Source organism: Cellulosimicrobium sp. SL-1 (assembly GCF_011033075.1).
Classification (GTDB): Bacteria; Actinomycetota; Actinomycetes; order Actinomycetales; family Cellulomonadaceae; genus Cellulosimicrobium; species Cellulosimicrobium funkei.
Genome location: NZ_JAACJC010000008.1, coordinates 1 through 55951, shown reverse-complemented (window position 1 = coordinate 55951; position 55951 = coordinate 1). Strand labels below are relative to the sequence as shown.

The window sequence follows — 55951 nt, the reverse complement described above, 5'->3', positions numbered from 1 at the left end:
GGGCTCGCCGCGGTGCTCGACCTCCTCGCGGACCTCCTGGAGCGCCGGGAGGGCTGACCCGGGGCAGGGTCCGCCGGGCGCGCGCCCGGCGGACCCTCCCGCCCGCACCGAACCGCTACCGGATCGTGACCGACGCTGTGACGAAGCACTCAGGACCGGGAGTAGGATCGGGTCCACGATGACGTCGGGTCCCCTGCCCGTACCGGAGGGGGTCCGACTTCTTCTGTGTCGTCGAAGACACGCTCGTCCGCCATCGCGAACAGCTACGTCGACGTGGCACGTCACTGCACAACGGATCGTCCGGCACGTACCTGCCGGTGGAGGGATGTACCAGTCATGGCTACGGTCACCTACGACCACGCAACCCGCGTCTACCCCGGGACCGAGCGTCCTGCCGTGGACCAGCTCAACCTGCACATCGAGGACGGCGAGTTCCTCGTCCTCGTCGGCCCCTCGGGCTGCGGCAAGTCGACCTCGCTCCGCATGCTCGCGGGCCTCGAGGACGTCAACGGCGGACACATCTACATCGGCGACCGCGACGTCACGGACGTCCAGCCGAAGGACCGCGACATCGCGATGGTGTTCCAGAACTACGCGCTGTACCCGCACATGTCCGTCGCGGACAACATGGGCTTCGCGCTGAAGATCGCCGGCACGCCGAAGGCGGAGATCCGCCAGCGCGTCGAGGAGGCCGCGAAGATCCTCGACCTCACCGAGTACCTCGACCGCAAGCCGAAGGCGCTCTCCGGCGGTCAGCGCCAGCGCGTCGCGATGGGCCGTGCGATCGTCCGTCAGCCGCAGGTGTTCCTCATGGACGAGCCGCTGTCGAACCTCGACGCCAAGCTCCGCGTCCAGACGCGCACCCAGATCGCGTCGCTCCAGCGCCGCCTCGGCGTCACGACGGTCTACGTCACGCACGACCAGACCGAGGCCCTCACCATGGGCGACCGCATCGCGGTCCTCAAGGACGGTCTGCTCCAGCAGGTCGGCACGCCGCGCGAGATGTACGACACGCCGGCCAACGTCTTCGTCGCGGGCTTCATCGGCTCGCCGGCGATGAACATCGGCACGTTCGCGGTCAGCAACGGCGTCGCCGAGGTCGGCCCCGCGCGCATCGCGCTCGAGCGCGAGACGGCCGCCAAGATCACCGAGGCCGACAACGGCAAGGTGACGATCGGCTTCCGTCCCGAGGCCCTCGACGTCGTGTCGCAGGCCAACGAGGCTGCGTTCCCGGTCGAGGTCAACATCGTCGAGGAGCTCGGCTCCGACGCGTTCGTCTACGGCACGCTCAAGGGTGACCTGGCCTCGCAGGCCGACGTCCACTCGGGCGCCGGCGACAACCAGGTCATCGTCCGCGTCGACCCGCGCAACGTCCCGGCCAAGGGCGAGCGCATCTACGTGACGATCCGCCCGGGTCAGTCGCACGTCTTCGGTGCCGCCTCGGGTCAGCGCATCAGCTGACACCCCGCACCACCGCCGCAGGGCGGGCCCTCCCGGTCGGGAGGGCCCGCCCTGCGGCGTTCCGGGCTCGCGACGGCGAGGCGCGCCCTCCCGCCGACCCGCCGGGTCCGTGCCCTTGACAGGGTCATGGGGGACCTCAAGACTGCTTTTGCACACACGACGCCAAAAGTCGTCTGTTCGTCACCCAAATCGACAACGCTGTCAATTGGAGCCTCATGCAGATCCCGTCCCCCTCCCCGCGCGCCCGGCGCCTCGGCGCGGCCCTGGCCACCGGCGCGCTCGTCGCGACCGCGCTCGCCACCGCGCCGGCCGTCGCAGCGCCCGTCGGGCCCGCGCCGTCCGCGGGTCCGTCGACCACCGGCGCCGTCACGTGCGACGCGGACGACGGCCTCCCCGACTCCAAGATCTCGATCCAGCTCTACACGCACGTGGGCGAGCTCGGCGGCTCGGGGACCCCGTCACCGGAGACCCTCGACCGCGTGCTCGGCGAGGTGGCCGCGGCCGGCTTCACGAACGTCGAGCCGTACAACCAGCCCTACGCGATGCCGGTCGACGACTACCGGGCGATCCTCGACCGGCACGGCCTCCAGGTGTCGTCGAGCCACGGCAGCACGGACCGGGCCACGTGGCCCGCGACGGTCGCGTACGCCGTCGCGCTGGGCCAGGACTACATCGGGACCGGCGGCATGGCGGGCGGCTACGGCACCTACGACGAGGCGGTCGCCACCGCGGCGTACGTGAACGAGCTCGGGAAGTACGCGCACGAGAACGGCGCGAACAAGATCGTGCTGCACAACCACCAGAGCGAGTTCACCACGCGGTACACCCACCCGGGGACGGGCGAGACGGTCAGTGCCTGGGAGGTCATCGAGGAGAACACCGACCCGCGCTACGTCACGTTCGAGCTCGACGTCGGCTGGGCCGCCGACGCCGGCCTCGACGTCCCGGCGTGGATCGAGGAGCACGGGGACCGCATCGAGCTGCTCCACATCAAGGACGCCGTGAACGTCGACGCGCCGGGCGACATGCGGCAGGTCGCGCTCGGCCGCGGCGAGCTCGACCTCCCGGCGATCATCGCCGCGGCCGAGCCCTACGTCGAGTACTTCACCTACGAGTGGGACTGGGCACCGTCGTTCGAGACCTCCGCGGAGTCCTACCAGTACCTGCGCTGCTTCCGGTCCGACGACGGGGGCGGCGAGGAGGACGAGGACTCGCTCGCCCTGGGCCGGCCCGTGACGGCCTCCAGCATCGACGAGGCCGGCCACGAGCCCGAGAAGGCGGTCGACGGCAACGCCGGGACCCGCTGGAGCAGCGCGTGGAGCGAGCCCGAGTGGATCGCGGTGGACCTCGGCGCGAGCTACGACCTGAGCCGCGTCGTCGTCGACTGGGAGACGGCGTACGGGTCGGGCTACGAGGTCCAGACGTCCCCCGACGGCGAGACCTGGACCACGGTCCGCACCGTCACCGACGGTGACGGCGGGTTCGACGACCTGGAGATCACCGGGACGGGCCGGCACGTGCGGCTCTACCTCACCGAGCGCGCGACGCAGTGGGGCTTCTCCCTCTACGAGCTCGAGGTCTACGGCGCACCGGCCGGACAGCTCGACCTCGACGTCGAGGTGCAGGCCCGCTGCCTCGCCGGCCAGGCGTACGTCGCCGTCCGGGCGACGAACGGCGAGGACCAGCCCGTCGACGTGACGCTCGCGACGCCGTACGGCACCCGCGAGGTCGCCGACGTCGCCCCGGGCGCGAACGCGTACCAGTCGTTCGCGGTGCGCTCCACCTCCGTCGAGAACGGGTCGGTGACCGTCACCGGCACCGCGACGGTCGACGGCGAGGACGTCACGTCGACGGTCGAGGTCGACCACGACGCGGTCGCCTGCGCCTGACCTGCGGCACCTCGTCGCGGGGCGGGTCCGACCTCACGGGTCGGGCCCGCCCCGCCCGGGCCCCACGACCATGGACAATGGACCCGTGACGGTGCACAACCTGCAGATCACCGCGTCGGCCCCCGACCCGGCGCTCCTCGACCTGCCCTGGGACGTCCCGCTCGAGGAATGGCCGGCGGAGACGCTCGCCGCCCTCCCCCGCGGCATCTCGCGGCACATCGTGCGGTTCGTCCGCCTCTCCGGGCGGGTGATCGCGATCAAGGAGATCGGCGAGACGGTCGCGTACCGCGAGTACGAGCTGCTGCGGCAGCTCCGCCGACTCGAGGTGCCGAGCGTCGTCCCGGTGGGCGTCATCACCGGACGCCAGGACGCGAACGGCGAGCGGCTCGAGGCCGTGCTCATCACCGAGCACCTCCAGTTCTCGCTCCCCTACCGCGCGCTGTTCAGCCAGTCGCTGCGGCCGGACACGGCCACGCGCCTCATCGACGCGCTCGCCGTCCTCCTCGTGCGCCTGCACCTCGTGGGCTTCTACTGGGGCGACGTGTCGCTGTCGAACACGCTGTTCCGGCGCGACGCGGAGACGTTCGCCGCCTTCCTCGTGGACGCCGAGACGGGTGACCTGCACCGCGAGCTCTCCCCCGGCCAGCGCTCGTACGACGTCGACCTCGCGCGCACGAACATCATCGGCGAGCTCATGGACCTCGCCGCCGGCGAGCTGCTCGACGAGGACGTGGACGAGGTCGCGATCGGCGACGCGCTCGTCGCGCGCTACGAGGAGCTGTGGGAGGCGCTGACGACGTCCGAGTCGTTCGACGCGAACGAGCGGTGGCGCGTCGCGGCCCGCATCGAGCACCTCAACAACCTCGGGTTCGACGTCGACGAGCTCGCGATCACGACCGACATCGACGGCACGACCGTGCAGATCCAGCCGAAGGTCGTGGACGCGGGGCACCACTCGCGACGCCTGCTGCGCCTCACCGGCCTCGACGTGCAGGAGAACCAGGCCCGCCGTCTGCTCAACGACCTGGACTCGTTCCGCGCGGCGGCCGAGCGGCAGAACGACGACGAGGAGTTCGTCGCGCACGACTGGCTGAGCGGCGTGTTCGAGCCCACGATCCAGGCCGTGCCGCGGAACCTGCGCCGCAAGCTCGAGCCGGCGCAGCTCTTCCACGAGATCCTCGACCACCGCTGGTTCATCTCGGAGCGCGCCGGTCGCGACGTGCCGATGGCGGAGGCGACGCAGTCGTACGTGGAGAACGTCCTGCGCCACCGCCCGGACGAGAAGGCGATCCTCGGCCTCGCGCCGGGCGAGAAGGACCCCGAGTACTACGGCTGACGGACGCGCGTCGCCCCGCCGTCCGAGGACGGGCGGGGCGACGCGGGCACCGCGTGACGGTGGGTGGTGCCGGGCGTGCCGGCGTCAGGCCTCGCGCCGCAGGCGCGCGACCTCGTAGAGCGAGATGCCCGTCGCGACGGCGGCGTTGAGCGACTCCGTGTCCGACCCGATGGGGATGGACGCGACGACGTCGCACGCCTCGCGCACGAGGCGGGACAGGCCCTTGCCCTCCGACCCCGCGACGACGACGAGCGGCTCGGTGGCGAGCTCGAGGTCGCCGATCGCCGTGGTGCCGCCCGCGTCGAGCCCGACGACGAAGCACCCCGCCTTCTTCAGCTCACCGAGCGCGCGCACGAGGTTGGTCGCCCGGGCGACCGGGACGCGCGCGGCGGCACCCGCCGAGACCTTCCACGCGGACGCGGTGACGCCCGCGGCGCGGCGCTCGGGCACGAGGACGCCGTGCGCGCCGAACGCGCCCGCGGAGCGGAGCACCGCGCCGAGGTTGCGCGGGTCCGTGACGCCGTCGAGCGCGACGACGAGCGGCGGCCGCCCCGACTCCTCGGCGGCGTCGAGCAGGTCGTCGACGTCCGCGTACTCGTACGGCGGGACCTTGATCGCGACGCCCTGGTGCACGGCCCCGTCGGTGAGACGGTCGAGCTCGGGCTTGCCCACCTCGAGGAGGTCGTAGCCGCGGCCCGCGACGATGTCGACGATCTCGCGCGTGCGGTCGTCGGCGTCGAGACGCGACGCGAGGTAGACCACCTCGACGGGGATGCGCGCGCGCAGCGCCTCCAGGACCGAGTTGCGACCCGCGACGACCTCCTGGACCGACCCGCGGCCCTTGGGGCCGCCACCGCGCGAGGCCCCGCCGCGCGACGTGCCGGCACGCTCGGTGCCGCGCGCCGGGCCGCCGCGCCCGGTCGCGCGCTTCTCGTCGGCCACCTTGCGCTTGTGCGCCGCGTGGTAGACGCGGTCCTCGGCCTTCGGGGTCGGCCCGCGGCCCTCGAGGCCCTTGCGCCGCTGCCCGCCCGAGCCGACGGTCGCGCCCTTCTTGCTTCCGGGCTTGCGGGTCGCGCCGCGTCGTTGTGAGTTGCCAGCCATGGTGCACCGATCGTGTCGTCGTTCAGGTCAGTTCAGGTCAGTCCACGTCGGGTTCGGCGCCCGGCGTGCGTGTCTCGCTCCTGGGTCCAGTGTCCCCCAGACACCCCGCCGAGGGGGAACCGTGGTCGTCACCAGGGTTCTCCCGCGCGCTACCAGAGCTCTACCTCGCGTTACCGGAGCTCTATCTCGTGCTACCGGAGCTCTATCTCGTGCGCCGGCGGGTGGCTCCCGGCCGTCGTCCGGTGGGCGTCAGGCGAGGGTCCAGCGCGCGCCGTCGGCCGAGTCCTCGACCGCGACGCCTGCCGCGGCGAGCCGGTCGCGGATCGCGTCGGCCGTCGCGAAGTCCCGCGACGCGCGCGCCTCGGCCCGCGCCGCGAGCTCCGCGCCCACGACGGCGTCGAGCACCGCCGCGTAGCGCGAGTCGCCGCGGTCGGCCCACTGCGCGTCGCCCGGGTCGAGCCCGAGCACGTCGAGCATCGCGCGCACCGCCACGAGGTGGTGGCGCGCGACGGCGTCCGCGGCCGTCGTCCGGTCCGCGAGCGCCGCGTTGCCCGCGCGCAGGTGCTCGTGCACGACGGCGAGCGCCGCCGGCACGTTGAGGTCGTCGTCCATCGCTGCGGTGAAGGCGGTCGGGAGCTCGGCGTCGCGCACGTCGTCGACCTCGCCGACCCGCTCGGTCGCCCGCTCGACGAAGCCCGCCAGCCGCTCCCACGTCGCCTCGGCCTCGACGACCGTGGCGGGCGTCCACTCGAGCATCGAGCGGTACTGCACGGACGCGAGCGCGTAGCGCAGCACGGCGGGGCTCGTGGTCGCGAGGACCTCGCGCACGAGCAGCCCGTTGCCGAGCGACTTGCTCATCTTGGCGCCGCCCTGCGTGACCCACGCGCTGTGCAGCCAGTGCTGCGCGAACCCGTAGCCCGCGGCGCGCGACTGGGCCTGCTCGTTCTCGTGGTGGGGGAAGCGCAGGTCGAGGCCGCCCCCGTGGAGGTCGAACGTGTCGCCGAGGTAGCGGCGCGCCATGGCGGAGCACTCGAGGTGCCAGCCCGGACGGCCGCGCCCGAACGGCGTGTCCCACGACGCGGTCTCCGGCTCGCCCGGCTTGGGGGCCTTCCAGAGCGCGAAGTCGCGCGGGTCGCGCTTGGCGGCGGCCTCCTCGGCGTCGGCGGGGACGTCGTCGGGCACGGGGTTGAGGTCCTCGAGGCGCTGGTTGGTGAGCGCGCCGTACTCGGGCCAGGACCGCACGTCGAACCACACGTCGCCGGGGCCCGTGGTGTAGGCGTGGCCGCGCTCGACGAGGCGCTGCATGAGCTCCACCATGTCCGGGACGTGGCCCGTCGCGCGCGGCTCGTACGTGGGGGGCAGCACGCCCAGGGCGTCGTACGCGGCGGTGAACGCGCGCTCGTACGTCGCGGCCCAGGCCCACCAGGGCTCGCCCGCGTCGGCGGACTTCGCGAGGATCTTGTCGTCGATGTCGGTGACGTTGCGGATGAGCGTCACCCGCGCGCCCCCGCGCCGGAGCCAGCGCACGAGGACGTCGAACGCGACGGCCGAGCGCATGTGCCCGATGTGGGGGGCGGCCTGGACGGTGGCGCCGCACAGGTAGATGCCGACCTCGCCCGGGGTCAGGGGGACGAAGTCGCGCACGTCCCGCGTGGCGGTGTCGAACAGGCGAAGGGTCACGCCGCAAGGGTACCGGGGACGCACCGTCGCGGCCGAAGCGGCGCCGTGGCGACTCCCGGTCCGTCCTCGCCGCGTCAGCCGAAGCTCTTGCCCTCGCCGCGGTACGTCGGGACCACGTCGACCACCTCGTCGCCGCGCACGAGGTGCACGCGGTCGAACCGCTCCATGGCCTCGCCAGCCTTGCCGTGGCGGAACCAGACGCGGTCTCCCACGCCCAGGTCGGGCGCCCCGGCGCCGCGCGACCGGTGCAGCGGCGTCTGCACCTCGCCCGCACCCTCGCGGCCCGTGAGCGACCATCCCGGCGTCACGACGCGCGGCAGCCGGCTGCGGGTCGCCGGGCCGGACGCGACGTACCCGCCGCCGAACGCCGTCGCCCAGCCCGGGCCCGGGACGCGCACGACGTCGAGGCCGAAGAACGCCGACGGCCGGGGCCGGAACGCGCGGTACTCGTCGAACAGGCCCGGGACGTACAGGCCCGACCCGGCCGTCACCTCGGTCACGACCGCGTCGGCGGACGACGTCTCGAGCGACCCCGTGCCGCCCGAGTTCACGAGCTCGAGGTCGTGGCCGACGACGTCCCGGACCGCCGCGACGACCTCGCCGCGCCGCTCCCCCAGCTCGAGCACCGAGAGCCGCTTGACCGCGCGGACGGCGAGGCTGGAGTCCGGCATCCCGGCGACCTGCGCCTCGTAGAACATGAGGCCCCGCAGGGCGAGACCGGGCGTCGAGACGACCCGGGCGGCGAGCGACGCGACGTCGCGCGCCCCGTGCAGGGGCGAGCGGCGCGTACCCAGGTGGACCGTCACGAGACCGAGGCCCACGCGCAGCGACGCGTCCACGTCGAGGCACACCCGCACGGGCGGCTCGTCCCCGGTGCCGGTCTCGGCGAGCGCGTGGCGCACGAGCTCCAGGTGCGCGGCGTCGTCGACCATGAGCGTGACCTCGCGCCGGCCGGCCTCGTGGCGGGCGAGCTCGGCGAGCGCCCCGCGGTCGACCGACGGGTAGCCCACGAGGACGTCGCGGACGCCCGACTCGACGAGCCACAGCGCCTCGCGCACCGAGTACGCCATGACGCCCCGGAAGCCCCGCTCGCCCGCGCGCGCGACGAGCGAGCGCACGCGCACGGACTTCGACGCGACCCGCACGGGGACCCCGCCCGCGCGCGCGAGCAGCTCGTCGGCGTTGGCGTCGAACCGGTCGAGGTCGACGACGGCGAGCGGGCCGTCGAGCGTCGCGGTCGCGCGGGTCAGGCGGGCCAGGAGCGACGGCGTCGCGCCCCGCTCGTCACCGTCCAGCGGGCCCGCGCCCTGGTCCGCCCCCGGTGCCGTGTGGGTCGTCATGGAGAGAACGTACGCCACCCGCCGGGCGTGAGACAGTACGACCTGTGAGCAGCGACGACGCCCTCTCCTGGACCAACTGGGCCCGCACGGCCTCCGCGACGCCGCGCCGTCGGGCCTCGCCGCGCGACGAGGCGGAGCTGGGCGGCCTCGTCGCCCGTGCCGCGGCGGAAGGGATGCCCGTCCGCGCGGTGGGCGCCGGGCACTCGTTCACCCCGGCCGCCGTGACGGACGGCCTCCTGCTCGACCTCGACCGGCTGAGCCTCGTCGAGCGCATCGCGCGCGGCGGCGGCGCGGACGGCACCGACGGCGACGCGATCCTCGTGACCGTCGGGGCGGGCATCCGCCTGCACCGGCTCAACGAGGCCCTCGCCGCCGCGGGGCTCGCGATGCGCAACCTCGGCGACATCGACAGGCAGTCGGTCGCGGGCGCGATCTCGACCGGCACGCACGGCACCGGGGCACGCCTCGGCGGCCTCGCGACGCAGGTGCGCGGCGTCCGCGTGGTCGGGGCCGACGGCGAGGTGCGCGAGGCGTCGCCCGGGCACGAGCCGGGCCTGTTCGAGGTCAGCCGGCTCGGGCTGGGGGTCACGGGCATCCTGTCCGCCGTGACGCTCGAGGTGGTCCCGGCGTTCCTCCTGCGCGCGCAGGAGGAGCCGTGGCCGCTCGACCGCGTGCTCGAGCGGCTCGGCACGCCAGACGACCCCGACGGGCTCGTCGGCGGCAACGACCACTTCGAGTTCTACTGGTTCCCCCACACCCGCCGGGCGCTGACCAAGCGCAACAACCGCCTCGCGCCCGACGAGGAGGCCGTCGAGCTCGAGCGGCTGCGCACCACGGGCCCCGGGCCGGTCGCGCGGGCGCGCACGTGGGTCGACGAGGAGCTCCTGTCGAACGGCGCGTTCGAGCTCGTGAACCGGCTCGCGACCGCGGTCCCGCGCGTCACGCCGCGCCTCAACGCGGTCTCCGCGCGGGCGCTCGCGCCGCGTACGTACGTCGCGCCGTCGCACCACGTGTTCGTCACGTCGCGCCGCGTCCGGTTCCGCGAGATGGAGTACGCCGTGCCGCGCGAGCACCTCGTCGACGTGCTGTCGAGCATCGACGCGTGGCTCGACCTGTCCGGCGAGCACGTGCCGTTCCCCGTCGAGGTCCGGTTCGCGGCGCCCGACGACGTGTGGCTCTCCACGGCCCACGGGCGCGAGACCGCCTACGTCGCCGTGCACCAGTACGCGCGCCTGCCGCACGAGCGGTACTTCGACGCCGTCGAGCGCATCGTCGCCGAGGTGGGTGGCCGCCCGCACTGGGGCAAGATGCACGGCCTGGCGGCGGACCGGTTCCGGGAGCTCTACCCGCGGTTCGACGACGCCGTCGCCGTCCGCGACGCGACGGACCCCGAGGGCGTGTTCGCGAACGGCTACACCGACCGCGTGCTCGGCCCGGCCCCGGCCGCGCGGCGCTGACCGGCGACGTCCCGGACCCGTCAGGGGACGGGACGTCGTCCGCCCGTCAGGGGACGGGCTCGGGACCGTGCTCCCGCACCGGCGAGCCGTCGGGGCGCACCATCATCGACAGCACGTACTCGGCGAGCGCGTGGAAGCTGCGGACCGCCGTCTCGTCGTCCTGCTCGACGAGCCACGCGATCTCGATCCCGTCGATGTACCCCGCGACGACCCGGGACAGGAACCCCATGTCCATCGTGTAGCTGACGTTCCCCCGCTCGGCCACGTTCTCGAGGAACCCGCGCGTCATCGCCCAGGTCTGCTCGAGGTGCGTGTGCGCGACGGAGCGCAGCGCGCGGCTGCGCACGCCCGCCGTCGCGAACTCGAACGTGAGGAGCCGCATGTGACGACGCGGCGTCAGCCCGCTCCACAGACCGTCGGCGGCGGCGTGGGCGAGCGCCACGACGTCGCCGTCGACGTCGAGCGCGGACCGGACGGGCTCGGAGGCCACGAGCGCGAGGCTGTTGCCCATCGCCTGGAGGAGCTCGTCCTTGTCCTCGAAGCAGTAGTGCACGACGCCGAGCGAGACCCCGGCCTCGGCCGCGACGCCGCGGATGGTCACGGCCTCGACGCCCTCGCGGACGGCGATGGTCATCGCGGCGTCGACGAGCTGGGCTCGGCGTTCCTCGACGGACATTCGGTTCATGTGCGATTCATCCCATGTGTCGTTCTTGGGAAAGTCAAACACATCGATGCGCTTCCAGCGATCGTAGAGGCAGGTGGCGGGCCTGGCACGCCGGACGGGAGCGGGCGAGAATGACGAGCCGGACCAGCCCCGGCCCCACCCCCGACGAAGGACTCCCGTGCCCCGACCGCGCCTGCCCCGCTCCCCCTGGACGCTCGCCCTCACGGCGGCCGTCGCGCTCGCCCTCGCGGCCTGCGGCGGGCCCGAGGACGCCGCAGGCGGCACGGAGCCGGTCGTGCACGACGTCCCCGAGATCCCGGTCCAGGTGACCGCGCCCCCGGACTGGGAGCGCGGCACGCGCGACGGCGCGTTCCTGCTGCGCGCGCCGAGCGGCACGGGTTCCGAGGACTTCCGGGCGAACGTCGTCGTCACCGGCAAGCAGTCGGCGCAGACCGTCGACGAGGCGGGCGCCGCGACGACGGCGGCGGTCGCCTCGATCCCCGGCTGGGTGCCCGATCCCGACGGGCAGGGCCCCACGACCCTCGCCGGGCTGCCCGCCTACCGCGTGGCCGGGACGTACGACGCCGCGGGCACCGCCGTCGCGCAGGAGATCGTGGCCGTGCGGACGGGCGACGGGCCGGACGCGTGGGTCGTCGACCTCACGGCGTCGTACGCCGTCGACGACGCCGACGGCGCCGCGCAGGCGCGCGCGATCCTCGAGAGCGTCCAGGTCGCGCCCGCGGCCTGACGTCAGGCGGGCGGCGCGACCCGGACCACGAGGGCCGTGGCGACCGCCGCGACGCCCTCGCCGCGCCCGGTGAGGCCCAGCCCGTCGGTCGTGGTCGCCGTGAGGGTCACCGGGGCGCCCGCGGCCGCCCCGAGCGCCGCCTCCGCCTCCGCGCGGCGCGGTCCGAGGCGCGGCCGGTTGCCGATCACCTGGACGGCCACGTTCCCGATCTCGAACCCCGCGGCCCGCACCCGGCGCGCGGCCTCCGCGAGCAGGCTCGCACCGCTCGCGCCCGCCCACTCGGGCGCGCTCGTGCCGAAGTTCGAACCGAGGTCTCCCAGGCCGGTGGCCGAGAACAGCGCGTCCGCGGCGGCGTGCGCCGCGACGTCGGCGTCGGAGTGCCCGGCGAGCCCGCGCTCGCCCGGCCAGTGCAGACCGCCCAGCCACAGCGCTCGATCCTCGCCCTCGGTCGCGAACGCGTGGACGTCCACCCCGATGCCCGTGCGCGGGAGCGCCGGGACGGGGCCCGCGGCGGCCGGTGCGGTGGTGGGCGTCTCGGCCGGTGTCCCCGTGGAGCCTGCAGGGGTGGTCATCGGTCCTCCCGGAGCGTGAGCGCCGCGACCCGGAGGTCGTGCGCGGTGGTGATCTTGGCCGCCGCGGCGTCGCCGGGCACCACGTGGACCGGGACGCCGAGCGCCTCGACCAGCCCGGCGTCGTCGGTCGCGGCGACGGACTCGTCGTCCGCGCGGTGCGCCGCTGCCGCGTGCGCGCGGGCCAGGAGCTCGCCCTCGAACCCCTGCGGGGTCTGGACGGCGCGCAGCGCGCTCCGGTCGACCGTCTCGACCACGGGCTCCGCGCCGGACGCGTCTTCCGCGCCCGCGGGGGCGACGCGCTTGATCGTGTCCGTGACGGGGAGCCCCGGCACGACGGCCCCGTGGCCCGCGCGCACGGCCGCGACGACGCGGCGGACCAGCGACGGCGGCGCGAGGGGCCGTGCGGCGTCGTGGACGAGCACGACGTCGGCGGGCACGTCGCCCTCCGAGAGGTCGCGGCCGGCCCGGAGACCGGCCGCCACGGAGGCCTGACGGGTCCCCGCGCCCTCGACCACCCGGACCGGCCGGTCGACCGCGGGGTCGTCGGCCAGGAGCGTCGCGACGTGGTCGCGCAGCCCGGGCGGCGCGGTCACGACGAGCGCGTCCACGACCCCGGACGCGCACAGCCGCCGGGCAGCGTGCGCCACGAGCGGGAGGCCGTCGAGCTCGACGAGGGCCTTGGGCAGGTCCAGCCCGAGGCGGGTCCCGGAGCCTGCGGCGGTGAGGACGGCGAGAGTCGGCACGCGCACACGCTACCGGGCACGACGACGGGGAGGGCGCCGTCCGTACGGACGGCGCCCTCCCCGGTGGTCTGTGGCGCTGACTGCGCGGGCCGCGGCCCGGGACGTCAGGAGGCGAGCACCTCGTCGAGGATCGCCTCGGCCTTGTCCTCTTCGGTGTGCTCGGCCAGCGCGAGCTCCGAGACGAGGATCTGCCGTGCCTTCGAGAGCATGCGCTTCTCGCCGGCGGACAGACCGCGGTCGGCGTCGCGGCGGGAGAGGTCGCGCACGACCTCGGCGACCTTGATCACGTCGCCCGACGCGAGCTTCTCGAGGTTCGCCTTGTACCGGCGCGACCAGTTGGTCGGCTCCTCGGTGTAGGGTGCACGAAGCACCTCGAACACGCGGTCGAGACCCTCCTGGCCGACGACGTCACGCACGCCGACGAGGTCGACGTTCTCGGCTGGGACTTCGATGGTCAGGTCGCCCTGCGCGACCTTGAGCTTGAGGTAGATCTTGTCCTCTCCGCGGATGGTGCGCGTCTTGATCTCCTCGATCAGTGCGGCTCCGTGGTGCGGGTAGACAACGGTCTCGCCTACTGTGAACGTCATCTGCAGATGTCCCCTTTCGCGGTGGTCCACCTTACCACGCGGAAGGGCGGAAATCCGAGCCCCTGCGCCCCTTGACAAGCCCGTCACCAGCACGTTCGCCCAGGTCAGAGCCGTGTCAGCGCGCCTGACGAATCTCGAGGAGGGGCCCCATCGGCCCCTGGCGAGCGCCCCGCGGGCCCTTTCAGGACCCCCACCTCGCACGACGACCACCGTCCCGGCGCCCCCGGAGCCACGTGACGCCGCTCACGCCACGGTCGCGAGCCGGCCGTTCCGGCCGCCCTCGCCCTCCCGACGCACTAGGCTGGGCGCGGAATCCCGTCCCCCTTCTTGCAGCCCTGGAGTGCACGTGACCCGCATCCCGACCCCCCGAGCCTCGACCCGTGCGGAGTCCCGAGCGACCGGCCGTGCGCGCGCCTGGGCCGTGCCCCTCCTGGTCGCCGGTGTGGCCCTCGCGTCCGCCTGCTCCCCCATCGAGACGAACCGCCCGTACTCCCCCTCCGACGGCCTGCGGGTCGACCTCACCAGCGAGCTGCGCGGGCTCAACCTGCTCGTCGTGAGCGCGGAGGACGGCGAGCCGGGCGCCCTCGTCGGGGCCTTCGCCAACGACTCGACGGAGGACGTGGAGTTCGACGTGACGCCCGAGGGCGGCGCGCCGGTGACGATCCCCGTCGCGGCCGGCGAGACGGTCTACCTCGGCGCCGAGGACGGCTTCGACGCGCAGATCGGCCGCGTCGACGCGGCCCCCGGCGCGATGCTGCCCGTCACGGTGAGCACGACGACGGGCGAGGAGCAGACCCTCTCCCTCCCCGTCCTCGACGGCACCCTCGAGGAGTACGCGCACCTCCTGCCGTGACCGCCCAGGTCGCGCCGGAAATCGGCTCGGCTCGTGTCACCGCCCGGCGCTAGCCTTCGCGTGCCGCCCCACCACCCTGGTCGGGGCCTCGTACCGAAGGAACCCTGGTGACCCTCCCCCGCTCCACCCGCCGGCCGCTCGTCCTCGTCGTGAGCGCCGTCGCCCTCGCCCTGACCGCGTCGGGCTGCGGCGCGATCCTCGACGAGATCTCCGGACCCGCCGACGCCCAGCGCGACGAGCCCGGCGGCGAGGTGACCGAGGCGTCGGACGCCGACGTCTTCTCGGTCCAGGTCGGCGACTGCATCGTCTCCTCGAAGCTGGACGACGCGGACCTGGTCGAGTCCGTGCCCGTCGTGCCGTGCTCGGAGCCGCACGACGCCGAGGTCTACGCCGAGACCGAGCTCCCCGCGGGCGACTACCCCGGTGACGAGGCCGTGACCACGAGCGCCGAGGAGTTCTGCTACGGCGCGTTCGAGCCGTTCGTGGGGCTCCCCTACGAGGAGTCGGCGCACGAGTACTGGTACTTCACGCCGCGCGCGGACGGCTGGAACCGGCAGGGCGACCGCGTGGTCCAGTGCGTCCTCGACACGAACGGCACCGACGTCACGGGCTCGCTCCAGGGCAGCGCCACCTGATCCCCTGATCCGTCCCGCACGCCCGACGGCGCCCCTCCCCGCGTGGGGAGGGGCGCCGTCGGGCGTCGGGCCGGGGCCGTGACGGACGGGCTGAGGTCACCCGAAGCGGCCGGAGATGTAGTCCTCGGTGGCCTGCTGCGTGGGCGAGGAGAACATCGTCGCGGTGTCGTCCATCTCGATGAGGCGCCCGGGCTTGCCGGTGCCCGCGATGTTGAAGAACGCGGTGCGGTCGCTCACGCGCGCCGCCTGCTGCATGTTGTGGGTGACGATGACGATCGTGTACTCGTCCTTGAGCTCGGCGATGAGGTCCTCGATCGCGAGCGTGGAGATCGGGTCGAGCGCCGAGCACGGCTCGTCCATGAGGAGCACCTGGGGCTTGACGGCGATCGCGCGCGCGATGCACAGGCGCTGCTGCTGGCCGCCGGAGAGGCCCGAGCCCGGGCGGTCGAGGCGGTCCTTCACCTCGTTCCACAGGTTCGCGCCGCGCAGCGACGACTCGACGAGGTCCTCGGCGTCGGACTTCGAGATGCGCTTGTTGTTGAGCTTCACCCCCGCGAGCACGTTCTCCTTGATGGACATCGTGGGGAACGGGTTCGGCCGCTGGAAGACCATGCCGACCTGTCGGCGGACGGCGACCGGGTCGACGTCGTCGCCGTAGAGGTCGACGCCCTCCATCGCGACGGTCCCCTCGACGCGCGCGCCGGGGATCACCTCGTGCATGCGGTTGAGCGTCCGCAGGAACGTCGACTTGCCGCAGCCGGACGGGCCGATGAAGGCCGTCACGGACTGGGGTTCGATCGTCATGCCGACGTCCTGCACCGCGAGGAAGTCGCCGTAGTAGATGTTGAGGTCCTTGACGTCGATGCGCTGTGCCATCGGGGCTGTCCTGTTCTAGCGGAGGGTCTTGGGCGCGAACCAGCGGGTGACGAGTCGCCCGACGAGGTTGAGCAGCATGACGATGAGGATCAGCGTCAGGGCGGCCGCCCAGGCCCGGTCGTAGTTGATGTCGGGGAGGCACACGGCGTCGGTGACGTTGCTGCAGGGCACCAGGCCCTGGCTGTACTGCCGGTAGACGTACACCGGGAGCGTCATCATGCGGCCCTCGAAGAGGTTGCCGTTGATCGAGTCGACGACGCCGACCGTGATGAGGAGCGGCGCCGTCTCGCCGATCACGCGCGCGACGGCGAGCATGACGCCCGTCGTGATGCCGGCGATCGACGTGCGGAGCACGACCCGCACGACCGTGAGCCACTTGGGCACGCCGAGCGCGTAGGCGGCCTCGCGCAGCTCGTTCGGCACGAGCCGGAGCATCTCCTCGCACGAGCGCACGACGACCGGGATCATGAGGACGGACAGCGCGACCGAGCCGACGATGCCCATGCGCACCCCCGGCCCGAACAGCACCGCGAAGAGCGCGTACGCGAAGAGGCCCGCGACGATCGACGGGATGCCGGTCATGACGTCGACGAAGAACGTCACCGCGCGCGCGAGCGGCCCGCGCCCGTACTCGACGAGGTAGATCGCGGCGAGCAGGCCGATCGGCACCGAGATCACCGCGGCGCCAAGGGTGATGAGGAGCGTGCCGAGGATCGCGTGGTAGATGCCGCCCGCGTCCATGCCGCCGAACACGCCGCGCATGGAGTGCGTGAGGAAGTAGACGTCGAACCGCTCCATGCCGTGCACGACGACGGTCCACGCGACGGACACGAGGGGCACCATCGCGAGGGCGAACGCGCCCCACATGAGGACCGTCATGGTGCGGTCCTTGCGGCGGCGTCCGGCGTCCGCGCCGCGCAGGAGCGCGCGCACGGACGCGGTGCGCTCCGGGTCCGGTGCGGAGGCCCCGCGCGCGGGGCTGGTGCTGAGGGCGCTCATCAGTTGGCTCCCGAGAAGTCCTTGCGCCGCGCGACGATCGCGCGGGCGCCCATGTTGACGAGCAGGGTGATGACGAACAGCGCGAGGCCCGTCGCGATGAGGGCGCTCACCCCGAGCGGGTTCGCCTCGGGGAAGTCCGCCGCGATGTTCGCGGCGATCGTCTGCTGCTGCCCCGCCTGCAGGATCTTGAACGAGTAGAGGAGCCCGGGCGAGAGGATCATGAGCACGGCCATCGTCTCGCCGAGCGCGCGCCCGAGGCCGAGCATCGCGGCCGAGATGACGCCCGACCGCCCGAACGGGATGACCGCGGTGCGGATCATCTCCCAGCGCGTCGCACCGAGGGCGAGCGCGGCCTCCTCGTGGAGCTTCGGCGTCTGGAGGAACACCTCGCGGCTCACGGCCGTGATGATCGGCAGGATCATCACGGCGAGGACGAGCGCGACGGTGAGCAGGACGCGACCGGTCGGCGACGCCGGGCCGGCGAACAGCGGGAACCACCCGAGGGTGTCGGCGAGCCAGGACCACACCGGCACGACGACCGGCGGGAGGACGAGCGAGCCCCACAGGCCGTAGACGACGCTGGGGATCGCCGCGAGCAGGTCGACGACGTAGCCCAGGGTCGAGGCGAGCCGGCGGGGCGCGTAGTGGGAGATGAACAGCGCGATGCCCATCGCGACGGGCGTCGCGAGCACGAGCGAGAGCGCCGCCGCGAGCAGCGTGCCGAAGATCAGCGGCCCCACGAACGACAGCAGCGACGCGCCCTCGGGGAACCACGCGACCTGCTCGCTCAGCTCGGCCCCGCCCGCGCTGAGCGCGGGCCACGCCCGCAGCAGCAGGAAGATCGCGACCGCGGCCAGCACGGCGAGGATGAGCGCGCCGGCGCCCGTCGCGGTCCAGCGGAACGCGCGGTTCACACCACGGTCGCTGTTGCGGGCGCGACGGCGCGAGGTGCCCGCGCGTCGCACGGGCTCGGACGAGCCGCCCGGCGCGGGGCCCGGCGTCGTGGGTGGGGCTGTGGTGGTCACTCTCGTGCTCCCGGTGTGCTGTCCTGCGGCGTACGGTCTGGTCGCGGGTCGGGGGCGACGGGGCCCGCAGGCCCCGCCGCCCCCCGGCGCCCGGCGGTCGTCAGCCGGCGGCGCCGACCGTGATGGCCTCGACGGCCGCGTGGACGTCCGTGCGCAGGTCCTCCGAGATCGGCGCGCTGCCCGCGGCCGACGCGGAGGCCGACTGGCCCTCCTCGCTCGAGACGTAGGTGAGGAACGCCTTGACGAGGTCGCCCGTCGCCTCGTCCTCGTAGTTGAGGCACGCCACCGCGTACGAGACGAGCACCAGCGGGTAGGCGCCGGCCTCGGTCGTGGTGCGGTCCAGCTCGACCGCGATGTCGTGCTCGTGCCGGCCCTCGACGCGCGGCGACGCGTCGACGACCTTGGCCGCGGCCTCCGGGGAGTAGGCGACCCACTCCTCGCCGACCTTGATCTTCGCGGTGCCGAGGTCGCCGGCCTTCGAGGCGTCGGCGTAGCCGATGGTGCCCTCGCCGCCCTGGACGGTCTGCACGACGCCGGACGTGCCCTGCGCGGACTCGCCGCCCTGCGTCGGCCAGTCGCCGCTCGGCTCGTGGCCCCACGCATCGCCCGCGGTCGCGGCGAGGTACTCGGTGAAGTTCTCGGTGGTGCCCGACTCGTCGGAGCGGTGGACGGGCGTGATCGCCACGTCGGGGAGCGTCGCGTCGGGGTTGTCGGCGGCGATCTCCGGCGCGTTCCACTGCGTGATGGTGCCGTTGAAGATGCCCGCGATCGTGGCCGGGGCGAGGTTCAGCTCGGCGACGTCCGGCAGGTTGTAGATGATCGCGATCGGGCTGACGTAGACGGGGAGGTCGATCGCGCCGTCGGGGCCGCACACGGCCTGCGACTGGGTGATCTCCTCCTCCTTGAGCACCGCGTCGGAGCCGGCGAACGCGACGCCGCCCTCGAGGAACTGGGTGCGGCCGCCGCCGGAGCCGACCGGGTCGTAGTTGACCGTGACGTCGGGGTTCGCGCTCTGGAACCCGGCGCGCCACGCCTCCATCGCGGACTCCTGCGAGCTCGCGCCCGCACCGTTGAGCTCACCGCTGAGGTCGCTCGCGGTCTCGGACGAGCCCTCGGAGGAACCACCGGTGGAGCCGTCGGCGCCGCCGACGGGGTCGTCCGACCCGCACGCGGCGAGGGTCAGGGCGAGCGCGCCGACCGCGACGGCGGATCCTGCACGGGAGAATCGGCTGAGCTTCACTCTTCGTTCCATCCTGTTCACGCGTCTCGTGCCACCAGCGAGCGCCGGTGACGATCCCGACGCTAGGAGCGCCGGGTGACGCGTTCCCCGAGAGCGGGTGAACGACGGATGAACAGTGCACAGACCTTCCGTGCCGGGCTGCCGGCTCGCGCGGCGGGCCCCGCGGCGTCGGACGACGACGACCCCGGCGCGTCCGCGAGGGACGCACCGGGGCCGTCGTCGTACCGGCAGCCGTGCCGGTCGTCCGCCGGTCGTCCGCGCCGGACGGGACCGCCGGGTCAGGCCTGCCCGACGCCGTCGGCGATCTTGTAGCCGAGGCCCCGCACCGTGAGGAGGTAGCGCGGGCTCGCGGGCTCGGGCTCGATCTTCGACCGGATGCGCTTGACGTGGACGTCGAGGGTCTTGGTGTCCCCCACGTAGTCCGTGCCCCACACCCGGTCGATGAGCTGCCCGCGCGTGAGCACGCGACCGGCGTTGCGCAGGAGCAGCTCGAGGAGCTCGAACTCCTTGAGCGGGAACGGCACGACCTCGCCGTCCACGCTCACGGTGTGCCGCTCGACGTCCATGCGGACGGGACCGACCTCGAGCGCGCTCTCCGCGACCGGTTCGGCGCCGGCCTCCCCACCCTTGCGGCGCAGGACGGCGCGCACGCGCGCGAGCAGCTCGCGGAACGAGTACGGCTTGGTCACGTAGTCGTCCGCGCCCAGCTCCAGGCCGACGACCTTGTCGATCTCCGAGTCCTTCGCCGTGAGCATGATGACGGGGACGTCGCCGCGCTGGCGCAGCTCCCGGCACACCTCCGTGCCGCTCAGGCCGGGGAGCATGAGGTCGAGCAGGACGAGGTCCGCGCCGTCGGCGTCGTACCGCTCCAGCGCCTCCGTGCCCGTCGCCGCCTCGACGACGTCGAAGCCCTCGCGCCGCAGCTGGTACGTCAGCGGGTCGCGGTACGACTCCTCGTCCTCCACCACCAGGATGCGCGTCACGCGCCTACCTCCTTGTTCGGTGCGCCCGCTTCCGGGGCGCCGTCGTCCGACGCGTGCCCGTGCGGCGCGCGCTCGTGCTCGTCCGGTGCGCGACCCTCCGTCGCGTGCCCGTCGGGTGCCTGCTCGGCCACCCGGTCGGTCACCGCGCCGCGCGTCCGCGCGGCCGGGACGTTCGCCGCCGGGATGCGGAGCGTGAAGGTCGACCCGCGGCCCGGCTCGGACCACATCGTCACCTCGCCGCCGTGGTCGGCGGCGACGTGCTTGACGATGCTCAGCCCGAGGCCGGTGCCCCCGGTGTCGCGCGAGCGCGCCGGGTCGACGCGGTAGAACCGCTCGAAGACCCGCGCCTGCTCGTCGGCCGCGATCCCGATGCCCTGGTCCACGACGGCGATCTCGACGAGGTCGCCCGACCGGGTCACGCCGACGCCGACGCGCGTGTTCTCGCCCGAGTAGGCGACCGCGTTGTCGAGGAGGTTGCGCACCGCGGTGACGAGCAGGTTGTGGTCGCCGTAGACCGCGGCGTCCAGCTCGCCGCCCGTCGTGAGCACGATGCCCTTACCCTGCGCGGTCGTGCGGGCGCGGTCGACGGCCTCCTCGACCACGCCGCGCACCGGCACGACCGTCACCTCCTGCAGGGCTCCCGCGACCTGGAGCCGCGACAGCTCGATGATCTCCTGGACGAGCGCGGACAGGCGCGTCGCCTCGGACTGCATGCGTGCGGCGAACCGGCGCACCGCCACCGGGTCGTCCGCGGCGTCCTGGACGGTCTCCGCGAGCAGCGCGAGCGCGCCCACCGGCGTCTTCAGCTCGTGGGACACGTTGACGACGAAGTCGCGGCGGATCGCCTCGACGCGCCGCGCCTCCGTCCGGTCCTCCGCGAGCACGAGCACGTGGTGCGGGCCCACCTGGGCCACGCGCACCTGGAGCATCACCGTGCCCCGGCCGACGGGACCGCGCGGGAGCTCGAGCTCCTCGTCGCGGATCACGCCGTCCCGGCGCACGTCGTCGATCATGTCGCGGATCGCGGCGTGCGCGATCGCGTCGCCGCGCACGACCCCCAGCGCGTACGCGGGCGGGCTGGCCCGCACGACCTCCCCCTCGCCGTCGAGCACGACGGCGGCGGACCGCAGCACGGCCAGCACCCGGACGAGTCCCTCGTCGAGCTCCGGCGCGGTCTCCTCGCGCGCGGCGCGCTGCTGCCGCTCGCTCACGCGGAACGCGATCGCGGCGATCACGCCGACGACGATGCCCACGACACCGGCGAGCAGCACGGTCACGCCCTCGATCAGACTCTCGGCTTGCACCCGTCCAGCGTACGGTCGCGCACGCTCCCTCCCGGCCCCACCGGACCTTGGGCGGGCCCGAGCCGCCAAGAGTTCACCTGACGGCGCACTGGTGTTCACCGGCCGGTCGACCACGCCTGCGAGCGTGTCAGGAGCCGACGGCGTGCCCGGGCGCCTCCCGGCGCGTCGGGGCGCACGCCGTCACGGACCGGACCGACCGGTCACGACGAGAGGGAAGCGATGCGGGAGATCTTCGAGGCCGAGCTGAAGCAGGTCGGCGACGACCTGGCCGAGATGAGCCGGCTGGTGGAGTCGGCCGTGAACCGCGCCGGGCAGGCGCTCCTCACGGCGGACCTGCAGCTCGCGCAGTCGGTGATCGGCGACGACCACACGATCGACGCCCTCGAGCGCGAGCTCGACGAGCGCTGCGTGCTGCTGCTCGCGCAGCAGCAGCCCGTCGCGACCGACCTGCGGGTCGTCGTCAGCGCGCTGCGCATGAGCGCCACCCTGGAGCGCATGGGCGACCTCGCGCGCCACATCGCGCAGGTCGCGCGCGGCCGCTACCCCGGCCGCGCGATCGAGCCGTCGCTGCACCGCACGTTCGAGCAGATGCACGACGCGGCCGTCCGCGTCGCGCGGCGCACGACCACGCTCCTCACGACGCGCGACCTCACCGTCGCCGCGAACATCGAGCGTGACGACGACCTGCTCGACAAGCTGCACCAGGACACGTTCAGCGCGCTGCTCGACGGCACGTGGACGGGCACGCCGCAGGAGACTGTCGACGTCACGCTCGTGGGCCGCTACTACGAGCGCTTCGGCGACCACGGGGTGTCGATCGCCAAGCGCGTGACGTACCTCGTGACCGGCGAGTTCGCCGACGACCGCGGTGCCCCGGCGGGCACGACGCGCGCGACCGCCTGACCCGCCGCCGGGAGCACCCGCTCGACCGACGCAGACGACCGTGGCCCGTCCGGATCTCCGGACGGGCCACGGTCGTGCGTGGGGTGGGGCCGGTCAGCGGCCCTGGTTCGCGACCGCCGCGGCGGCCTCGGCGGCGGCCTCGGGGTCGAGGTAGCGGCCGCCCTTCGTGACGGGCTTGAGGTCCTCGTCGAGCTCGTAGAGCAGCGGGATGCCGGTCGGGATGTTGAGCGCGGCGATGTCCTCGTCGGAGATGCCGTCGAGGTGCTTGACGATCGCGCGCAGCGAGTTGCCGTGCGCGGCGACCAGCACGGTCTTGCCCGCCTTGAGGTCGGGGACGACCTCGCCGTCCCAGTACGGCAGGGCGCGCTCGAGCACGTCCTTGAGGCACTCGGTGCGCACGACGGGGGCGTCGGCGTAGCGCGGGTCGGTGTCCTGCGAGAACTCGGAGCCGAGCTCGATCTCGGGCGGCGGGACGTCGTAGGAGCGGCGCCAGAGCATGAACTGCTCCTCGCCGAACTCCTCGAGCGTCTGCTTCTTGTTCTTGCCCTGGAGCGCACCGTAGTGCCGCTCGTTGAGGCGCCACGACCGCTTCACGGGGATCCAGTGGCGGTCGGCCGCGTCGAGCGCGAGGTTCGCCGTCGTGATGGCGCGGCGCAGGAGCGAGGTGTGCACGACGTCGGGCAGGACGCCGGCCTCCGTGAGGAGCTGACCGCCGCGCTTCGCCTCCTCGGTGCCCTTCTCCGACAGGGCGACGTCCACCCAGCCGGTGAACAGGTTCTTGGCGTTCCATTCGCTCTCGCCGTGGCGGAGCAGCACGAGGGTGTAGGTCATGCCTCCATCCTGCCGCACGGCCCGGCGCCGCGGCACGCGCGTCCCACGTGGTGGTGACCGTCGCCGCGCGGCGTGGGACGAAGGTCCGGCCGGTACGGCGCTGCCCGGAGCGCCGCGCCGTCCCGTCCGGGAGGGCCGGGAATCAGCGCGCCGTCGCGCACGTTCTCTCCCGCATGCCGATCGACGGAGAGCACGCACCGAGCCCGAGCACCTGGTCCCGCAAGCAGGCGGAGGCCTACGAGTCGTCCGGCGGGACGCGCAGCACGACCATGAACGGGATGCCCGTCGTTGTCCTCACGACGCTCGGGCGCCGCAGCGGCAAGGTCCGCAAGACCCCGCTCATGCGGGTCGAGCACGACGGCGCGTACGCGGTCGTCGCGTCGCTCGGCGGCGCGCCGAAGCACCCGGTCTGGTACCTCAACGTGCTCGCGCACCCGCGGGTCGAGCTGCAGGACGGTCCCGAGCGCCACGACTACGTCGCGCGCGAGGTCCACGGCGAGGAGAAGGCGCTGTGGTGGGAGCGCGCGGTCGCGGCCTACCCGCCGTACGCCGACTACCAGGAGAAGACGTCGCGGGAGATCCCCGTCCTCGTGCTGGAGCGCGCGAGCGACTGACCCGCCGCGCGGCCCGTGCCGGTCCGCGCGGTCAGCGCGCCGCGCGGACCTTGCGCGCCTGCGCGTAGACGTCGAGCATGCGGACCGCCGCGACGTCCCACCCGAACCGCTCCCCCGCGCGTCGGGCGCCCTCGCCGAGGGTCGCGAGGCGGGCGTCGTCGGCGAGCAGGTCCGCGAGGACGCGCGCCCAGGTCGCCGGGTCGTGGTCGGGCACGAGGACGCCGGAGACCTGGTCCTCCACCACGGTCCGCAGCCCGCCGACGGCGGCCGCGACCACGGGCGTGCCGCTCGCCTCCGCCTCGGCCGCGACGAGCCCGAACGTCTCGTTGTGCGAGGGGACCGCGACGACGTCGGCCGCCCGGTACCAGCGCACGAGCTCGTCGCGCGGGACGGGCGGGCGCACCACGAGCCGGTCGCTCACGCCCACCTGGTAGGCGAGCGCCTCGAGCTCGCGGACGGCCGTCGGGCGGCCGCTGGGACCACCGAGCACGACGAGCGTCGGCACGGGCTCCCCGCGCGCGGCGAGGACGCCGAGCGCCCGGACGAGCACGTCCGGGCCCTTGAGCGGCTGCACGCGCCCGGCGAAGAGGACGAGGCCGCCGTCGGCGGGCAGACCCAGCTCGGCCCGCAGCGCGCGTCGCCGCTCGCGGCGCACCCGAGCGTCGCCGGTCGTGGCGCCCGGCGCCGGGGAGAACAGCTCGAGGTCGACGCCCGGCGGCACGACGTGCACGCGCGCCGGGTCGGCCGCGTAGTCGCGCACGAGGTCCTGCGCCTCCGCGTCCGTGCTCGCGACGAGCGCGTCCGCCTCCGCGACGACCTGCTCCTCGCCGATGATGCGCCCGAGCGGCTCGGGCGCGTCACCCGGCGCGAGCGCCGCGTTCTTCACGCGCGCGAGCGTGTGCATGGTGTGGACGAGCGGGACGTCCCAGCGGTCGGCGGCGAGCCACCCGACCTGCCCCGAGAGCCAGTAGTGCGTGTGCACGACGTCGTACCAGCCCTCGCGATGCCGGGCCTCGGCGCGGAGCACCCCGGCCGTGAACGCGCAGAGCTGGCCCGGGAGGTCGTTCTTGTCGAGCCCCTCGAAGGGCCCGGCGGCGACGTGGCGCACCGTCACGCCGTCGGACACCTCGACCACGGGCGGCTGGCTCGACGCCGTCGCGCGCGTGAAGATCTCGACCTGCGTGCCGCGGCGCGCGAGCGCGTGCGCGAGCTCGGTGACGTACACGTTCATGCCGCCCGCGTCGCCGGTGCCCGGCTGGTCGAGCGGCGACGTGTGCACCGAGAGCATCGCGACCCGCAGCGGGTCCGACGGGTCGGGGGCGGTGCCGCCCGGCAGGTCGAGCGTCGTCACGGCGGGTCAGGCCTCCACGACGCACGCCGGGGCCGGGAGCGCGAGCACGTCGAGCACCTGGGCGGCGCCGTCCGAGCGGCGCACGCGCAGGAGCGCGAGGTTCGACGTCGGGGCGTCCGGGCCGGCCGCGGCGGGCCGCTCGATGAGCGGGTCGTCGTTCTGGTTCGCCACGACGACGAGGTCGTGCAGCGGCGCGTCGACGTCCCCCTGGTCGGTCTCGGCGGCCGACCCCGCGCCGGTCGCGACCCCGAGGATCGCGAAGTGGCGCGGCCACGCGCCGCCCACGGGCGAGTCGGCGAGGTGGCGCAGCGTGGGCACGCCGCCGTCCGGCCCCAGCTCGACCGCGTGCACCGCGAGCACGTCGGCGCCGCGCACCGCGGCGAGGACGCGCGTGCCGTCGGCGGTGACCGCGACGTGCGAGGGGTAGTTCCCGCCGCCGGCGGGAGCGGCGGCGTGCGTGACGTCGTAGCGCGCGACGACGTCGTAGGTGCGCACGCCGTCCGGCCCGTCCACCGGGGAGAGCAGGAACAGCGCCGGGTCCAGCTCGCCGACGACGACGAGGTGCCCCGACGGCAGCGCCGCGAGGTGGCGCGGGCCCGTGCCGGGCGGGAAGGTCGCGACGACGCGGGCCGTCGAGCCGTCGGGCGCGGCCGGGTCGTGCCGGCGCAGCTCGTCGGTGCCGAGGTCGACGACGAGCACCGCGCCGCTGCCGTCGTCCGCCGCGCCGAGGTGCGCGAGGGGCGCGACGAAGTGCGCGTGCGGCCCCTCCTGGCGGTCGGCGACCGGGCCGGTCCCCGCGTGCCCCTGCCGGCGCGGGCCGACGTCGGGCGCGGTCGCCTCGAACGCGCCGTCGTCCGTCGTCGGCACGACCGTGAGGACGCCGTCGCCGTAGTTGGCGACGAGCACGTCACCGCTCACGGCGACGTGGCACGGGTACGAGCCGCCCGTGGCGACCGGGCCACCCCGGGGGGTGAGGGCGCCGTCGGGCCCGACGGCGAACGCCGCGACCGAGCCGGTCTCCGTCTCCCCCACCGCGTAGAGCGTGTCGCCGTCGAGCGCCAGGAACGACGGCGACCCCGACGCGGCGGCGAGCGTGCCGCCCCCGAAGGAGCCGGTGCCCGCAGCCGGGTCGACGTCGAGCTCGACGCGCCACACGCCCTCCGTGCCGCTCGGGTGCGGGTAGGTGCCGATCCAGAGGGCGCGGGTCGCGGAGGTCATGCCCCGAGCCTAGTTCTCCGCGCGGGCGGCTCGGCACGAGCGCCCCGGTGCTCGGTGAGACGACGCGTCAGTGCGCGGCGTCGTACGCGGTCTGGATCTCCTGGGAGATGCGCCCGCGGTCGTTGACCGTGTAGCCGTTGGCACGGGCCCACTCGCGGACCTCGGTCGCACGGGCCGAGCCGGACGAACGACCGCCGCCGCTGCGGCGGGCCGGCCGGGCCGAGCTCGTGCGGGACGAGACCTTGCGCGCGTTGCCGACCCACGAGGCAAAGGCGTCGCGCAGCTCTTGGGCATTCTTCGTGCTGAGGTCGATCTCGTAGGAGACGCCGTCGAGTGCGAACGTGACGGTCTCGTCGGCCGCACCCCCGTCGAGATCGTCGACGAGAATTACCTGGACTTTCTGGGCCACTGTGGTTTCCTCACGCTTCACAGGAATTGCTGTCGTCGTCAGGATGCCACCGCGAATGGCGAGGGTCAATTGAACACGCCGCGCCGACGGAACGTGCGCGCCGTACCTGACGGGCAATTCTTGGACGGCGGTCCATCATTTCGGGACGCCGCCCGACGGCCTTCCGCGGAGATCAGGAGTCGTGCGCGGGAGCAGCATTCCCGCGCGCGGCGGATTCCTGTTCCGCGTCGAGGCGCGCCAGCGCGGCGCGCTCGTTGCGGTCCGCGCGCACGATCGCGCGCATCGCGACATAGAAGAGCACGCCGACGCCGATCGACGGGATCAGCGCCGCGAGGGTGGGCCAGATGTCCATGCTGTCGGTCCTAGTTCTCGGCCGCGCTACTGCGCGGGCTTCACGAGCGGGAAGAGGATGGTCTCGCGGATGCCGAGACCGGTGAGCGCCATGAGCAGGCGGTCGATGCCCAGGCCCATCCCGCCGGACGGGGGCATCGCGTACTCCATCGCGGTGAGGAAGTCCTCGTCGATGCGCATGGCCTCCTCGTCGCCGGCCGCGGCGAGCAGGGCCTGCGCCTCGAACCGCTGCCGCTGGACCACCGGGTCCACGAGCTCGGAGTACGCCGTCGCGAGCTCGACGCCGCGCACGTAGAGGTCCCACTTCTCGACCTGCCCGCGCACCGTGCGGTGGTCGCGCGTCAGCGGCGAGGTCTCGACCGGGAAGTCCCGCACGAACGTGGGTGCCACCAGGTGGTCTCCCACGAGGTGCTCCCACAGGCCTTCGACGAGCTTTCCGTGATTGACGTTCTTCGGGTCGAAGGAGAGCTCGTGCTTGTCCGCGAACGCCCGCAGCGTCTCGACCGACGTCTCGGGGGTGATGAGCTCCCCCAGCGCGTCCGAGAGCGAGTCGTACATCTTCAGCTGGGTCCATTCCCCGCCGAGGTCGTACTCCGTGCCGTCGGCGAGCGTCACGAGCGTCGTGCCGAGAGCGTCCTGCGCGGCGCGCTGGACGAGGTTCTGGGTGAGCACGGCCATCGTGTCGTAGTCGCCGTAGGCCTCGTACGCCTCGAGCATCGCGAATTCCGGCGAGTGCGTGGAGTCCACGCCCTCGTTACGGAAGTTGCGGTTGATCTCGAACACCTTCTCGACGCCGCCGACGGCCGCGCGCTTGAGGAACAGCTCGGGCGCGATGCGCAGGAACAGGTCGATGTCGAACGCATTCATGTGCGTCTCGAACTGGCGCGCGGCGGCACCCTCCGGACGCGTCTGGAGCATCGGGGTCTCGACCTCGACGAAACCGCGCTCCCAGAAGTTCTCGCGGATCGAGCGCACGACGGCGGCGCGCAGGCGCACGGTGTCGCGTGCAGCCGGGCGGGCGATGAGGTCGACGTAGCGCTGGCGCACGCGCGCCTCCTCCGAGAGCTCCTTGTGGAGCACCGGGAGGGGACGCAGCGCCTTCGCGGCGATCTGCCACGCGTCCGCGAACACGCTCAGCTCCCCGCGGCGCGAGCTGATGACGCGGCCGTGCGCGAACAGGTGGTCGCCGAGGTCGACGTCGGACTTGAACGCCGCGAGCGACTCCTCCCCGACCACGGCCTGGCTGAGCATGACCTGCAGGCGGTTCCCCTCGCCGTCCTGCAGCGTGGCGAAGCACAGCTTGCCGGTGTTGCGCAGGAACACCACGCGGCCGGCGACGCCGACCTCGTCCTGCGTCTCCTCGCCCGTCTCCAGGTGCGCGTACGCGGCACGGACCTCGGCGATCGTGGTCGTGCGCGGCACCGAGACGGGGTAGGGCTCGTCGCCGCGCGCGAGGATCCGCTCGCGCTTCTCGCGGCGGACCTGCATCTGCTCGGGCACGTCGTCGACGTGGTCCTCGGGCTCGGGCACGGCAGGAGAGGGGGTTCCGGCGGGGGAGGTCACCCCTGGATTCTACCGACGCTCCCGCGTCCCCGAGATAGAGCCGTGGTCCGCCGGGGTAGAGCCGTGGTCGTGACCAGGGCTCTACCTCGCGGGACCGGGGTTCTACCTCGCGGGACCGGGGCTCTCCCTCGGCGGGAGGGTGGGGAGGAGGTCGAGCGCGAGGTCGAGGATCGGGGCCGAGTGGGTGAGCGCGCCGACGGACAGGTAGTCGACGCCCGTGCCCGCGACCTCGCGCGCGCGGTCCAGCGTGAGGTTGCCCGTCGCCTCGAGCTCCACCTTCGCCGGGACGCCGTCCGTCCCCTCGCGCGCCCGCACGGCCGCGACCGTGTCGGCGAGCACCGACGTCGGCATGTTGTCCAGGAGCAGGAAGTCGGCGCCCGCCGACAGCGCCTCGAGCGCCTGCGCCGTGGTGTCGGCCTCGACCTGCACGAGCACGTCGGGGAACGCGCTGCGGATCGCCTCGATCGCGGCGCTCACCGACCCCGCGGCCACGACGTGGTTGTCCTTGACCATCGCGACGTCGTACAGGCCCATGCGCTTGTTCGTGCCGCCGCCCGCGCGGACCGCGTACTTCTCCAGCGCGCGCAGCCCGGGGGTCGTCTTGCGCGTGTCGAGCACCTGGGCGCCGGTGCCGGCGAGCTCGCGCGCCCACGCGCGCGTCGCCGTCGCGACGCCCGACGCGCGGCTCGCGAGGTTGAGCAGCGTGCGCTCCGCCGTGAGCAGCACCTGGACGGGGCCGGTCAGCGCGGCGAGGACGCGGCCGCGGCCCACGGCCTCGCCGTCGGACGCGGCGAACGTCACCTCGACGGGCGGGAGGCCGAACCGCTGAGCGACCTGTCGCGTCACCTCCTCGACCACCACGAGGCCCGCGACGACCCCGTCCGCGCGCGCCACGAGGTGCGCGGTCCCGGTGGCCGACGCCGGCACGGTCGCCTGGGTGGTCACGTCGCGCCCGGGCACGGGGCCCAGGTCCTCGTCGAGCGCCCGCGCGACGGTCTCGGCGATCCACGCCGGGTCGAGGCCCGGCTCCACGCGGGACGGGACGGCGGGCGGCGCTCCGCCGTCGGCGGGACGGGCGGGCACGGGCTCGGCAGGGCTGCTCACGGTCCCCCACGCTATCCGCTCGTGTGCCCGCAGCGCGCCGGTGCCCGGCGGCTCCCGGCCGCCGCCCGCTCACGCCGTCGCGCAGGACCGCGATCGTGCAGGACCGCGGTCGTGCAGGACCGCGGTCGTGCAGGCCCGCGGTCGCGAGGTCGCGCCTCAGCGGACGAGCAGGGTCCCGTCCGCGCCGAGCGAGACGAGCACGCGCCGCTCCCACGCGGGGTCGCTCGCCGGGAAGTCGGTGCGGAAGTGGCCGCCGCGGCTCTCGGTGCGCAGCGCCGCCGCGGCGGTGAGCGCGGTCGCGACCTGGTGCACGTTCGTCGTCTCCCACTCCGCGGCCTGCGGCTGCGCGACGACGTCGCTCGCCTCGTGCGCGTCGGTGCGGACCGCGGCGAGGCGGGCGGCGGCGGCCGCGAGCCCGTCGCCGTCGCGCAGGACGCCCGGGCCCGCGGACGCGATGGACTGGATGCGCGAGCGCGCGGCCGCCGCCACGAGGGCCGACGGCCCCGGACGGTCGACGGGCTCGCCCAACTCGAGCTCGCCCGCGGCCACGCGCTCCGTGATCTGCCGCGCCGCCCGGTGGGCGAAGACGAGCCCCTCGAGCAGCGAGTTCGACGCGAGGCGGTTCGCGCCGTGCACTCCCGTGCACGCGACCTCGCCGATCGCGTAGAGGCCGTCGACGGTGGAGCGCCCGTGCAGGTCCGTCACGACGCCGCCCGAGTGGTAGTGCTGGGCGGGCGCCACGGGGACGGGCTCCTCGGTCCAGTCGAGCCCGTTCTCGGCGAGCCGTCGGGTGATCGTCGGGAAGCGCGCGCGCAGGAACTCGGCGCCGAGGTGCCGGGCGTCGAGCAGCACGTGGTCCGAGCCGGTCGCGGCCATCTGCCGCACGATCGCGTGCGCGACGACGTCGCGCGGCGCGAGCTCGGCCATGGGGTGCTGCGCGGGCATGAACCGGTGGCCGTCGGTGTCGAGGAGGATCGCGCCCTCGCCGCGCACGGCCTCGGAGATGAGCGGGAGCTGCCCCTTGGCGCCGAGCCCGAGCCACAGCACCGTGGGGTGGAACTGCACGAACTCGAGGTCGCCGAGCGTCGCGCCCGCGCGCAGCGCCGCGGCGATGCCGTCGCCCGTGGCCTGCGGCGGGTTGGTCGACGAGCGGAACACCTGCCCCACTCCCCCCGTCGCGAGCACGACGGCGCGCGCGAGGACCGCACCGACGCCGTCGCGCGAGCCCTCGCCGCGCACGTGGAGGGTCACGCCGCACGCGCGGGCAGCGCGGTCGCCCGAGCCGTCGGTCGTCAGCACGTCGAGCACGAGCGCGTTCTCGATGACCTCGATGCCCGGGTCGCGGCGCACGGCCTCGAGCTGCGCGACGAGCGCCCGCGAGATCTCCGCGCCCGTGGCGTCGCCGCCCGCGTGCGCGATCCGGTCGGCGTGGTGCCCGCCCTCGCGCGTGAGGGCGATGTCGCCGTTGGCCGCCCGGTCGAAGTTCGCGCCGCGCGCGACGAGCTCGCGCACGCGTGCGGGGCCCTCGGTGACGAGCACCTCGACGGCCGGCGGGTCGCACACGCCGGCCCCTGCGACGAGCGTGTCCGCGAGGTGCGCCTCGGGCGAGTCCTCGGGGTCGAGCGCGGCCGCGATGCCGCCCTGCGCCCAGACCGTCGACCCCGACGACAGCTCGCCCTTGGTGACGAGCAGGACGTGGGGCACGCGCGTGCGCAGCTCGAGCGCGGCGGTGAGGCCGGCGATGCCCGAGCCGACGACCACGACGTCCGCCGTCGTCGTCCACCCCGGTGCGGGGGCGGCGAGGGACCGGGCGAGCTGGGGCGCGGACGCCCCGCCGGCCCGGGTCACGCGGGGCGCACCGCGGAGGCCACGCCGCTGTCGTCGACCGCGCCGCGGAACGGGGCGAACGGCAGGCCGCTCGCCTCGAGGCCGTGGCCCGCGGGCACGAGCCCGGGCTCGTCGGAGAGCTCGACGATGCGGTTCTGCTCGTCCACGAAGACGACGTTCGGCAGGTAGGTGCGCGCGTCGGCGTCGTCGAGCATGCCGTAGGCGATGAGGATGACGACGTCGCCCGGACTCACGAGGTGCGCGGCGGCGCCGTTGATGCAGATCTGGCCCGCACCGCGCTCGCCCGGGATGACGTAGGTCGTCAGGCGCGCGCCGTTGGTGACGTCCACGACGTCGACCTGCTGGCCCGGGTAGAGGTCCGCGGCGTCGAGCAGGTCGGCGTCCACGGTGATCGAGCCGACGTAGTGCAGGTCGGCCTGCGTCACCGTCGCGCGGTGGATCTTGCCGATCATCATGGGTCGCTGCAGCGACGCCGGACGTCGCGGCGGGCTCGGCGGGGTCTGCGCGGTCACGCGGTTCCTCCAGGTGCGGGGGCACGGCCCGCGGGGTCCGCCGCCCGGGTCGCGGGCGGCACGATCTCGACGGCCGTGTTGTCGATGAGACGCGTGGTGCCCACGCGTGCCGCCACCAGGAGGAGCCCGGGGCCGACGGCGCCGGGCGCCAGGTCCTCCACGGTAGCGGGATCGACGAGCACCACGTAATCGACGTCAACGCCGTCGGTGGCCTCCAGGATTCCCCGCGCGGCGGCGAGCACGGACGGCGCGCCCTCCCCCGCGGCCGCGGCGTCCCGCCCGGCGCGCAGCGCGCGGCTCAGCGCGAGCGCGTGCTCGTGCTCGGCCGGGGAGAGGTACGCGTTGCGCGACGACCGCGCGAGGCCGTCCGCCTCGCGCACGGTCTCGACCGCCAGGACCTCCACGTCGAGGTCGAGGTCGGCGACCATGCGGCGCACGGCGAGCAGCTGCTGCGCGTCCTTCGCCCCGAACACGGCGACGTCCGGGCGCACGAGGTGGAGCAGCTTGAGCACGACCGTGAGCACGCCGTCGAAGTGCCCCGGCCGCGTCGCGCCCTCCAGCACCGTCCCGATGCGCCCCGACGTCACCCGCACGATCGGGCCGTCGGCCGAGCCCAGGTCGGGGTAGAGCTCGTCGACGGGCGGCGCGAACACGACGTCGACCACCGCGTCCGGGCCCGCCGCGGCGAGCAGCGCCACGTCGGCCGCGACGTCGCGCGGGTAGCGCTCGTAGTCCTCGCCGGGGCCGAACTGCAGCGGGTTGACGAAGTCCGTCACGACGACCTGGCCGTCGGGGCCCGCCTCCGCGCGCGCCCGGCGCACGAGCTCGAGGTGCCCGGCGTGCAGCGCACCCATGGTCATGACGACGACGCGGCGACCGTGCGGGTGCTCGGCGCGCCACGCGTCGAGCGCGGTGCGCAGCGCGGCGCGCGTCGTCACGACGGCCGGGGTCCCGGCTGCGGGGGGCCCGGCGTCCGGGCGGGGGGTGCTCGTCATGCTCGTCCTTCGTCGTGCGGGTCCTGCGGGTCGGGCCGGTCCTGCTGGTCGTGCCGGTCCTGCGGGTCGGGCGCGGGCGCGTCGAGCGCGTCGAGGAGCTCGCGGGCCGCGCGCTCGCCGAGCCGGCCGCCCGCGAGCGCGCGGTGCGTCGCGGCGCGGCTCAGCGCCCGGTACGACGGCGGCACGTCCGCCGCGTCGCTCGTCGCGGCGAGCGCGTCCAGGGCGGCGAGGTGCTCGCGGACCGTGCCGACGTCGCCCCGCGCCACCGGCCCGGTGAGCCCGAGGAGCGCCCCGGCGCCCGCGCCCGTCCCCGACTCGGCACCCGCGTCGGCGCCCCGCGTCGCGCCGTCGAGGGCGGCCGCGAGGAGCGGCGCGAGCGCGCGCCCGGGCCGGTCGACGCCCGCGGCCTCGAGCGCCTGCGCGGCCTGCGCGACGAGCACGACGAGGTGGTTCGCGCCGTGCGCGAGGGCCGCGTGGTAGAGCCCGCGCGACTCCTCCGCGACGACGACCGGCTCCCCGCCGAGCTCGACGACGAGCGCCTGCCCGATCGGCAGGACCGGGCCGGGCGCGGTGACGGCGAACGTCGTGCCCTCCAGCCGCGCGAGGTCGAGCGACGTGCCGGTGAACGTCATGGCGGGGTGCAGCGCGAGCGGGATGGCGCCGGCGGCGCGCGCCGGGTCGAGGACGGCCGTGCCGTAGCGGCCCGACGTGTGCACGACGATCTGGCCGGGCTGCCACGCCCCCGTGTCGGCGAGGCCGCGGACCAGGGCCGGGAGCGCGTCGTCGGGCACGGCGAGGAGCACGAGCTCGGCGCGCTCCACGACCTGCGGGACCTCGAGGACGGGCACCCCCGCGAGGAGCGTCTCGATGCGGTCGCGCGACGCGTCGGACACGCCGCTCGCGCCCACGACCGCGTGGCCGACGGCGCGCAGGGCGCTGCCGAGGACCGCGCCGACACGGCCTGCCCCGACGACGCCGACCCCGAGCCGCCCGGGACGGCGAGCCCCCTCCGCGGCGCTCACGCGTTCTCCTCGAGCGGGACGTCGTCGCGGCGCATCCAGAGCTCCGGCCCCGCGTGCGCGCGGGCCTCGCGGGCGCGCTCGGCCTGGGTGTCGAGGAGGCGGGCGGCGTCGCCCGCGTCGAGGTGCCGCACCTGGGGCGAGACCGGCCCGGGCGTCGAGTGCACGGTGAACGACGCGACGTCGAGCCGGCGCTGCAGCGGCCCCTGCTCGAGCCCGAGCGACTGCGTGCGCTCGTGGGGCACGACGACGAGGGTGCGGAAGACGCGCCCGCCGCGCAGCAGGAGCGCGCGGTCGGTGACGCTGAAGCCGTTCCGCCGCCACGCGACGAGGTCCAGCAGGCGCGCGCGGCGCGGGGACGCGACGAAGTGCTGCCCGGCGTCGAGGCCGGACAGGCCCTCGTCGAGCACGCTGCGGGGGTCGGGCGTGCCGAGGTCCGGCAGCACGAGCCACAGGGCCGCGAGCGCCTCGTCGCGCGTGCCGACGGGCAGGAGCACGCTCGTGCTGTCCGTCCCGTCGGTGCTGACGCCGTAGCCCGCGACGTTGACGTCGACGCGCCACCAGTCAGGACCGCGCCAGAACGGTCCCTGCCGCAGCCGCACGGCCTGGACGCGGCCGGGCGGGATCGTCTGCGAGCGGGTCTCCAGCAGGCCGTGGCGCAGGCGGATGCCGTCGGGCGAGATGGCGGACCGGAAGCCGAACTCCCCCGTGAACCGGGAGAACAGGAACCCGCCGAAGCCGAGCACGGCGGGCAGCGCGCTGAACAGGATCCCGATCTCGCGCGTGCCGACGACGACGCCCGCGATGCCGAGCACACCGAGGACGAGACCGACCGTCGCGCCCGACCGCACGAGCGAGGCGACGAGCCGCCCCGGCCCGACGGCGGTCACCGGCTGCTCGGGCGCCTCGGCGACGAACGACGGCGCGTCCGTCGCGGGGACCGTGACCTCTCCGGCCGGCGTGCCGACGGCGCCGGGCGCACCCGGGACTGCGGGCGCACCGGGGACGCCGGGCGCCGTCGCGGCGGCCGGGCGCTCGCGCGCGACCCGCAGGCCCGCGGCGCGCGCGAGGAGGTCGTTGCGCAGCCGGTTCGCCTCCGCCTCCTTGAGGAAGCCGAGCTTCACGCCCGAGTCCGCTCCCCCGGCGACCTCGAGCTTGAGCTCCGCGAGCCCGAAGAACCGGGCGAGGAGCGGCTGCACGACGTCGACCGCCTGGAGCCGGTCGAGCCGCGCCTTGCGCTGCTGCCGGAACAGCACGCCGGTGCGCAGGTGCACCGACTCGTCGTCGACCGCGTAGCTCGTCATGCGCCACGCGACCGCCGAGTAGCCGAGCCCCACGAGGCCCACCACGAGGATGCCGAGGAGGATCATCCACCAGCGGTCGCCCTCGAGGAGGTTCTCCCCCTCGGGCAGCCCGTTGAGCGTCTGCTGGCCGACGACGACCAGGAGCACCGCGATGACGGTCCAGCCCCGCACGAGCGGGGTGACCGGGTGCACCCGGTGCCACACGAGGTCGTCGGTGGCCGGTGCGTCGTTCACAGGCCCGCCAACCTCGCCTCGCCGCGCGACGCGAGCCGGTCGCGCAGACGCTCCGCCTCGGCGGGCTCGAGACCGTCGATCGTCGCGTCGGTCGACGCGGACGCCGTGTGGAGCTGGACCTGGGCGATGCCGAGCTTGCGCGCGAGCGGCCCGGCCTGGACGTCGACGTACTGCATGCGGCCGTAGGGCACGACGACGAGCGTGCGGAACATGATGCCGTGGCGGATCAGGAGGTCGTCGTCACGCTCCGCGTAGCCGATCGCGCGGACCTGGCGCGGCACGAGGACGGCCGCCCACAGGCCCAGGAGCGCGAGCACGCCGAGCACGAGCCACTGCCACCAGTGCGGGAAGAGGATCGCGAGCACGACCACGGCGACGGCCGGGACCGCGAGCGTGATGCCCACGGACAGCAGGCGCGCCGTGACGAGCCGCGGCGACACGCGCGTCCACTCGATGCCGGGCGGGTCGAAGGGGCCGGTGCCGCGGGGGTCCTGGTCCCGTGCAGGGTCGGTCATGCGTCGATTCTCCCATCCCGTCCCGGTGCGGACCGGGTCGTGCGCAGGCCGGGGCGGAGGGCGCGTCTCAGGCGGGCGTGCCCGCGCCCGGAGTCTCCGGGTCCTCGCGCGTCACCGAGCCCTCGCGGCCCTCCCGGCCCTCGCCGCGGTCGTCGGGCGGGAGCTGGCAGAACCGCTCGGCCACGAGCCCGACGACGGCCAGCACCACCGCGCACGCGGCGGCCAACCCGGCCGCGAGGGCCCGGTCGCGGAACGCGTCGATCGAGAGGTCGGGCAGGGCGGCGAGCACCTGCGCGCCGTACCAGCCCGTCAGGAGCGCGCCCGTGAGCGCCGCCGCCTTCGCGAGGACGAACGTGCGCGCCGCGCGGATCGCGTCGAGCGACGGACGCTTGCCCTGCTGGTACGCGCGCACGGTCCAACCCGCCCAGAACACCGCTGCCGCGAGCGCGAGGACGGTGACGTCCACGATCCACGGCACCGCCGGCAGGAGCGTGCCGCGGCTCTGGAGCAGGCGCACGACGAACCACCCGCCGACGGCGGTCGCGACCGCCACGAGCAGCAGGGTGCGGACGGAGGTGCGCCGCATCAGCGCTCGTCGTCGCGACCGTCGCCGGACACCGGCCCGAACGGCGGCCACGGGTCGTTCGCCGGGAGCCCCGCGTCCGCGAGCGGGCCGGGGGCGGACGCCGGTCCGCCGCTCGAGACCGGCGCGAACGGCACCGACCGGATGATGTCGTCACCGGACGACGCGGCGTCCGCGGGCGGCTGCGGGTGCGCGGGCTGCGCGGACGGCTGCTGCGGCGCGGCCGGCACGGGCTCGGGCGCGTGGACCGGCGGGAAGACCGGGTGCGCGGGTGCGCCGTGCTCGGGGAAGCGCGCCGCGTCCTGAGCCGGGGCGGGCCCGGCGTCCGGGGCGTGCCCGGCGTCGGGCGACGACGGCACGGGGTGCGACGGCGGCCGGTTCGACGGCCCGGGGAACGGGGCGACGGGGACGCCTGCGTCCTCGCGCGGGTCGAACGAGCCGTCGGGGACGATCGGCGGGGCCGCCCCCTCGGGCGCGACGCCCTCGGAGACGGGCGCGAAGACCGGCCGTGCCGGGAGCGCCTCGCTCGGCGTCACGGTCTGCGGGAGACCGGCCGGCTGCGGCACGACCGCGGCCTGCGGCGGCGCGGCCGGGGGCGCGGGCTCCGGTGCGGGCGGCTGCGGCGGCTCCGCCTGCCGGACGTGCGGCGGCTGCTGCGGCGCGGGCTGCTGCGGGGCCGCGGGCTGCTGTGCGAGGGGCTCCTGCGCGAGCGGCTGCTGCGGCGCCGGGTGCGCCTCGTGCGGCGGCACGGGCTGCTGCGGTGCCGACTGCTGCGGTGCCGGGTGCTGCGGTGCCGGCGCGCCGTCGGGGGCAGGCACGTCGCCGCCGGGCGTCACGGGACCGTCGTACGGGGCGACGGGACCGGTGTGCGCCTGCTGGTAGGGGTCGGGCACGTCGACGGGCGCGGGCGGCGGCGCGGCGTCCGTGCTGCCCGTGGCGACGGGCACGGCGCCCGTCGGGTCCGGAGCAGGGTCCGTCAGCCAGTCGAGCGCGAGCCACCGGATGCCGCCGCGGTCGGGCGCGGTCGCGGCGAGGGCCGCGACCGGACCGCCCCCGAGGCCCGGGAGCACCGCGTCCGGGTCGATCTGCGACCACGGCTCGAGCACGAACGCCCGCTCGTGCGCGCGGGGGTGCGGCAGCTCCAGGTCGTCGGCGACGGCCGTCAGCGTGCCGTAGACGATGAGGTCGACGTCGAGCGTGCGGGGACCCCAGCGCTCGTCGCGCACCCGGCCGTGCGCCTGCTCGACCGCCTGGCACGCGTGCAGCAGGTCGCGCGCCGACAGGCGCGTGCGCGCGAGGAGGACGGTGTTGAGGTAGTCCGGCTGGTCGGGGCCGCCCACGGCCTCCGTCCGGGCCAGCGGCGAGACCTCCGTGATCTCGAGACCGGAGATCCGGTCGAGGTCCGTGATCGCGTCGCGCAGCGTCTGCTGGGCGTCGCCCAGGTTCGCGCCCAGCGCGAGCACGACCTCGACGAACCCGGCGGGCACGTCGTCCATCCGATCGTGCTCGACGGGCGCGGCCACCTCCGCGGCGTCGTGCGCCCCGCCGTGGGCCTCGTCGCGCGCCGGGGCGGGCTCGGCCGCGGCGCCGTACGGCAGGGGCTCGGCCTCGGGAGCGGCGCGCTCGACGGGCGCGGCGTCGCCGGGGACGGTCTGCTGCTCGCCCGACGGCGCGCCGGGCGCGACCGGCGGCGCGTCGTGGTGCAGCACGTGCTCGGCGGGGCCGGCCGCGGCCACCGACCCCGCGACGAGCTCGTCGTACGACGCCGCCTGCTGCGGGTGCGGTGCCGCGTCGTCGTGCGCCGGCTCGTCGACGTCGTCGTGCGCGGGCTCCGCGTACGGCGCCTCCCCGTACGGCGCCTCGCCGTACGGTGCCTCCACGTGGGTCTGCTGCTCGGGACGGGCGTCGCCGGGGACGGCGTCGTCCCGGACGGCGGGCGCCTCGCGGGTCGCGTCGAGCGCGTCCTCCGGGGACCCGGCCGCCGTCGCACCGGGCTCGGCCGAGGTCCGCGCGTCCTCGCCCGGGGCACCGGCCGAGCCCGGGAGGATGCTGGGCGGCATGACCTCGGGCGCGGGGGCGAGCGGGGTCCGGTCGTCGGGCGCGGGGACGTCGCCGACGCCGTGGATGAGCGCGGGGGCGACCGATCCGACCGGGATCGGCCCGACGGGCTGCGCGTCGCGCGACCCCTGCTCCCCGCGGCGCGCCAGCGGCGCGACGACGGGGACGACCACGCGGTCGCGACGGATGACGACCTCGACGTCCTCGAACGGGACCGTGATCGGCGCCTGCGGCTTGTGCACCGCGACGTCGACCGCGACGACGTCGTCGTGCGTGAGGATCGTCGCGGCGATGCGCTCGGCGACGGTCTCGACGAGGTCGGCGGGCGATCCGGCGAGGACCGCGACGACGTCCTCGGCGACGCCCGCGTAGCTGACCGTCCGGGACAGGTCGTCGCCGCTCGCGGCAGCGCGCGTGTCGAGGTGGAGCACGACGTCGGCCCGGAAGAGCTGGCCCTGCGCCTTCTCGTGCTCGAAGACGCCGTGGTGGCCCGTCGCGCTCAGGCCCGTGAGGCGGATCCGGTCGAACGGCCGTCCGTCCGCGTCGAGGACCGCTCCTGCGAACGCTGTGGTCACGTCGTGCTCCCGTCCGGTGCTGCGTCGTCGCCCACGGGGGCGGGTCGTCGTCACCGTGTCTCGTTGCGTGTGTCGTGCTGCGCCGGGCCGCCCCGCGCCGCGGGGCCCCTCGCCCATCCTGCTAGGTCGTGGGCCGCGCCGTCGAGTCGCTCCCGGCCCTCGGTCGGTCCGTCGGCTCCGCCGCGGCGCCGTCCCCGGGACCCACGACCTCGTCGCGGGCCCGGCCCCAGGCGGCGGCGACCCGCACGGCGTCGGCGGACGCCCGGACCGCGTGGACCCGCACGCACCACGCGCCCGACGCCGCGGCGAGGGTCGTGACCGCGGCGGTCGCGTCGTCGCGCAGGAGCGGCGGGACGGGCCGCCCGTCGGAGCGCGCGAGGAGGTGCCCGAGGAACCGCTTGCGGGACGCGCCCACGAGGACGGGCAGGCCCAGCGCCTCGAGCTCGCGCAGGCGCGCGAGCAGCGGCCAGTTCGACGACCCGGCCTTCGAGAAACCGAGACCCGGGTCGAGCACGACCTGCTCGCGCCGCACGCCCGCCGCGAGGAGCACGTCCACGCGCGCGGCCAGCTCGTCGCGCACGTCCGTGACGACGTCGTCGTAGTCCTCGAGGTCGTCCATGACGTCAGCGTGCCCGCGCCAGTGCATGCAGACGTAGGCGACGCCCGTGCGCGCGACGACGTCGGCCATCGCCGGGTCGGCGAGACCGCCGGAGACGTCGTTGACGAGCCGGGCGCCCGCCGCGACCGCGCGCTCCGCGACGACCGCGCGCGTCGTGTCGACGCTGACGACCGCCCCCTCGGCCGCGAGCGCGGAGATCACGGGGAGCACGCGCGCGAGCTCCGCCTCGACGGGCACCCGGCCCGCCCCGGGGCGGGTCGACTCCCCGCCGACGTCGAGGATGTCCGCGCCCTCGCCCAGCAGCTCGCGCCCGTGGGCGATCGCGGCGTCCGGCTCGAACCACTCGCCGCCGTCGGAGAACGAGTCGGGCGTGACGTTGACGACGCCCATGACGAGCGTGCGTCCGACGTCCGCGAGCTCCTCGAGCCCCGCGACCACGAACCGGTCCACGGGCCTAGCGCCCCAGGATGAGGCTCATCGCCTCGGCCCGCGTCGCGCCGTCTCGCATCTGGCCGCGCACCGCCGACGTGACGGTGCGCGCGCCGGGCTTGCGCACGCCGCGCATCGACATGCACAGGTGCTCGCACTCGACGACGACGATCGCGCCGCGCGGCTTGAGGTGCTCCACGAGCGCGTCCGCGACCTGCGACGTGAGCCGCTCCTGCACCTGCGGGCGGCGCGCGTACACCTCGACGAGGCGCGCGAGCTTCGACAGGCCCGTGATGCGGCCGTCCACGTTGGGGATGTACCCGACGTGCGCGACGCCGTGGAAGGGCACGAGGTGGTGCTCGCACGTCGAGTACACCTCGATGTCCTTGACGAGCACCATCTCCTCGTGGCCGAGGTCGAAGGTCGTCGTCAGGACGTCCGCGGCCTCCTGGCGCAGGCCCGCGAAGATCTCGCGGTACGCGCGCGCCACGCGGGCCGGCGTCTCGCGCAGCCCCTCGCGGTCCGGGTCCTCGCCGACGGCGAGCAGCAGCTCGCGGACGGCGGCCTCCGCGCGGTCCTGGTCGTACGGCGGGACGTCCGCGGGGGCGCGCAGGCCCTCCGCCGACCGGGCCGGCGTGATCGCTCCCGTGCCCGCCGAGGCGTCCGTGGGGGTGCCCATCAGTCCTGCCCCGGCTCGCGCACGTCCGTGACGTCCGTGGTCGTGTCGCGGCCGAGCGCGCGGTCCAGCGGGCTGTCCGCGGGCACCTCGCCGATCCGCTCCGGGGGGAGCTCGTCGTTCGCGGCCGCGGCCTCGTCCTGCGGGATCACGGGCGCGCCGTTCTGTGCCGCCTTCTCGGCGTCGGTGAGCACGGGCCCGCGCTGGGAGACGGCCCGCTGCTCGCTCGAGAGCCAGACGTCGCGCGGGGCGCGCTTCTCGACGGGGGAGAACACGCGCGCGAGCTCGGCCTGGTTCAGCGTCTCCTTCTCGAGGAGCTCGAGCACGAGGGCGTCGAGCACGTCGCGGTACTGCGTGAGCACCTCCCACGCCTCGTCGTGCGCGGCCTCGACGAGCTTGCGGACCTCGTGGTCCACCGTGCCCGCGACCGACTCCGAGTAGTCGCGCTGGTGGCCCATGTCGCGGCCGAGGAACGGCTCGCCCGAGCCGGAGCCGAGCTTGATCGCGCCGACGCGCTCGCTCATGCCGTACTCGGTGACCATCTTGCGCGCGATGGCGGTGGCCTTCTCGATGTCGTTCGAGGCGCCCGTCGTCGGGTCGTGGAACACGAGCTCCTCGGCGACGCGGCCGCCCATCGCGTACGCGAGCTGGTCGAGCAGCTCGTTGCGCGTCGTGGAGTACTTGTCCTCGGTCGGCATGACCATCGTGTACCCGAGCGCCCGGCCGCGCGGCAGGATCGTCACCTTCGTGACAGGGTCCGTGTACCGCATGGCCGCCGCGACGAGGGCGTGGCCGCCCTCGTGGTAGGCGGTGATCTTCTGCTCCTTGACGTTCATGACGCGCGTGCGCTTCTGCGGACCGGCGATCACGCGGTCGATCGCCTCGTCGAGCGCCCTGTCGTCGATGAGCTGCGCCCCGCTGCGGGCGGTGAGGAGCGCCGCCTCGTTGAGCACGTTCGCGAGGTCGGCACCGGTGAAGCCGGGCGTGCGGCGCGCGACGGCCGCCAGGTCGATCTCGGGGACGATCGGCTTGCCCGCCGCGTGCACCCGCAGGATGGCCTCGCGACCCTTGAGGTCGGGGGCCTCGACCGCGATCTGGCGGTCGAAGCGGCCCGGGCGCAGGAGCGCCGGGTCGAGGATGTCGGGGCGGTTGGTCGCGGCGATGAGGATGACGTTCGTCTTGACGTCGAAGCCGTCCATCTCCACGAGGAGCTGGTTGAGCGTCTGCTCGCGCTCGTCGTGGCCGCCGCCCATGCCGGCGCCACGGTGGCGGCCGACGGCGTCGATCTCGTCGACGAAGATGATCGCGGGCGAGTTCTCCTTTGCCTGGTTGAACAGGTCGCGGACGCGGCTCGCGCCGACGCCGACGAACATCTCGACGAAGTCCGAGCCGGAGATCGAGTAGAACGGCACGCCCGCCTCGCCGGCGACGGCGCGCGCGAGCAGCGTCTTGCCCGTGCCGGGAGGACCGTAGAGCAGGACGCCCTTGGGGATCTTGGCGCCGACGGCCTGGAACTTCTCCGAGTCGGAGAGGAACTCCTTGATCTCGTGGAGCTCCTCGACCGCCTCGTCGGCGCCCGCGACGTCCGCGAACGTCACCTGCGGGGTGTCCTTCGAGACGAGCTTGGCGCGCGACTTGCCGAAGCCCATGACGCGCGAGCCGCCGCCCTGCATGCGCGACAGCAGGAACCAGAACAGCACGCCGATGATGAGGAACGGGATGAGCAGCCCGAGCAGCGAGGACCAGAACGAAGGCTGCGCGACCTCGGAGTTGTACCCGTCCTTCGGCTCCGCGGCGACGACGGCGTCGACGACCGCCTCGCCCTGCGGCTGGACGTAGTAGAACTCGACGTTCTTGCCCTTGTTCTCCTCGGTGTCCGTGCCCTCGTCGACCACGTAGTCCTCGGACAGCGTGAGACGCACGCGCTGGTCGCCGTCCACGATGAGCGCCTGCTCCACCGTGTCGCCCGAGAGCAGCTCGAGGCCTGCGGACGTGTCGATGCGCTGGACCGTGGGGCGCGACAACGTCGCGAACGCGATCCACAGGATCACGAGGCCCAGGACGATCCAGACGATCGGCCCACTGAGAATCTTCTTGATGTTCATCGGCGACGGGGCGTGCGCCCCGGATCCCTCCGCTCGCGCAAGTGTTCGGGCTCGAAACTACACTCTGGACCTTGGCGCCTGCTGGGCATCTTCCCTCTGTTCGCCCAGGGCGTGGTCCGTACTTCCTGAGCAGCTCCCCGGGCGGTCGGGGCGGGCTCGTGGCCCGCCGCCGCCCGGCTCAGCTCGAGTAGACGTGCGGCGCGAGCGTCCCGACGAACGGCAGGTTGCGGTACTTCTCCGCGTAGTCGAGGCCGTAGCCCACGACGAACTCGTTGGGGATGTCGAAGCCGACGTAGCGCACGTCGACCTCCGTCTTCGCGGCGTCGGGCTTGCGCAGCATCGCCGCGATCTCGACCGACGCCGGCCCGCGCGAGCGGAGGTTCGACAGCAGCCACGAGAGCGTGAGGCCCGAGTCGATGATGTCCTCGACGATGAGCACGTTGCGGCCGGTGAGGTCGGCGTCGAGGTCCTTGAGGATGCGCACGACGCCCGACGACTTGGTGCCCGAGCCGTACGACGACACCGCCATCCAGTCCATCTCGACGTGGCTGTGCAGGCGGCGCGCCAGGTCCGCCATGACCATGACGGCGCCCTTGAGCACGCCGACGAGCAGGAGGTCCTTGCCCGCGTAGTCACGGTCGATCTGCGCGGCGATCTCGTCGAGCCGCGCACCGAGCTGGTCCTCGGTGAGCAGGATGTTCTCGAGGTCGCCTGCGACGTCCGATGCTTCCACGGGGGTCACTCCTGAGCTGGGGGGAGGGGGGAGGTGCCGGCCCGGCGCGTTGGTCCCGGGCCCAGGGAAAGCCTGCCACACGCGCGCGACGCCCTGCGGTCGCCCGGGAGGTGCACCGGGCCCTGGCCGCGCCACGCGGTGACGAGCGCGTCGAGCGCGTCGACGTGGACGGCGAACAGGTCGCTCCCCGGGCACCCCGCCCGCAGCGCCGCCGAACGCAGGGCACGACGCCGCAGGGCCGGGTGCGCGGCGGCGAGCGGCTCGACGTCGAGCACGACCGTCGGGCGGGGCGCCGCTCCCCCGCCGAGGTGGGAGTCCCCGTCGAGGCCGGGGTCCGCGCCGGGGGCGGGGTCCGCGCCGGGTGGGACGAGCGCCGCCGCGAGGAGGTCGGCCGCGAGCGCGTCGAGGAGGTCGGCGTCGTCGCGCAAGAGGTCGGCGCTGCGCGCGAGCGCGGGCACCGCGCCCGGGCCGAGGACGTCGACGAGCGCCGGCACGACCCGTCCGCGGACCTGCGAGCGCAGCGGCGGGCCCGTGTTCGTGGGGTCGTCCCACCAGTCGAGCCCGAGCGTGCGGCACACCGCCTCGGTCTGCGTGCGCCGCAGGGCGAGGAACGGGCGTCGGTACGCCCCGCGCCGCGGCGCCATGCCCGCGAGCGAGCGCGCACCCGCCCCGCGGGCGAGGCCGAGCAGCACCGTCTCGGCCTGGTCGTCGAGCGTGTGGCCCAGGAGCACCGCGCCGGCACCATGGGCCGCCGCGACGTCGTCGAGCGCGGCGTACCGGGCCGTCCGGGCGTGGGCCTCCGGGCCGTCGCCCGCCGTCGGGACGACGACGCGGCGCACCTCCACCGGGTCGAGCCCCAGGTCGCGGCAGCGCTCGGCGGCGGCCGCCGCGACGGCGGCGCTGCCGCCCTGGAGCCCGTGGTCCACGACGACGGCGCCCGCCCGCAGCCCGAGGCGCGGCGCCACGAACGCCGTGGCGGCCGCGAGCGCCGTCGAGTCCGCGCCGCCGGAGCAGGCGACGAGCACCGTCGCCCCTGCGGGAAGGTCCGCGAGCGCGCCACGCACCGCGTGGCGCGCGGCGGCGACGACCGGCGCCGGCCCGCCCACGGCTCAGCCGTGCACGCGGCGCACCCAGGCGCGCGCGTCGGCGATCTCGCGGGCCGTGGGCAGGTTTTCCGGGGAGGCCCACACGGCGTTGAAGCCGTCGCGCCCGACGTCCTTCTCGACGGCGCGGACGAACGCCGCCCCGTCGCGGTACTGGGCGATCTTGGCGTCCATGCCGAGCAGGCGCCGCAGCACGACGTCGAGGCCGGAGCTGCCCTCGCCGTCGCGTCGCGCGTCGAACTTGCGCCGGATGCTGCGCACCGTGCGCACGGTGCGGGGCCCGACGGCGTCCATCGCGACGTCCGCGTGGCCTTCCAGGAGCGCCATGACGGCCGTGACGTCGGCGAGCCGGTCCTGCTCCTCGGGCGTGAGGAGGCCGTCGAGGAGGGTCGTGCCCTCGCCGCGGACCGCGTGCAGGACGGCGCGCCCCACCGCGACGAGCTTGTCGCGCAGGCGGGCCTCGGCGAGGCGCCGCGACGACGCGGAGAGCTCGGTCAGCAGGTCACCGGCGCGCGTGCGCAGGTGGTCCGCGAGCCACGGCGCGGCGGCGAACTGGAGGGCGTGCGTCTGCTCGTGCAGGCACACCCAGAGGCGGAAGTCGGCGGGCCGCAGGTCGAGCGCGCGCTCGACCTGGAGCACGTTGGGCGCGACGAGCACGAGCCGGCCGGGGCCCGCCCCTGCCGCGGCCTGCCCGCTGTACGGGTCGAACTGGCCGAGGACGCGGCTCGAGAGGACCGCGAGAACCGAGCCGACCTGCGCCGCGCCGACGAGGGCGGTCGCCTGCGGCACGCGCCCGCTCTCCCCCACGAGCGCCTCGGTGACGCCCGTGGTGAGCGACGCCATGATCTCGGTGTTGGCGCGCGCCCAGCGGGGCCGGTCCACGACGTGCACCGTGCCCAGCGTCTCCGGGGTCCCCGCGACGGGCGTCATGCGGGTCACGTCGAGCACGTGCGGGACGGCCTCCCCCGCCGCGGTGCGCAGCCCCTCGACGAGGTCAGCCAGCTCGGCGCGCGACGCCTGGGGCCCCGGGCGCGCGAGGCGCCCGGCGATCTGCGCGGCGGCGGACCAGTCGACGACCGACCGGTCGCCGCGCGACGGGCCGTGGGGTCGGCCGTCCTGCTCGACGAGAGTCACCGGCCCACGGTAACCCGCTCGCCCGGCCGACGGGTTCGAGGACGCCCGGAGGATATACTCTCGGGATATACAACGGGAGGTCGGCATGGTGCGCACGACGGTGTTCCGCAGCAACAGGACGCAGGCGGTCCGGCTGCCCAAGGCGGTCGCGCTGCCCGACGACGTCCGGGAGGTGGACGTCCGGGCCATCGGCCGGTCACGGGTCATCACCCCGGCCGGCTCCGGGTGGGACGAGTGGTTCGAGCACGGCCTGCGCGTCGGTCCCGGCTTCCTCGCCGACCGCGACCAGGGCACCGCGGACGAGCGCGAGGCCCTGTGAGCACCCTCTACCTGCTCGACACGAACGTGCTCGTCGCCCTCCTCCGCGGGCACGGCGCGGCCGCGCGTCCGAGGCTGCGCGAGGCAGAGGGGCGCGTCGCCGTCTCGACCGTGAGCGAGATGGAGCTGGAGTACGGCGTGGAGCGCTCGCAGGACCCGGCCCGCAACCGGCAGGCGGTCGACGAGCTGCTGTCGCTCGTCGACGTGCTGCCCTTCGACAGCCTGGCGGCGATGCACGCCGGCAGGGTCCGCGCCGTCCTCGCGGCCCGCGGCACCCCTGTCGGCCCGTACGACGCGCTCCTCGCCGGGCACGCCCGGTCGCTCGGGCTCGTGCTGGTGACCAACAACGTCCGCGAGTTCTCCCGCGTGCCCGGCCTCGAGGTCGAGGACTGGCTGGCGGACGCGACGCACGGCCCCTGAACCGGGAGCCCTCCCCCAGACGTGGCGCGGCCCGTCAGGCGCTGCAGCCGCACTCCGCGAGCGACGCGACGAAGTCGTCGAGGATCAGGCGCGCGCCGTAGGTGCCGCCGTCGGGGACGGCGTCGACCATGAGGGAGAACACGAGGAGGCGGTCGTCCGCGGTGACGACCGTCCCGGCGAGCGACGTGACGTTCGGCAGGCTGCCGGTCTTCGCGCGCACGACGCCGCGGCCCGCGTTGGCGAGGTAGCGCTCGTCGAGCGTCCCGGACAGCCCCGCGACGGGCAGGCCCACCGCGCCGGGCCGCAGCCGCGGGTGCGCGGGGTCGGCCAGGAGGCCCACGACCTCGTCGAGCTGCGCGGGCGTGACGACGGAGCCGTCGCCGAGCCCGGACAGGTCCGCGAGCGTCGCGCCCGTGAGGTCGACGCCGAGGCCCTCGACCGCCGCCCGCACGGCCTGGGTCGCGCCGGCACCCGAGCCGGGCAGGCCCGCGTCGAGCGCGACGACCCGGCCGACGACCTCGGTGATCGTGTTGTCCGAGTGCTGGAGCAGGTACGCGACGACGTCGCCGAGCGGGGCGGACTCCACCTCGCCCACCGTGCGACCCTCGCTCGGCGCCGGCGCTCGCACGACGTCCCCGGAGACGGTGACGCCCTCCTGCGCGAGCGCGGCCACGAACGCGTCGGCCGCGGCGAGGGCCGGGTCCTCCGCGCGCGGCGCGTACTCCTCGTCGGTGAGGCGCGCGATGTTCACCGCGAGCGCCGCGACGGGCGCGACGTAGCCGTTGCGCACGCTGGCCGGGTCGACGGTCGGCGCGACCGCGGGCCCGGTGAACAGCGTGTCGTCGAGGCGCAGCGAGATCGTCGTGCGTCCCGTCAGCCGCAGCTCGCCCGCGACCTGCGCGGCCAGGTCGCCGAGCCCGGCCCGGCCGTTGACCGCCGTCGGGTCCCCGGCACCCGCCGCGAGCATCATGTCGCCCCCGCCCACGAGGTACACCGTCTCCTGCCCCTCGAGGACGGCCCGGGTGGGCAGCGTGGTGTGCGCTGCTCCCGGCGAGGTGAGCGCCGCCGCGGCGGTGAACGTCTTGAGGGTCGACGCCGGGACGTGCCCCACGCTCTCGCCGGCGGCGCCCAGCACGTCGCCCGTCACCGCGTCGGTCACGAGGACGCCCACGCGCGGGCCGAGCCGCGTGTCCGCGACGAGCCCGTCCACGAGCGCCTGCACCGCGCCGGTCGCGGGGACGGGCGCCGCGTCGTCGAGCGCCGGCAGCTCCACCTCGAGCGGCGGGGCGGCGGCCGCGCCCGGCGCCTGCGGGAACGGCGGCGGCTCCGGGACGGGCGGCTCGAGCGTCAGCACGCCGGGGACGACGTCGTACGCGTCCGCCACGGCGTACCCGCCCGCGAGCGCGAGCACCACGCCGACGGCCACGCCCGTGCGCGTCGCCCAGCCCATACCTCTCCCTCGGTCCGCCCCGGCCGCCGGGGCGCGTCGTCCTCGTGCCCGTCCCGACCGGTCGCCGGTCGCCCGACCCGCCCCCCGGGCCCGCGGGCACGTGCGCATTATCACTCACGGCGTCGCCCGCCCAGGGCCGTACGGACTCTTGTGGGCGGACGTCCCGTGTCACACTAGTTCCCGCACGACGGCGTCGTCCGTCGATCATCCGACACCAGCCACCGCCCGAGCGCCGCGGTGCCGGTACGACTGGAGGAAGCAGTGGAGTTCGACGTCACGATCGAGATCCCCAAGGGGCAGCGCAACAAGTACGAGGTGGACCACGCGACCGGTCGCATCCGCCTCGACCGCATGCTCTTCACCTCGACCCGCTACCCCGACGACTACGGGTTCATCGAGGGGACGCTCGGCGAGGACGGCGACCCGCTGGACGCCCTCGTGCTGCTCGAGGAGCCCACGTTCCCGGGCTGCCTGATCCGCTGCCGCGCGCTCGGCATGTTCCGCATGCGCGACGAGGCCGGCGGCGACGACAAGGTGCTGTGCGTCCCGACGGGCGACCAGCGTGCCGCGTGGCGCCAGGACATCGACGACGTGTCCGACTTCCACCGCCTGGAGATCCAGCACTTCTTCGAGGTCTACAAGGACCTGGAGCCCGGCAAGTCCGTCGAGGGCGCGCACTGGGTCGGCCGCGCCGACGCCGAGGCCGAGATCGAGCGCTCCCTGCAGCGCGCCATCGACTCCGGGTACCACACGCCGGGCCACTGACCGGCTCGTCCTCCCGTACGACGGCGGCCGCCCACCTCGCGAGGTGGGCGGCCGCCGTCGTGCGTCACCGCTACGGTCGGCCCGCGTACGGCATCGCGTCGGCCCAGCGCATCGCGACCTCGTGCACGGGGCTGCCGGGCTGCCGCGCCTCGATCATCATCCCGCCGCCGGTGTACATCGCGACGTGGCGGATGGTCGACGGGTTCGACGTGTCGTTGGCGTAGAAGATGAGGTCGCCCGGGCGGAGGCGGTCGTAGGAGATCTTCTGCACGCGCTGGTACTGCGAGCGCGACGTCCGGGTGATGTCGACGCCCGCGGCGGCCCACGCGCGGGACGTGAGGCCCGAGCAGTCGTAGCCCGGCCCGGTGCCGCCGAACACGTACGGCGCGCCGATCTTCGTGCGCGCCCACGCGACGGCGGCCTGACCCGGGGCGCCGTTCCCCACGCCCGTGCCGGGCGGCGGCGTGACGACGGGCGGCGGGGCGGGAGTGGGCTGAGGCGCCGGAGCCGGGGCAGGCGCTGGGGCGGGAGCCGGCGCCGGGGCGGGAGCGGGGGCCGGAGCCGGTGCCGGTGCCGGGACGGGAGCCGGGTTCTGCGCGGCCGGGGCGGACGGCGCGGCCGGGGCGGCCGGGGCGGACGGCGCCGCCGCCGGCGTCCCCGCAGCGGGCGGCGCGACCCGCTCCCGGGCCGCGCTCTCGCGCGCGCTCGCGGCCTGCGCGTCGAGCGCGTCCTGGCGCTCCCGCTCGACGTCGACGCTCGTGGCCCGGGCCTGCGCGAGCTCCGCGAGCAGCGTCTCCCGGCGCGCCGCCGACTCCTGCACGGCCTCGTCGAGCGCCCCGGACGAGACCTGGGCGGCGGCCAGCGCGTCGCGCGCGCGGTCCTCGACCTCGGCCTGGTGCGCGAGCGCCGCGTCGGCCCGCGCGCGGGCCGTGTCCGCGACGGCGCGCGCCGTCGCGTGCGTCTCGACCGCACGGCCGGCGGTGCGGCCCGCGACGCGCTCGGCGTTCTCGCGCGCGACGACCTGCTCGACGCCGTCCGCGTCCAGGACCGTCCGCAGGGCGTCGAGCTCCGTCGAGCCCTGGCGTGACGCGCGGAAGAGGGCACCGACGGAGGCCCGCGCCTCGGACTCGCCCGACCGGGCCGTCGCGAGCGCCGCCTGGGCGTCGCGCACCTCGGCGTCGGCGGCCTCGAGATCGCCCTGCGCCGCGGCGTACTCCTCCGCCGCCGTCTCGACGGCCGCGACCGCGGACGCGTGCCGGTCGCGCAGCGCCGCGAGCTCGCGCTCGACCGTCGCGACGTCCCGTGACGCGCCGTCGGCGGCCTCGCGCGCGGCGCGCACGTCGTCGTCCGACGGCGCGGACGACGCGGTCGGCGCGAGGCCCACGCCGAGCGCGAGCACGAGCGCTCCGGCGGCCCCCGCCGCGGCGACGCGACGGCGCGGCGCGCTCCGGGTCACGCGGTTCATCAACCCCTCCTCGGCGTGTCTCGTTGACAGCACTCGCACGAGTCTGCCCGGGACGCCCGCTTCGCGCGATCCGAGCAGTCGCGGACTTCTCACAATGTGGTCTCGCATGCTGAGAAGGGCCTACCGGGTTGCCGACGACGCGCCTAGCCTCGGCCTCATGTCCCGTCGAATGTGTCGCTGACCCGAGCGCACGTTCGCCTGCCCGCGAGCCGTCGTCGACGACGCCCTCGCCGCGGCATCCCGTCCCGCGTGCGCCTCTCGCCGCGGTCGACGACCCCGTCCCCGCCGCACCCGCCCCGGTGCACCCGCACGCCGCCGTCCCACCCCACCCGCAGGAGAGCAACCATGAGCACCGACACCGCCCCCGCCTGGTCCTTCGAGACGCGCCAGGTCCACGCCGGCCAGACCGCCGACCCGACGACCGGCGCCCGCGCGCTCCCGATCTACCAGACCACGTCGTTCGTCTTCCCGGACGCCTCGGTCGCAGCCGACCGGTTCGCGCTCAAGGACCTCGGCCCGATCTACACGCGCATCGGCAACCCGACGCAGGAGGTCGTGGAGAACCGCATCGCCTCGCTCGAGGGCGGCGTCGGCGCGCTGCTCCTCGCGTCCGGGCAGGCCGCGACGACGTTCGCGATCCTCAACGTCGCCGAGGCGGGCGACCACGTCGTCGCCTCCCCGAGCCTGTACGGCGGCACCTACAACCTCCTGCAGTACTCGCTCGCCAAGCTCGGGGTCGAGACGACGTTCGTCGCCGACCCGCACGACCCGCAGGCCTGGCGCGACGCCGTGCGCCCGAACACCAAGCTGTTCTTCGGCGAGACGATCCCGAACCCGCAGGCCGACGTCCTCGACATCGAGGCCGTCGCGGCGGTCGCGCACGAGGTCGGTGTCCCGCTGATCGTCGACAACACGGTCGCCACGCCCTACCTGCTGCGCCCGCTCGAGCACGGGGCGGACGTCGTCGTGCACTCCGCGACGAAGTACCTCGGCGGCCACGGCTCCGCGATCGGCGGCGTGATCGTCGACGGCGGCACGTTCGACTACGCGGCGCACCCGGAGCGGTTCCCGAACTACAACACGCCCGACCCCTCGTACAACGGTCTCGTCTACGCGCGCGACCTCGGCGTGGGCGGCATCCTCGGTGCCAACCTCGCGTACGTGCTCAAGGCGCGCGTCCAGCTCCTGCGCGACCTGGGCTCGGCCATCTCGCCGTTCAACGCGTTCCTCATCGCGCAGGGCATCGAGACGCTGTCCCTGCGCGTCGAGCGCCACGTCGCCAACGCGCAGAAGGTCGCCGAGTGGCTCGAGGCGCGCGACGACGTCCGGACCGTCCACTACGCGGGCCTGCCCTCGAGCCCGTGGCACGCGAACGCGCAGAAGTACCTGCCGCGCGGCGCGGGCGCGGTCCTCGCGTTCGAGCTCGACGGCGGCAGCGAGGCCGGGCAGGCGTTCGTCTCCGCGCTGCAGCTCCACTCGAACGTGGCGAACATCGGCGACGTCCGGTCGCTCGTCATCCACCCGGCGTCGACGACGCACGCCCAGCTCAGCCCCGAGGAGCAGGCGAAGTCCGGCGTGACGCCGGGCCTGGTCCGCCTCGCGGTCGGCATCGAGCACGTCGACGACATCCTCGCCGACCTCGAGCTCGGGTTCACCGCCGCCAAGTCGGCGCTGGGCTCCTGACCGGCCGACGACGGGCGCGGCGATGACGGATCTGGACAGCCGGGGCGCCCTGGGCGCCCCGGCCGTACAGTGGCCGACGGTGACCCCGGTGAACGACGAGCTCCTCTCCCCCGCCCCCGACGCCCGCTCCGGCGCGCGGCCGGGCGACTCGTCGACGCACGGCGTGGCGCCGTCGCGCGCGCGGGTCAAGGCCCCGGTGCCGGCGACCGGAGCGTGGCGCGAGGGCGACCCGGCGGGCCGGCGACGCTTCGCCGACGTCGGCACGTTCGACCTCGAGTCCGGCGCCCGCCTGCCCGACGTCCGGGTCGCGTACGAGACGTGGGGCACGCTCGCGCCCGACGGGTCGAACGCCGTCCTCGTGCTGCACGCCCTCACCGGCGACTCGCACGTGAGCGGCCCCGCCGGCCCGGGGCACGTCACCGCGGGCTGGTGGGAGTCGCTCGTCGGGCCCGGCGCCCCGATCGACACCGACCGCTGGTTCGTCGTCGCGCCCAACGTGCTCGGCGGCTGCCAGGGCACCACCGGACCGGCGTCGACCGCGCCCGACGGCCGCCCGTGGGGCAGCCGGTTCCCGCGCGTCACGACGCGCGACCAGGTCGCGGTCGAGATCGAGCTCGCCCGGACGCTCGGCGTCACCTCGTGGGCGTTCGTCGTCGGCGCCTCGATGGGCGGGCACCGCGTGCTGGAGTGGGCGCTCCTCGGGCCCGAGGCCGGGGTCGACGTCGTCTCGCTCGCCGCGATCGCGACCGCCGCCCAGACCACGGGCGACCAGATCGCCTGGGCCCACCCGCAGCTCGGCGCCGTCCGCGCGGACCCGGGCTTCCGCGGCGGCGACTACTACGACGCCGCGGACGGCGACGGCCCGCACGTCGGGCTCGGCATCGCCCGGCAGATCGCGCACGCGACCTACCGGTCCGCGCGCGAGCTCGACGACCGCTTCGGCCGGCTGCCGCAGGGCGGCGAGGACCCGTTCACCGACGGCCGCTACGCCGTGCAGTCCTACCTCGACCACCACGGGGACAAGCTCGCGCGGCGGTTCGACGCGAACTCGTACGTCGTGCTCACCGAGTCGATGCTCACGCACGACCTCGGGCGCGACCGCGGTGGTGTCGAGGCGGCGCTCGCGCAGATCACCGCGCACGCGCTCGTCGTCGCCGTCGACACGGACCGGCTGTTCCTCCCCGCCGACTGCGCGCGCATCGCCGCCGGCATCCCCGGCGCCGAGCCCCTGCGGACGCTCACGAGCGACTTCGGGCACGACGGCTTCCTCATCGAGTTCGACCAGCTCGGACCGATCGTCGCCGACTTCCTCGGCGAGCGGGCGCGCGTGCGCGACTGACGCACTCCCCGTCGAGGCAGGTCCTGGGGGGATCCTCCCGAGCGAGCCCCGTGGTCGGAGGACGGGCCGGACCGTAGGTTGGTCCCATGCTCGCCGCCTACGCCGACCGCACCGACCCCGACGACCCCCTGGCCGGCCTCGTCGTCGGGGACCGCCCCGAGCCCGCGTCCCGCGAGCACTGGACCACGGTCGACGTGCGCGCCGCGTCGCTCAACCACCACGACCTCTGGTCGCTGCGCGGCGTCGGGCTGCCCGCCGACCGCCTGCCCATGATCCTCGGGACCGACGCCGCGGGCGTCGCCCCCGACGGCTCCGAGGTCGTCGTGCACGCCGTGGTCGGTGCGGACGGGCACGGCGTCGGGCCCACCGAGCGTCGATCCCTGCTGTCCGAGCGGTACCCGGGCACGCTCGCGGAGCGCGTCGCCGTCCCGACCCACAACCTCGTCCCCAAGCCGCCCGAGCTGACCTTCGTCGAGGCCGCGTGCGTCCCGACGGCGTGGCTCACGGCCTACCGCATGCTCTTCACCGCCGGTGGCGCCGCCCCCGGGGACCGCGTCCTCGTGCAGGGCGCGGGCGGCGGGGTCGCGACGGCGGCCGTCGCGCTCGGCGCCGCCGCGGGGCTCGAGACGTGGGTGACCTCCCGCTCCGCGGCGAAGCGCGCCGGAGCGGCCCGCCTCGGGGCGGCGGCGACGTTCGAGCCCGGCGCCCGCCTGCCCGCGCCCGTCGACGTCGTCGTCGAGACGGTCGGGCAGGCCACGTGGAGCCACTCGCTGCGGTCCGTGCGACCGGGCGGCACCGTCGTCGTGGCGGGCGCCACGAGCGGCGACGCGTCGCCCGCCGAGCTCACACGCGTGTTCTTCCACGAGATCCGCGTGCAGGGCGTGACCATGGGCTCGCGCGACGACCTCGCCGCGCTCCTGCGGTTCCTCGCACGGAGCGAGGTGCGCCCCGTCGTCGACCAGGTGCTCCCCCTCGACCGCGCGCGCGACGGCCTCGCGCGGCTCGCGGCCGGCGACCACTTCGGCAAGGTGGTGCTCACGCCGTGACGTCCGCGGCCTGGGCCCCCGACGTGCTCGGGGCAGAGTTCGAGCAGCGCACCGTCGAGCTGGAGCCCGACGACGAGGGCGACGTCGTCGTCACGGTCGTCCGGCACGTCCCGCCGACGGACGAGCCCCTGCGCCCCGCGCGCGCGGTGCTCTACCTGCACGGCTGGAGCGACTACTTCTTCCAGACCGAGCTCGCCCAGACCTGGCACGGCCTCGGCGCCGCGTTCTACGCCGTCGACCTGCGCAAGTACGGTCGCAGCCTGCGTCCGCACCAGACCCCCGGGTACGCGGACCACCTCGAGGAGTACGACGCCGACATCGCCGCCGCGCTGGACGTCGTGCGGGAGGACCTCGGGGCGCACGTCGCGATCATGCTCATGGGTCACTCGACCGGCGGTCTCGTCGCGGCGCTGTGGGCGCACCGGCACCCCGGCGTCGTGCGTGGCCTGGTGCTCAACAGCCCGTGGCTGGAGCTGCAGGGGTCGTCGGTCGCGCGGACCGTCTCCGGCCCCGCGATCCGCCAGCTCGCCCGCTTCCAGCCCCGTGCCCCGCTCCCCAACGTCGATCCCGGCTACTACGCCCGGACGCTCCGGGACCGGGAGGACGGCACGTGGACCATCGACGACGCGTGGCGCCCCGTCCCGTCGTTCCCCGTCCGCGCGGGATGGCTGCGCGCGATCATCTCCGGCCACGCGCGCGTCGCGGCCGGCCTGGCGATCGACTGCCCCGTGCTCGTGCTGCTCGCCGAGAGGTCGCTGTTCAGCACGCGGTGGACGGAGGACATGCGCGCCGCAGACATCGTGCTCGACGTCGAGCCGCTCGCCCGCCGGGCCTCGCACCTGGGTCGCGTCGTCACCCTGGTACGTATCCCTGGCGGCATGCACGACCTGTCGCTCTCGGCGCCGGAACCCCGGTCACGCTTCTTCGCGGAGATCGTCCGGTGGTCGGCGGCGTACAGCTGGTCCTGAGCGACACTCGTCCGCTCTCACATCCTCGTTCGCCCGTCCGTGCGGGCCGACGACGGCCCATGACGTGCCGGCACCGACGCGTCCGTCGCGTGGTGTGGGGGTATGCGGAAATGCCGAAGGCCCACCCCGTGTGGGGTGGGCCTTCGGTGAAGGGTTGTCCGGCGGCGTCCTACTCTCCCACCCCGTCTCCAGGGCAGTACCATCGGCGCTGAAGGGCT

Annotated in this window: 53 protein-coding genes (1 of these 53 cut by a window edge); 17 read left to right on the top strand and 36 right to left on the bottom strand. The window is 75.0% G+C overall.

Annotation, left to right across the window (positions count from 1 at the left end):
• The 4 genes from otsB to GWJ10_RS13470 all read left to right on the top strand — a co-directional run.
• Window positions 1-57 carry the final stretch of a trehalose-phosphatase gene (otsB, locus tag GWJ10_RS13485; RefSeq protein ID WP_163188016.1) on the top strand. 798 nt of this gene lie to the left of the window's left edge, so 57 of the gene's 855 nt are visible here — the last part of the coding sequence; the start codon falls outside the window, past its left edge; its stop codon occupies window positions 55-57.
• A gap of 279 nt (window positions 58-336) precedes the next feature.
• The gene (gene ugpC / locus GWJ10_RS13480) at window positions 337-1461 is read left to right on the top strand and encodes a sn-glycerol-3-phosphate ABC transporter ATP-binding protein UgpC (protein ID WP_043660349.1); all 1125 of its coding nucleotides are present in this window, start codon (window positions 337-339) and stop codon (window positions 1459-1461) included.
• Between the two features lie 215 nt (window positions 1462-1676).
• Window positions 1677-3350 (top strand): discoidin domain-containing protein, encoded by a 1674-nt coding sequence (locus GWJ10_RS13475; RefSeq protein WP_163188014.1) that lies wholly within the window; start codon window positions 1677-1679, stop codon window positions 3348-3350.
• Window positions 3351-3441: 91 nt separating this feature from the next.
• On the top strand, window positions 3442-4686 hold the full coding sequence (locus GWJ10_RS13470; RefSeq protein WP_232422933.1) for a DUF4032 domain-containing protein: 1245 nt from the start codon (window positions 3442-3444) through the stop codon (window positions 4684-4686).
• Between the two features lie 84 nt (window positions 4687-4770).
• Here the strand turns inward: GWJ10_RS13470 and rlmB are convergent, their stop codons facing one another.
• From rlmB to GWJ10_RS13455, 3 genes are all read right to left on the bottom strand, one after another.
• Window positions 4771-5787 carry a 23S rRNA (guanosine(2251)-2'-O)-methyltransferase RlmB gene (gene rlmB / locus GWJ10_RS13465; RefSeq protein ID WP_034654007.1) on the bottom strand — a complete coding sequence of 339 codons (1017 nt, stop codon included), beginning with the start codon at window positions 5785-5787 and terminating at the stop codon, window positions 4771-4773.
• Window positions 5788-6036: 249 nt separating this feature from the next.
• Window positions 6037-7467, bottom strand: a complete 1431-nt coding sequence (cysS, locus tag GWJ10_RS13460) for a cysteine--tRNA ligase (protein WP_061269066.1) — start codon at window positions 7465-7467, stop codon at window positions 6037-6039.
• A gap of 74 nt (window positions 7468-7541) precedes the next feature.
• Window positions 7542-8807 (bottom strand): alanine racemase, encoded by a 1266-nt coding sequence (locus GWJ10_RS13455; RefSeq protein ID WP_082774774.1) that lies wholly within the window; start codon window positions 8805-8807, stop codon window positions 7542-7544.
• Window positions 8808-8851: 44 nt separating this feature from the next.
• Here GWJ10_RS13455 and GWJ10_RS13450 point away from each other — a divergent pair, with 44 nt between their 5' ends.
• Complete coding sequence (locus tag GWJ10_RS13450; protein WP_163188012.1) at window positions 8852-10264, top strand: D-arabinono-1,4-lactone oxidase; 1413 nt, start codon at window positions 8852-8854, stop codon at window positions 10262-10264.
• A gap of 46 nt (window positions 10265-10310) precedes the next feature.
• On the opposite strand, the gene GWJ10_RS13445 is transcribed toward GWJ10_RS13450, so the two are convergent.
• Window positions 10311-10949 carry a TetR family transcriptional regulator gene (locus tag GWJ10_RS13445; protein ID WP_044144577.1) on the bottom strand — a complete coding sequence of 213 codons (639 nt, stop codon included), beginning with the start codon at window positions 10947-10949 and terminating at the stop codon, window positions 10311-10313.
• 157 nt (window positions 10950-11106) lie between these two features.
• Between GWJ10_RS13445 and GWJ10_RS13440 the strand changes: the two genes are divergently transcribed.
• The gene (locus GWJ10_RS13440) at window positions 11107-11676 is read left to right on the top strand and encodes an LpqN/LpqT family lipoprotein (protein ID WP_163188010.1); all 570 of its coding nucleotides are present in this window, start codon (window positions 11107-11109) and stop codon (window positions 11674-11676) included.
• A gap of 2 nt (window positions 11677-11678) precedes the next feature.
• Here GWJ10_RS13440 and ispF read toward each other — a convergent pair whose 3' ends face one another.
• The 3 genes from ispF to GWJ10_RS13425 form a co-directional block, all read right to left on the bottom strand.
• Window positions 11679-12248, bottom strand: coding sequence for a 2-C-methyl-D-erythritol 2,4-cyclodiphosphate synthase (gene ispF, locus GWJ10_RS13435; protein WP_082774772.1), 570 nt, complete (start codon window positions 12246-12248; stop codon window positions 11679-11681).
• On the bottom strand, window positions 12245-12991 hold the full coding sequence (gene ispD / locus GWJ10_RS13430) for a 2-C-methyl-D-erythritol 4-phosphate cytidylyltransferase (RefSeq protein ID WP_076406334.1): 747 nt from the start codon (window positions 12989-12991) through the stop codon (window positions 12245-12247). The genes ispF and ispD overlap by 4 nt, the downstream gene beginning before the upstream one ends.
• A gap of 104 nt (window positions 12992-13095) precedes the next feature.
• On the bottom strand, window positions 13096-13578 hold the full coding sequence (locus GWJ10_RS13425) for a CarD family transcriptional regulator (RefSeq protein ID WP_031315710.1): 483 nt from the start codon (window positions 13576-13578) through the stop codon (window positions 13096-13098).
• A 421-nt stretch (window positions 13579-13999) separates the two neighbouring features.
• Here GWJ10_RS13425 and GWJ10_RS13420 point away from each other — a divergent pair, with 421 nt between their 5' ends.
• Both GWJ10_RS13420 and GWJ10_RS13415 read left to right on the top strand, forming a co-directional pair.
• Window positions 14000-14431, top strand: coding sequence for a hypothetical protein (locus tag GWJ10_RS13420; protein ID WP_082774771.1), 432 nt, complete (start codon window positions 14000-14002; stop codon window positions 14429-14431).
• Between the two features lie 107 nt (window positions 14432-14538).
• On the top strand, window positions 14539-15066 hold the full coding sequence (locus GWJ10_RS13415) for a septum formation family protein (protein WP_021481982.1): 528 nt from the start codon (window positions 14539-14541) through the stop codon (window positions 15064-15066).
• Window positions 15067-15162: 96 nt separating this feature from the next.
• Here the strand turns inward: GWJ10_RS13415 and pstB are convergent, their stop codons facing one another.
• The 6 genes from pstB to GWJ10_RS13385 form a co-directional block, all read right to left on the bottom strand.
• Window positions 15163-15942, bottom strand: a complete 780-nt coding sequence (gene pstB, locus GWJ10_RS13410; protein WP_021481981.1) for a phosphate ABC transporter ATP-binding protein PstB — start codon at window positions 15940-15942, stop codon at window positions 15163-15165.
• Window positions 15943-15957: 15 nt separating this feature from the next.
• Entirely contained in the window at window positions 15958-16941 is a 984-nt protein-coding gene (gene pstA, locus GWJ10_RS13405; RefSeq protein WP_021481980.1) for a phosphate ABC transporter permease PstA, read from the bottom strand.
• Window positions 16941-17966, bottom strand: a complete 1026-nt coding sequence (gene pstC, locus GWJ10_RS13400; protein WP_082774769.1) for a phosphate ABC transporter permease subunit PstC — start codon at window positions 17964-17966, stop codon at window positions 16941-16943. The genes pstA and pstC overlap by 1 nt, the downstream gene beginning before the upstream one ends.
• Before the next feature lie 100 nt (window positions 17967-18066).
• Window positions 18067-19206: a phosphate ABC transporter substrate-binding protein PstS gene (gene pstS, locus GWJ10_RS13395; protein ID WP_240696727.1), complete on the bottom strand. Its 1140-nt coding sequence runs from the start codon at window positions 19204-19206 to the stop codon at window positions 18067-18069.
• A 278-nt stretch (window positions 19207-19484) separates the two neighbouring features.
• A complete protein-coding gene (locus GWJ10_RS13390) occupies window positions 19485-20189 on the bottom strand; it encodes a response regulator transcription factor (protein WP_076406159.1) in 705 nt (234 codons plus the stop codon).
• Window positions 20186-21493: an ATP-binding protein gene (locus GWJ10_RS13385; protein WP_241005805.1), complete on the bottom strand. Its 1308-nt coding sequence runs from the start codon at window positions 21491-21493 to the stop codon at window positions 20186-20188. Before GWJ10_RS13385 ends, GWJ10_RS13390 begins: the two co-directional genes overlap by 4 nt.
• Window positions 21494-21712: 219 nt before the next feature.
• Here GWJ10_RS13385 and phoU point away from each other — a divergent pair, with 219 nt between their 5' ends.
• Window positions 21713-22396: a phosphate signaling complex protein PhoU gene (gene phoU / locus GWJ10_RS13380; protein WP_021482507.1), complete on the top strand. Its 684-nt coding sequence runs from the start codon at window positions 21713-21715 to the stop codon at window positions 22394-22396.
• Window positions 22397-22489: 93 nt separating this feature from the next.
• On the opposite strand, the gene GWJ10_RS13375 is transcribed toward phoU, so the two are convergent.
• Window positions 22490-23227, bottom strand: a complete 738-nt coding sequence (locus GWJ10_RS13375) for a phosphoglyceromutase (protein WP_021482508.1) — start codon at window positions 23225-23227, stop codon at window positions 22490-22492.
• 173 nt (window positions 23228-23400) lie between these two features.
• Here GWJ10_RS13375 and GWJ10_RS13370 point away from each other — a divergent pair, with 173 nt between their 5' ends.
• Window positions 23401-23841 carry a nitroreductase family deazaflavin-dependent oxidoreductase gene (locus tag GWJ10_RS13370; protein ID WP_163188008.1) on the top strand — a complete coding sequence of 147 codons (441 nt, stop codon included), beginning with the start codon at window positions 23401-23403 and terminating at the stop codon, window positions 23839-23841.
• 31 nt (window positions 23842-23872) lie between these two features.
• Here GWJ10_RS13370 and mshA read toward each other — a convergent pair whose 3' ends face one another.
• The 20 genes from mshA to GWJ10_RS13270 form a co-directional block, all read right to left on the bottom strand.
• Window positions 23873-25129 (bottom strand): D-inositol-3-phosphate glycosyltransferase, encoded by a 1257-nt coding sequence (gene mshA / locus GWJ10_RS13365; protein ID WP_163188188.1) that lies wholly within the window; start codon window positions 25127-25129, stop codon window positions 23873-23875.
• Between the two features lie 69 nt (window positions 25130-25198).
• Window positions 25199-26410 (bottom strand): beta-propeller fold lactonase family protein, encoded by a 1212-nt coding sequence (locus GWJ10_RS13360; protein WP_163188006.1) that lies wholly within the window; start codon window positions 26408-26410, stop codon window positions 25199-25201.
• A 67-nt stretch (window positions 26411-26477) separates the two neighbouring features.
• Complete coding sequence (locus tag GWJ10_RS13355) at window positions 26478-26819, bottom strand: Lsr2 family protein (protein WP_021483784.1); 342 nt, start codon at window positions 26817-26819, stop codon at window positions 26478-26480.
• 172 nt (window positions 26820-26991) lie between these two features.
• Window positions 26992-27171 (bottom strand): hypothetical protein, encoded by a 180-nt coding sequence (locus tag GWJ10_RS13350; protein WP_021483783.1) that lies wholly within the window; start codon window positions 27169-27171, stop codon window positions 26992-26994.
• Between the two features lie 26 nt (window positions 27172-27197).
• Window positions 27198-28658 (bottom strand): lysine--tRNA ligase, encoded by a 1461-nt coding sequence (lysS, locus tag GWJ10_RS13345; protein WP_163188186.1) that lies wholly within the window; start codon window positions 28656-28658, stop codon window positions 27198-27200.
• Window positions 28659-28835: 177 nt separating this feature from the next.
• Window positions 28836-29816 (bottom strand): carboxylating nicotinate-nucleotide diphosphorylase, encoded by a 981-nt coding sequence (gene nadC / locus GWJ10_RS13340; RefSeq protein ID WP_076406153.1) that lies wholly within the window; start codon window positions 29814-29816, stop codon window positions 28836-28838.
• A gap of 177 nt (window positions 29817-29993) precedes the next feature.
• Window positions 29994-31685: an L-aspartate oxidase gene (locus GWJ10_RS13335; RefSeq protein ID WP_163188001.1), complete on the bottom strand. Its 1692-nt coding sequence runs from the start codon at window positions 31683-31685 to the stop codon at window positions 29994-29996.
• Window positions 31682-32140 carry an aspartate 1-decarboxylase gene (gene panD, locus GWJ10_RS13330; protein WP_163188184.1) on the bottom strand — a complete coding sequence of 153 codons (459 nt, stop codon included), beginning with the start codon at window positions 32138-32140 and terminating at the stop codon, window positions 31682-31684. The genes GWJ10_RS13335 and panD overlap by 4 nt, the downstream gene beginning before the upstream one ends.
• Window positions 32141-32193: 53 nt before the next feature.
• Entirely contained in the window at window positions 32194-33192 is a 999-nt protein-coding gene (gene panC, locus GWJ10_RS13325; RefSeq protein ID WP_163187999.1) for a pantoate--beta-alanine ligase, read from the bottom strand.
• Entirely contained in the window at window positions 33189-34214 is a 1026-nt protein-coding gene (locus GWJ10_RS13320) for a DUF2520 domain-containing protein (protein WP_163187997.1), read from the bottom strand. The genes panC and GWJ10_RS13320 overlap by 4 nt, the downstream gene beginning before the upstream one ends.
• Window positions 34211-35749, bottom strand: a complete 1539-nt coding sequence (locus GWJ10_RS13315) for a PH domain-containing protein (RefSeq protein ID WP_163187995.1) — start codon at window positions 35747-35749, stop codon at window positions 34211-34213. The genes GWJ10_RS13320 and GWJ10_RS13315 overlap by 4 nt, the downstream gene beginning before the upstream one ends.
• Window positions 35746-36264, bottom strand: coding sequence for a PH domain-containing protein (locus GWJ10_RS13310; protein WP_043660504.1), 519 nt, complete (start codon window positions 36262-36264; stop codon window positions 35746-35748). The genes GWJ10_RS13315 and GWJ10_RS13310 overlap by 4 nt, the downstream gene beginning before the upstream one ends.
• A 67-nt stretch (window positions 36265-36331) precedes the next feature.
• Entirely contained in the window at window positions 36332-36850 is a 519-nt protein-coding gene (locus GWJ10_RS13305; protein ID WP_034655682.1) for a DUF3180 domain-containing protein, read from the bottom strand.
• Window positions 36850-39480, bottom strand: a complete 2631-nt coding sequence (gene folK, locus GWJ10_RS13300) for a 2-amino-4-hydroxy-6-hydroxymethyldihydropteridine diphosphokinase (RefSeq protein WP_241005804.1) — start codon at window positions 39478-39480, stop codon at window positions 36850-36852. The genes GWJ10_RS13305 and folK overlap by 1 nt, the downstream gene beginning before the upstream one ends.
• Before the next feature lie 121 nt (window positions 39481-39601).
• Window positions 39602-40489, bottom strand: a complete 888-nt coding sequence (folP, locus tag GWJ10_RS13295; RefSeq protein WP_082774821.1) for a dihydropteroate synthase — start codon at window positions 40487-40489, stop codon at window positions 39602-39604.
• A gap of 64 nt (window positions 40490-40553) precedes the next feature.
• Window positions 40554-41207 (bottom strand): GTP cyclohydrolase I FolE, encoded by a 654-nt coding sequence (folE, locus tag GWJ10_RS13290; protein WP_061269264.1) that lies wholly within the window; start codon window positions 41205-41207, stop codon window positions 40554-40556.
• The gene (gene ftsH, locus GWJ10_RS13285) at window positions 41207-43309 is read right to left on the bottom strand and encodes an ATP-dependent zinc metalloprotease FtsH (RefSeq protein WP_074808291.1); all 2103 of its coding nucleotides are present in this window, start codon (window positions 43307-43309) and stop codon (window positions 41207-41209) included. Before ftsH ends, folE begins: the two co-directional genes overlap by 1 nt.
• Window positions 43310-43487: 178 nt before the next feature.
• On the bottom strand, window positions 43488-44042 hold the full coding sequence (gene hpt / locus GWJ10_RS13280) for a hypoxanthine phosphoribosyltransferase (RefSeq protein WP_021479810.1): 555 nt from the start codon (window positions 44040-44042) through the stop codon (window positions 43488-43490).
• A 5-nt stretch (window positions 44043-44047) separates the two neighbouring features.
• Window positions 44048-45148, bottom strand: coding sequence for a tRNA lysidine(34) synthetase TilS (gene tilS / locus GWJ10_RS13275; RefSeq protein WP_163187992.1), 1101 nt, complete (start codon window positions 45146-45148; stop codon window positions 44048-44050).
• Between the two features lie 3 nt (window positions 45149-45151).
• A complete protein-coding gene (locus GWJ10_RS13270) occupies window positions 45152-46279 on the bottom strand; it encodes a zinc-dependent metalloprotease (RefSeq protein ID WP_232322706.1) in 1128 nt (375 codons plus the stop codon).
• Window positions 46280-46364: 85 nt separating this feature from the next.
• On the opposite strand from GWJ10_RS13270, the gene vapB reads away from it, so the two are divergent.
• Window positions 46365-46598: a type II toxin-antitoxin system VapB family antitoxin gene (vapB, locus tag GWJ10_RS13265; protein ID WP_009863886.1), complete on the top strand. Its 234-nt coding sequence runs from the start codon at window positions 46365-46367 to the stop codon at window positions 46596-46598.
• A complete protein-coding gene (locus GWJ10_RS13260) occupies window positions 46595-47017 on the top strand; it encodes a type II toxin-antitoxin system VapC family toxin (RefSeq protein ID WP_021482084.1) in 423 nt (140 codons plus the stop codon). Before vapB ends, GWJ10_RS13260 begins: the two co-directional genes overlap by 4 nt.
• A gap of 34 nt (window positions 47018-47051) precedes the next feature.
• On the opposite strand, the gene dacB is transcribed toward GWJ10_RS13260, so the two are convergent.
• On the bottom strand, window positions 47052-48467 hold the full coding sequence (gene dacB, locus GWJ10_RS13255) for a D-alanyl-D-alanine carboxypeptidase/D-alanyl-D-alanine-endopeptidase (RefSeq protein WP_163187990.1): 1416 nt from the start codon (window positions 48465-48467) through the stop codon (window positions 47052-47054).
• A 261-nt stretch (window positions 48468-48728) separates the two neighbouring features.
• Between dacB and GWJ10_RS13250 the strand changes: the two genes are divergently transcribed.
• Entirely contained in the window at window positions 48729-49232 is a 504-nt protein-coding gene (locus GWJ10_RS13250; RefSeq protein ID WP_034655165.1) for an inorganic diphosphatase, read from the top strand.
• A gap of 70 nt (window positions 49233-49302) precedes the next feature.
• Here GWJ10_RS13250 and GWJ10_RS13245 read toward each other — a convergent pair whose 3' ends face one another.
• Window positions 49303-50697 carry a C40 family peptidase gene (locus tag GWJ10_RS13245; RefSeq protein WP_163187988.1) on the bottom strand — a complete coding sequence of 465 codons (1395 nt, stop codon included), beginning with the start codon at window positions 50695-50697 and terminating at the stop codon, window positions 49303-49305.
• 345 nt (window positions 50698-51042) lie between these two features.
• On the opposite strand from GWJ10_RS13245, the gene GWJ10_RS13240 reads away from it, so the two are divergent.
• The 4 genes from GWJ10_RS13240 (at window position 51043) to GWJ10_RS13225 (ending at window position 55733) form a co-directional block, all read left to right on the top strand.
• The gene (locus GWJ10_RS13240; RefSeq protein WP_034655183.1) at window positions 51043-52380 is read left to right on the top strand and encodes a bifunctional o-acetylhomoserine/o-acetylserine sulfhydrylase; all 1338 of its coding nucleotides are present in this window, start codon (window positions 51043-51045) and stop codon (window positions 52378-52380) included.
• Window positions 52381-52402: 22 nt separating this feature from the next.
• Window positions 52403-53719, top strand: a complete 1317-nt coding sequence (locus tag GWJ10_RS13235) for a homoserine O-acetyltransferase (RefSeq protein ID WP_082774869.1) — start codon at window positions 52403-52405, stop codon at window positions 53717-53719.
• Between the two features lie 86 nt (window positions 53720-53805).
• Window positions 53806-54765: a zinc-binding dehydrogenase gene (locus GWJ10_RS13230; RefSeq protein WP_061269467.1), complete on the top strand. Its 960-nt coding sequence runs from the start codon at window positions 53806-53808 to the stop codon at window positions 54763-54765.
• Window positions 54762-55733: an alpha/beta hydrolase gene (locus tag GWJ10_RS13225; RefSeq protein WP_163187986.1), complete on the top strand. Its 972-nt coding sequence runs from the start codon at window positions 54762-54764 to the stop codon at window positions 55731-55733. Before GWJ10_RS13230 ends, GWJ10_RS13225 begins: the two co-directional genes overlap by 4 nt.
• The last annotated feature ends 218 nt before the right edge of the window (window positions 55734-55951 follow it).

What these genes read in the sequence shown, in the direction of transcription:
- GWJ10_RS13370 (WP_163188008.1), top strand. Translation starts at nt 23,401, where the DNA reads ATGCCGATCGACGGAGAGCACGCACCGAGCCCGAGCACCTGGTCCCGC.
- GWJ10_RS13230 (WP_061269467.1), top strand. Translation starts at nt 53,806, where the DNA reads ATGCTCGCCGCCTACGCCGACCGCACCGACCCCGACGACCCCCTGGCC.
- ispF (WP_082774772.1), bottom strand. Translation starts at nt 12,248, where the DNA reads ATGACCACCCCTGCAGGCTCCACGGGGACACCGGCCGAGACGCCCACC.
- GWJ10_RS13235 (WP_082774869.1), top strand. Translation starts at nt 52,403, where the DNA reads ATGACGGATCTGGACAGCCGGGGCGCCCTGGGCGCCCCGGCCGTACAG.
- mshA (WP_163188188.1), bottom strand. Translation starts at nt 25,129, where the DNA reads ATGCTCTCGGTGCACACGTCGCCGCTCGACCAGCCGGGCACCGGCGAC.
- GWJ10_RS13310 (WP_043660504.1), bottom strand. Translation starts at nt 36,264, where the DNA reads ATGACCGACCCTGCACGGGACCAGGACCCCCGCGGCACCGGCCCCTTC.
- folP (WP_082774821.1), bottom strand. Translation starts at nt 40,489, where the DNA reads ATGGGCGTCGTCAACGTCACGCCCGACTCGTTCTCCGACGGCGGCGAG.
- GWJ10_RS13375 (WP_021482508.1), bottom strand. Translation starts at nt 23,227, where the DNA reads ATGACCTACACCCTCGTGCTGCTCCGCCACGGCGAGAGCGAATGGAAC.
- rlmB (WP_034654007.1), bottom strand. Translation starts at nt 5,787, where the DNA reads ATGGCTGGCAACTCACAACGACGCGGCGCGACCCGCAAGCCCGGAAGC.
- GWJ10_RS13445 (WP_044144577.1), bottom strand. Translation starts at nt 10,949, where the DNA reads ATGAACCGAATGTCCGTCGAGGAACGCCGAGCCCAGCTCGTCGACGCC.
- pstB (WP_021481981.1), bottom strand. Translation starts at nt 15,942, where the DNA reads ATGGCACAGCGCATCGACGTCAAGGACCTCAACATCTACTACGGCGAC.
- vapB (WP_009863886.1), top strand. Translation starts at nt 46,365, where the DNA reads ATGGTGCGCACGACGGTGTTCCGCAGCAACAGGACGCAGGCGGTCCGG.
- phoU (WP_021482507.1), top strand. Translation starts at nt 21,713, where the DNA reads ATGCGGGAGATCTTCGAGGCCGAGCTGAAGCAGGTCGGCGACGACCTG.
- lysS (WP_163188186.1), bottom strand. Translation starts at nt 28,658, where the DNA reads ATGCAGGTCCGCCGCGAGAAGCGCGAGCGGATCCTCGCGCGCGGCGAC.
- GWJ10_RS13425 (WP_031315710.1), bottom strand. Translation starts at nt 13,578, where the DNA reads ATGACGTTCACAGTAGGCGAGACCGTTGTCTACCCGCACCACGGAGCC.
- GWJ10_RS13475 (WP_163188014.1), top strand. Translation starts at nt 1,677, where the DNA reads ATGCAGATCCCGTCCCCCTCCCCGCGCGCCCGGCGCCTCGGCGCGGCC.
- GWJ10_RS13305 (WP_034655682.1), bottom strand. Translation starts at nt 36,850, where the DNA reads ATGCGGCGCACCTCCGTCCGCACCCTGCTGCTCGTGGCGGTCGCGACC.
- GWJ10_RS13455 (WP_082774774.1), bottom strand. Translation starts at nt 8,807, where the DNA reads ATGACGACCCACACGGCACCGGGGGCGGACCAGGGCGCGGGCCCGCTG.
- GWJ10_RS13245 (WP_163187988.1), bottom strand. Translation starts at nt 50,697, where the DNA reads ATGAACCGCGTGACCCGGAGCGCGCCGCGCCGTCGCGTCGCCGCGGCG.
- folE (WP_061269264.1), bottom strand. Translation starts at nt 41,207, where the DNA reads ATGGGCACCCCCACGGACGCCTCGGCGGGCACGGGAGCGATCACGCCG.
- GWJ10_RS13350 (WP_021483783.1), bottom strand. Translation starts at nt 27,171, where the DNA reads ATGGACATCTGGCCCACCCTCGCGGCGCTGATCCCGTCGATCGGCGTC.
- pstA (WP_021481980.1), bottom strand. Translation starts at nt 16,941, where the DNA reads ATGAGCGCCCTCAGCACCAGCCCCGCGCGCGGGGCCTCCGCACCGGAC.
- dacB (WP_163187990.1), bottom strand. Translation starts at nt 48,467, where the DNA reads ATGGGCTGGGCGACGCGCACGGGCGTGGCCGTCGGCGTGGTGCTCGCG.
- GWJ10_RS13240 (WP_034655183.1), top strand. Translation starts at nt 51,043, where the DNA reads ATGAGCACCGACACCGCCCCCGCCTGGTCCTTCGAGACGCGCCAGGTC.
- ugpC (WP_043660349.1), top strand. Translation starts at nt 337, where the DNA reads ATGGCTACGGTCACCTACGACCACGCAACCCGCGTCTACCCCGGGACC.
- panD (WP_163188184.1), bottom strand. Translation starts at nt 32,140, where the DNA reads ATGATGATCGGCAAGATCCACCGCGCGACGGTGACGCAGGCCGACCTG.
- GWJ10_RS13360 (WP_163188006.1), bottom strand. Translation starts at nt 26,410, where the DNA reads ATGACCTCCGCGACCCGCGCCCTCTGGATCGGCACCTACCCGCACCCG.
- ftsH (WP_074808291.1), bottom strand. Translation starts at nt 43,309, where the DNA reads ATGAACATCAAGAAGATTCTCAGTGGGCCGATCGTCTGGATCGTCCTG.
- panC (WP_163187999.1), bottom strand. Translation starts at nt 33,192, where the DNA reads ATGACGAGCACCCCCCGCCCGGACGCCGGGCCCCCCGCAGCCGGGACC.